Source organism: Nonomuraea sp. NPDC049141 (assembly GCF_040648415.1).
Taxonomy (GTDB): domain Bacteria; phylum Actinomycetota; class Actinomycetes; order Streptosporangiales; family Streptosporangiaceae; genus Nonomuraea.
In genome coordinates this window covers 123,377-181,047 of the sequence record NZ_JBEZDR010000022.1, presented here as the reverse complement: position 1 = coordinate 181,047, position 57,671 = coordinate 123,377, and the positions used below count along the sequence as shown (strand labels likewise).

The following is a 57,671-nucleotide window of genomic DNA, read 5'->3' as shown; positions in this document are numbered from 1 at the left end:
TGACGACGTCGTCCCAGTCCCCCGGCCGCAGGAACGCCGACGGCCGCGACGCCCCGATACCGGTCAGCAGCCGGGTGCCCGCCGGATCGGCGAACACCCGGGACCCCGGCACATCCACCGCGATCACCCGTGCCTTCGGCCGCCGCCCGCGCAGGTACCGGCCGAGCCCGGCGAGGGTACCGCCGGTGGACACGGCCACGAACACCGCGTCCATCGACCCGGGTGCCTGCTTGTGCAGCTCCGGGCCGGTGCCCTGGTAGTGGGCCAGCGGGTTGGCCGGGTTGTGGTATTGGTCGGTCCAGACCAGGGCTGGGTCGGCGGCCAGCAGCCCGGCGACCCGGTCCAGCCGGGCCGACAGGTAGCCGCCCTGGGCATCGCGCCGGCTGACCTCGGACAGCACGGCGCCCAGGCCGGTCATCCGTTCGGCCAGCACGGGCGACAGGCTGGGGTCCACCACGGCGGTGAACGAGATCCCGAGCGCGCGGGCCGCAGACGCCAGGGCGACGCCGAGGTTGCCGGATGTGGACTCGACCAGGGCGGCGCCTGGCACATCGAGCCGGTCGGCGACCGAACGCAGCAGGCTGAGAGCGGTACGGTCCTTGATGGAGCCCCAGGTGCCGGCCCCTTCGAGCTTCAGCCGTACGGTCACCCGGCGGCCCTTCACCTCGGCACGGACGCAGACGAGCGGGGTGGGCGGCGTATCGGCCCCGAGCCGCCGCAGCTCCTCCCGCACGCTCCCGCCCCGCGTCCCGAGAGCCGCCCTCCCGGAGGAGACGGCCGCGGGGGACGGCGCGCTCATCGGGCCTCCCCCGCCCGGTCGGCCCGGTGCGCCTGCTCCGTCTGACTCGCCCGGCCGGTCCAGTGCGCCTGCTCCGTCTGATCGGCCAAGTGCGCCTGCTTCGTCTGATCCGCTCTCTGCGCCTGCTCCGTCTGATCGGCCAGGTGTGCCTGCTTCGTCTGGTCGGCTCGGTGTGCCTGCTCCGTCTGATCCGCTCGGTCAAGCCAGCGCGCGATGTGGGCGGCCAGTTCGTCCACATGCGGCGGGGCCATCACGTCCAAGTGGCCGTGCCGGAACCGGCCGACCGGCACGTCCCCGCCGCGTAGCCGGCGCCATTCGCGCAGGTACGCCTCGTGCGTGAGGCCGCCCTTGGCGTCGTGCCCGTCACCCATCAGATCATCGGTGAGCATGATCTCGACGGGCACGGCGGCGGGGCGGGGCCGGTCGAGCTGGGCGGCCTCGGCCATGCCACGCCAGAGCCGCAGCCGAGGCGCCCAGTCCTCGTGCAGATCCTTCTCGGTGATCGGCCGCCCGTCGTTGTCGTCCACGACGGCCGTCAGCACCTCGGCCAGCTCGGCCCGCATCTTGCCGTCGCCGCCACCGCCGTCGCCGTCGCCACCGCCACCGCCGTCCCCACCGACGGCGCCGCCATCGCCATCGCCGCCGCCGACGGCGCTGCCGTCGCTGTCGGCGCTGCCGTCGCTGTCGGCGCTGCCGTCGCTGTCGGCGCTGTCGGCGCCACCGTCGCTACCGTCGGCCAGAGCGGCGAGGAGTGCTTCGCCGCGTCTGAGCAACCGCAGGTGCAGCGGCTCGTCGACGGCGGGCAGGCACGGGTCGAGCAGCAGCAGCTCGACCTCCTCGCCCAGGTCGCGCAGCCGGGCCGCCATCTCCCACACGGCCCCGGTCCCGCCGCACCACCCGAACAGCCGGTACGGCCCCGCAGGCTGCGCGGCCCGCACCTCGGTCAGGTACGCCTCCGCGAGCCGCCGGACGGGGGTGGCGGCGGCGTCCTCGTCCACGAGCGCGGGATGCTGGAGCGCCACGAACGGGCGGTCCCCTGGCAGCCGCCGGGACAGCTCGCGGTACCAGTGCACGCTGCCGCCGCCCGGATGCACGGCGAACAGCGGCGCCCGCTCCCCCGACGCCCGGAACCACACTGCCGCCCGGCCCGGCGCTTCCCGCACCACGCCCGCACCACCGACCGAGAGCGCCACGTCCATACCGCCGGTCAAGGGCACCGCGCCCGCGCCACCGACCGAGGGCATCACGCCCGCGCCACCAGTCGAGGGCGCCGCGTCCGCACCGGCGGTCGCCCCGGCCAGGTCCTGCGGAACGGTGTCCGTGCCAGGCGAGGCGGCCGTCGTTCTGGGAAGGGAGGCGAGAGCCGTCGCGAGGGCGGCGACCGTGCGGTGGAGCATGATGTCGCGGGCCGTCACTCGGACGCCCGCGCCCGCCTCAAGCCGCGCCGCCGCCCGCATGGCCGCCAGCGAGTGCCCGCCGAGCTGCAGGAAGTCGTCCTCCCTGCCGATCGCGTCCACGCCGCCGCGCTGTCCGCCGAACAGGTGGCCGCCGTCGTCGGTGGCGACCACCCCCAGAACGGCCGCGAACGCCTCGGCCACCGCACGTTCCAGCCCATCCCGGGGCGGCGCGGACGCGGTGCGCGAGTCGGGACGGCGCCCTCCGGGGGCGGGCAGGGCGGCGCGGTCCACCTTGCCGCTCGCCGTCATCGGGAACGCGTCGAGCGCCACCAGGTGGTCGGGCACGAGGTGCGCCGGCAGCAGCCCGCCGAGGTGGGCGCGCAGCTGTGACACGTCGATGGTGCCCGGCATGACGTACCCGACCAGTCGCCGGTCGCCCGGAGTGATCTCGCGGGCGGCCACGGCGGCCATGCGGACGCCCGGATACCGGTTCAGGGCCGCCTCGACCTCGCCCGGCTCGATGCGATGGCCACGGATCTTGAGCTGGTCGTCCATCCGCCCCAGGAAGTCGAACCCGCCGTCCGGCCGCAGCCGGGCCAGGTCGCCGGTGCGGTAGAGCCGCGCGCCGGGTTCGGGGCCGTAGGGGTCGGGGACGAACCGGTCGGCGGTGAGCGCCGGCCGGCCGAGGTAGCCGCGGGCCACTCCGGGGCCGCCGATGTGCAACTCGCCCGGCACGCCCAGGGGGACCGGCCGGCTGAGGTGGTCAAGGACGTACGCGGTGGTGTGGGCGATGGCCGGGCCGATGGGGACGGGCCCGGTGACCGGCCGGCCGGGATCGAGGGGACGGCAGGTGGCGAACGTGGTGGTTTCGGTAGGTCCGTACGCGTTCACCAGGCGGGTGGCTGGAAGGGCACGGCGGGCGCGTTCGAGGTGTTCGGCGGAGACGGCCTCGCCGCCGGTGATGAGGGTGCGCAGGCCGCGCAGGCCGGTCAGGTCGCCGTCCACCATCAGCTTGAACAGTCCGTGCGTGACGAACGTGCAGGTCACTCCATGCCGGCTGATCACCTCGCGCAGCTCGCGGGCGTCCAGCAGGCCGGGCGGCGCGACGACCAGCCGGCCGCCGTGCAGCAGCGCGCCCCAGATCTCGTACGTGGCGGCGTCGAACGTGATCGGCGAGTGCAGCAGCTGCGTCTCCCCGGGGCCGAACTCGGCGTAGGTCTGGCCGGTGACCAGCCGGATCACGCCCCGGTGCGGGACTGCCACGGCCTTGGGCCGGCCGGTCGAGCCCGAGGTGTAGATCAGGTACGCCAGGTCGTCAGGCGTGACCGGCGCGTGCGGCGGCCCAGCCGGGTCGCTGCCGCCGATGGCCTCGCCGAGGACGATCGTGTCCGGGTGCCCGATGGCGCTCGCGAGGCCCGCGGAGGTGATCACGAGACGGGGCGCCGCGTCGGCCAGCAGTTCGGCGAGCCGGGCGGGCGGGTCGGTGGCGTCCAGGGCGAGGTACGCGCCGCCCGCCTTGAGCGTGGCCAGGACGGCCACGATGAGGCGGGGCGAGCGGTCCAGGCAGATCCCGACGACGTCTCCGGGCCGCACGCCGCGACCGGCGAGCCGGTGCGCCAGACGGTTCGCGGCGGCGTCGAGCTCGGTGTAGGTCAACCGCTCCGGCCCGTCTCCGCAGTCGAGCTCCGCGTACGTCAGCCGCTCCAGCCCGCCTCCGCAGGAGACCGGAGCGAACTCGACCGCGATCGCGTCCGGCGTCCGGGCCGTCTGGGCGGCGAAGAGCTCGTGGATCGACAGCCCTGGCAGGAACGGCGCGGCGTCCCCACCGGCCAGGGCGAGGCGCTGTTCGGCCAGCGGGAGCAGGCCGGCCCGCGCGTTCCCGCCGGCCAGGGCGAGGCGGTGTTCGGCCGGCGGGAGCAGGTCGGCCTGCACGTCCCCGTCCGGGTCGGCCGCCATCGCCGCGAGCACCGACGCGTACAGCGCGGCCAGCCGCTCCCCCCACGCCGGCCGGACGGCGCGCGGCGAGGCGGACAGCACCACCGCACCGGGTTCCGTGGACACCACCAGCGCGAAGTCGGTGGCGCTGCGGTCGTCGGTCTCGGCCAGGTCGAGCGCTTCCCGGTCCAGCACGTGGAAGTCGAGATAGTTGAACAGCACGTCGATCAGCGGCTCGTCCGGGCTCCACCGCCGCTGCATCTCCGGCGCGGGGAAGCGGCGGTGCGGCCACAGCGCCGTCTCCTCCGCGAACACGTCCCGCACCAGCCCGCGCCAGGTGGCCGGGCCGATGCCGGTCGCGAACGGGACGACGTTCAGGAACATGCCGCGCGCCCGATCCCCACCGGCCACCTCGGGCCGCCCGTTCACTCCGAGCCCGGTGCGGAACGCCCGCTGTGTGGTCACCATGCTCATGACACGCACATGCGCGGCCAGGAACACGCTCTTGAGCGGCGCCCCGGCGGCCTTCGCCAGCGCACGCAGCCCCGGCATCAGCTCCCCGACCGGCACGCGCAGGTCGTAGGGGAACGGATCATCGGCGAAAGCCCCAGCCTCCGCGGTCCACGCCTCGGGAAGCCGGAGCCGCTCGAAGCCGCGCACCCGGCTCTCCCAGAAGTCGCGTTGCTCGGCCGAGGCGAGCGCGGCCCGTTCCAGCCCGACGGCGTCGGCGAACCGGACCGCGCACGACGCCGGCTCGGGCACCGGCCGGCCGTCGCGGACCGCCCGGTACACCTCCAGCAGTTCGGTCAGCAGCGAGTTGTGGCTCCAGCCGTCGAGGATCGGGTGGCATTCCACCCAGCCGAGTCGCCATCGCCGCTCGTCGAGCCGCTGCGCGTACAGCCGCCACAGGGGCGCGCGCCCCAGGTCGAACGGCTGCCGCCGCTCCCGGTCGAGCGCGGCGTCCGCGGCGGCCCGCTGTTCGGCGGGGGGCAGCGCGGTGAGGTCCTCGACGGTGATGTGCGCACGGGCGGCGGGGTGCACGAGCTGCATCGGCTCGGAGTACGCCACCAGGTCGAAGGAGGTGCGCAGCACGTCGTGCCGGGCGGCCAGCGTCTCGGCGGCCGTGGACAGGGCCCCGAGCGAGAACGGCCCGTCGTCGCGTACCAGGTAGGAGGTGACGTTGTGGTACGGGCTCAGCTCGCCGTCGGCGGCCAGCTCGACCAGCATGCCGGCCTGCACCTGGGTGAGCGGGTACGCGTCGGCCGCCGACGAGGGCAGCAGCGCCCGGTCAGCGGGACGGACGTGGGCGAAGGGCGCCGAGGGGACGTGTCCGGCGGACGTTCCGGGGGTCAGGACGGTGGCCAGGGCGGCGGGGGTCTGGTGCCGGAACATGTCCTGCACGCCCGCCTCCCAGCCGGCCTCGCGCAGCAGTGCGATGGCCCGCAGCGCCCGGATGGAGTCGCCGCCCAGCTCGAAGAAGTTCCCGTGGACGCCGACGGCGGGCAGGTCCAGCGCGGCGGCCCAGGCGCCGGCGGCGGCCCGCTCGGCCGGGTCACGGGGCGCCACGAACGCGTCCTCCGCCTCGGCGGCCCGGGGCGCCGGAAGGGCGTCGCGGTCGAGCTTGCCGTGCGCGGAGACGGGCAGCGCGTCCAGCGTCACCACGAACGCCGGCACAAGGTAGGCAGGCAACCTCCCGGCCAGCCACCCCCGCACCTCCCGACCGTCCAGCCCTCCCCCACCAGCCCCCGCCGCACGGGAACCGTCCGTACGAGAACCGTCCGCGCAGGCGGTGCCGACCACGTACGCCACGAGCCGGTCGTCGCGAACGATCACGGCCGCCGCCCCCACCCCCGGATGCTCCAGCAGCACCGACTCGACCTCCCCCGGCTCGATCCGGTGCCCCCGGATCTTCACCTGATGGTCCCGGCGCCCCAGGTAGTCGAGCGTCCCGTCGGCCCGCCGCCGCACAACGTCACCGGTCCGGTAAAGGCGCCCCGCCCCGTACGGGTTCGGCACGAACCGCTCGGCCGTCAGTCCCGGCCGCCCCAGGTACCCCCGCGCCAGCCCGACCCCGCCGATGTGCAGCTCCCCCGGCACGCCGACCGGCGCGGGCCGCATCGCCTCGTCCAGGACGTGCACGGCGATGTTGTCGATGGGCCCGCCGATGGGCACCCGCGCCTCGGCCCACCCGGGCCGGCACGCCCAGGCGGTGACGTCCACGGCCGCCTCGGTGGGCCCGTACAGGTTGTGCAGGCGGGCGCCGAGCAGGTCGTGGAAGCGGCCGGCCAGGTCGGCGGGCAGCGCCTCGCCGCTGCACATGACGTCCCGCAGCGAGGTGCACGCCCCGACGCCGGGCACGTCCAGGAACGACCGCAGCATGGACGGCACGAAGTGGCAGACCGTCACCTGTTCGCCGACGATCAGGTCGCGCAGGTACGCCCCGTCGCGGTGCCCGCCGGGCGCGGCGACGACCAGCCGGGCGCCTTCGGCCAGCGGCCAGAAGAACTCCCACACCGACACGTCGAACCCGAACGGCGTCTTCTGCAGCACCGCGTCGGCCGGGGTCAGCCGGTAGGCGTCCTGCATCCAGTCCAGCCGGTTGGCGATGGCCCGGTGGGAGACGACGACGCCCTTGGGCCGCCCGGTCGAGCCGGAGGTGTAGATGACGTACGCGGCGCCGTCGGGGTCGCGCGGCACCGGCGGCGGTGTCGCGGGGAACGCCGCCAGGTCGAGCCCGTCGAGGACGACGGCGTCCGGCGGGCACAGGTGGGCGTGCGCGGCGCTGGTCAGCACCACGTGGGCGGCCGAGTCGGCGACGAGGTAGGCGATCCGGTCGCGCGGGTACTCGGGGTCGATCGGCACGTACGCGGCCCCCGCCTTGACGGTGGCGAGGAGCGCGATCACCAGATCGGCCGAGCGGTCGAGGCAGACCGCGACCCGGCTCTCGGGTCCGGCGCCGCGCGAGCGCAGCAGCTGGGCGAGCCGGTTGGCGGCGGCGTCGAGCTCGCCATACGTCATGGTCCCGGCGGCGGCGTCGAGCTCCCCGTACGTCATGGTCCCGGCGGGGGTGACGAGGGCGACGGCGCCGGGGTCGCGAGCGGCGCGGGCGGCGAACCTGTCGGGCAGGCAGTGCGCGGGCCGGTTCACGGTGGTGGCGTTCCAGCCGGTCAGCAGGCGTTCGCGTTCGGCCGTGGAGGTGAGGGCGATCTCGCGAACGGGCACGCTGGGGGCACGGCCGGCCCGGCGCAGGAACGTGACCAGGTGCCCAGCCAGCCCTTCGGCGGTGGCCCGGGTGAACAGCGCCGTCGGATAGACGAGCGCGCCGCGCAGCGACCCGTCAGGCCGCAGGGTGAGGTCGAGGGCGATGTCCACGCGGGCGGGCGACCAGCCGACCGGCTCCTCGACGACGGCCAGTGACCCGGCGGCGCGAGCGGCCGCCGTGTCCTCGCGGTAGGTGAGCAGGGCCTGGAACAGCGGGTTGACGGCCAGATCGCGGCCGGGGCGCAGCTCCTCGACGATCCGCTCGAAGGGCACATCCTGGTGGTCGTACGCTTCGGTGACGGCGGTCAGCGCCTGGCCGACCAGGTCGCCGAACGACGGCTCGCCGGACAGGTCGCCACGCAGCACGAGCGTGTTGGCGAAGTAGCCGGGCAGCCGCTCGAACTCCATCCTGCTCCGGCCGGCGACGGGGGTGCCGACGGCGACGTCGTCCGTGCCCGCGTACCTGCCGAGGACCGCCCAGAAGGCGGCGAGCAGCGTCATGAACGGCGTGGCCGAGCGGCGCGCCCCCTCGGCCAGCGCGGCGGCGGCCTCGGCGGCGGGCACATCGAAGGTGACGACGTCGCCCGCGGCATCCCACTCGGCGGGGCGGGTGCGGTCGGCGGGCAGCTCCAGCGGGGCGACGCCGGCCAGCCGCCGCGTCCAGTAGCCGAGCTGGCGGGCAGCGGCCGGGCCGGTCAGGAACGCCCGCTGCCAGTCGGTGTAGTCGGCATACTGCAGGGCGGGCGCGGCCGGGACGCCGCCGGCGTACTCCGCGCACAGCTCGTCGACCAGCACGTCCATGGTGACGCCGTCCACGGCGATGTGGTGGCCGGTCAGCAGCAGCACGTGCTCGCCGCCCGGCAGTGCGAACAGCGCGGCGCGCAGCGGCCACTCGGCGGCCAGGTCGAAGGGCCGTTCGCCCTCCTGCGCGAGCAGCGCGTCCAGGGCGGGGCGCGGGCGGCGGGTGCCCGCGGCGACGATGCCGCGCACCCGCAGTTCCCGCTCCGCCGACAGGTTCACGCTGGTCAGCGGCACCGGGCCGGGCGGGTCGACGAGCTGGTACGGCTCACCGCCGGATTCCGCGTACCGGGTGCGCAAGATCTCGTGGCGGGCGGCCAGGCCGTCGAGCGCGGCGCGCAGCCGGGCGGCGTCCAGCGGGCCGCGCAGCCGCAGCGCCACCGGGACCAGGTACTCGGTGCCGCCGGGGCGGATCCGGTCGAGCAGCCAGAGGCGGCGCTGGCCGGCCGACAGTGGCGGCGGGCTGTCACGGTCGGTGCGGGCGACGATGGGCGCGGGCCTGGAGCGCCGGCTCCGGTCGAGGAAGCGGCGCACCAAGAGCCCGGCGTCCGGCGGCATCGTGGTTGTCATGCTTGGTCTCCTTCGGAGAGCAGGGACATCGTCTGCTCCCGCGTCCAGTGGGAGATCTCCTCCGTGATGGCGTTCTCCAAGAGCTCGCCGAGCGCGGCCACGGTGCGCGCCTCGAAGATCTGACGCAGGGACAGGGGCAGGTCGAACGCCTCGCGCAGGCGCAGCAGCACCCGCGAGGCGAGCAGCGAGTTGCCGCCCAGGACGAAGAAGTCGTCGTCGCGGCCGACCCGTTCCAGGCCGAGGACCGTGGCCCATAGGTCGGCGACGTACTCCTCCATCTCGGTCCGCGGCGAGGTGTAGCGGCTCGCGGGCTGGGGGCGGCTCCAGTCGGGGTCGGGCAGGGCCTTTCTGTCGGTCTTGCCGTTCGGGGTGTGCGGCAGGGCGGGCAGCTCCACCCAGGCGGCGGGCACCATGTAGTCGGGCAGCCGTTCGCGCAGGTGGGCCGCCAGGTCGGCGGGGGTGAGGCCGGGTTCGGCGACGACGTAGCCGACGAGCCGCAGGTCGCCGAGCGGGGAGCGTCTGGCCTCCACGACGCCGGTACGAAGCCCTGGGCAGGTGGCCAGGACGGCCTCGATCTCGCCGGGCTCGATCCGGAAGCCGCGGATCTTGATCTGCCGGTCGGCGCGGCCGACGAACTCGATGGTCCCGTCGGCGCGGCGGCGCACCAGGTCGCCGGAGGCGTACATGCGGGCGCCGGGCAGCGGCGCGTACGGGTCGGGCAGGAAGCGGGCGGCGGTCAGGGCGGGCGCGCGGTGGTAGCCGCGGGCGACCCGGCTGCCGCCGATGTACAACTCGCCGACGACGCCGTGCGGCACGGCCGACAGGTTCGTGTCCAGGACGTACGCGCCGGTGCCTGGAAGTGGCCGGCCGAGCGGGACGAGCGCGTCGGGGGGCTCCCCGAGGTCGGTGACGGTGTGGGCGGTGGTGGCGATGGTGGCCTCGGTGGGCCCGTAGCCGGTGTGGAAGCCGGCGGGCAGGCCGGTCGCGGCCCACATCGCCGCGTCGGCGTAGGTGACGGCGTCGCCGCCCACGCTCATCAGCCGCAGCCCGGCCAGCCGGCCGTCGCCGGGGCGCAGCGCGGCGACCAGTTCGCGGTAGTAGGCGGGGGTGACGTCGAGGACGGTGACGCGGCTGCGGGTGAGCTGGTCGGCCAGGTCGCCGGGCAGGGTGGCGCGGGGGTCGGCGACCACGACGGTCGCACCGGCCATCAGGGTCGCGGCGATCTGGTCCAGAGAGGCGTCGAACGTCACGGACGCCATGAGGGCGAAGGCGTCGCCGGGTTCGAGGCCGTAGGCGCGGGCCTGGACGACGCAGTGCTGGGCGTATGAGCCGTGCTCGACCTGCACGCCCTTGGGGCGGCCGGTGGAGCCGGAGGTGAAGATCATGTACGCCAGGTCGCCGGGGTCCGGCTCGGGCAGGGCCACGTCCGGCGGGACACCCTCCGCCACGACCGGCACGGCCACGACGGACCCGGACGGGCTGGACTCGGACGGACCAGACCCGAACGGGCCAGACCCGGACGGGCCGGTCATTCTCAGGTCCGTCACGGACGAGCCGCTCGGGGGCGCGGACCCGTCCGTCACGACGGCGGCCGGGGTGATGTCGGCCAGCAGCGCGGCGAGCCGTTCCGGCGGCGAGTCGGCGTCCACCGGCACGTACACGCCTCCGGCCCGCAAGATGCCGAGCAGCGACACCGCCACCAGCGACCCGCGCGGCAGGCACGACGCCACGCACTCCCCCGGCCGCACCCCCGCCGCCACCAGCCGCGCGGCCAGGTGCCCCGACAGCCGGTCCAGCTCGGCGTAGGTGTAGGTCCCGCCGTCGCCACCCGCCTCGGTGAGGGCGACCGCGCCGGGCGTGCGGCGGGCCCAGTCGGCGACCGCGGCGGCCACCAGCGGGGTGGCGAACGGCTCGTCCGGCAAGTCCACATCCACCAGCCGCACGTCCGACGGCCGGGCGGTGGGGTCGGCGGCGCACGCGCCGAGCAGCAGCAGGAAGTGCTCGGCCAGCCGGGCCACGGTGCCGGGCTCGAACAGCGTGGCCGCGTACTCGAACTCCGCCGTCCACTCCCCGTCGCGCCCCTCGCCGAGGGTCAGCGTCAGGTCGCACATCGCCGCCCGCCGCGTCACCGGGAACGGCCCGACGGCCAGCCCGTCCAGCCGGTACGGCGTCAGCGCCGTGTCCTCGACGGCCAGCATCGCGTCGAGCAGCGGCACCCGGGACAGGTCGCGTTCGACGCCGAGCGCGTCCACGAGGTCCTCCAGTGGTACGTCGCGGTGGTCGAGGGCGGCCAGCACACCTTCGCGAGCCCGGTCCACGAGGGTGCCGAAGTCCGGCTCGCCGGACAGGTCGGCGCGGGTGAGCATGGTGTTGACGAAGCAGCCCACGAGGTTCTCGACGGCGCGCAGGTCCCGCCCGGCGACGGGCGCGCCGACCAGGAACGACGTGCGGCCGGTGTAGCGGCCGAGCAGCGCTTGGAAGGCCGCCAGCCAGGTCATGAACGGGGTCGCGGCCCGTTCGCGGCCCAGGCCGAGGACAGAGCGGGCGACGCCGGCCGGGATCCGGAAGGCGTGCACGGCGCCGCGCGAGTCGCGCACCGGCGGCCGGGGCCGGTCCAGCGGCAGGTCGAGCGCGGGCACGTCGGCCAGCTCCGCCCGCCAGCGGGCCAGCCGTCGGCGGCGGGCCTGGCCGGCCTCGGGGCCGTTCTCCCAGATGGCGTAGTCGGTGTACTGGACGGGCAGCGGCTCGGGGGCCGGCCGCTCGCCGGCGCGCAGCGCGTTGTAGGCGTCGCCGAGCTCACGGGCGATGACGTCGAGGGAGCGGCCATCGCAGGCGATGTGGTGGGTGAGCAGCAGCAGCACGTGGTCGTCGGTGCCGATCCTGGCCAGCGCCACCCGCAGCGGGGCCTCCGCGGCCAGGTCGAACGGGCGGGCGGCCCACCGCTCGACCAGCTCCGCGGCCTGCCGCTCGGGGTCCGGGCGGCCGGACAGGTCCACGCGATACGGCTTGAGCGGGGCGGGCGGGTCGACGACCTGGCGGGGCTCGCCGTCCGCGGCCTCGTACCGGGTGCGCAGGACGGCGTGCCGGTCGCGTACGGACTCGACGGCGGCCAGCAGGGCGGCCTCGTCGAGCGTGCCGCGCAGGCGGAGCGCGATCGGGGCCAGGTACTCGGTGTCGGCGGGGTCCATCGCGTACATCAGCCACATGCGGCGCTGCGCGGCGGACAGGGGCACGTGCTCCCCGGCGACCCCGACGACTCCGGGAGCGAATCCGACGGTCGCGTCCGAGGCGGTCTCCACGGGACCGGTGGAAGCGGCGCCGGCGGGAGCGATGCCGGCGGGCGGTTGTGCAGGGACCGGGCCGGGCGGGCCGGGCGGCTCGGGCTGGGCGGCCGACAGCCGCCTGGCCAGCTCGGCCACCGTCCGCGCGTCCAGCAGCGCCCCCAACGTCACCGGCACCGGGAACGTCTCCCGCAACCGCGACACCGCCCGCATGGCGAGCATCGAGTTGCCCCCGGCGGCGAAGAAGCTGTCGTGCACACCGACCCGCTCCAGCCCGAGCACATCGGCGAACACCGAGGCGATCACCTCTTCGGCCGGGTCGCGCGGCGCCACGTACTCTCCGCCGCGCGGGACGAACAGCGCGGCGTCCGGCGCGGGCAACGCCGCCCGGTCCAGCTTGCCGCTCGGCGTGTACGGGAAACGGTCCAGGACGACGACCGCGTCGGGCACCATCGGCTCGGGCAGCCGTTCCGACAGGTGCAGCCGGAGCTTGTCCACGGACAGGTCGGCACGGCTGGCCGGCAGCACGTACGCGATGAGGCGGGTGTCGCCGTGCGGGTCGGCCCCGGCGGCGACAGCCGCGGCGGTCACGTCGGGGTGGGCGGCCAGGACGGCCTCGACCTCGCCCGGTTCGACGCGCACGCCGCGTACCTTGACCTGGTGGTCGAGGCGGCCGAGGAAGTCGATCGCGCCGTCGGCCCGCCAGCGGGCCAGGTCGCCGGTGCGGTAGACGCGGCCGCCCGGCGGGCCGTACGGGTCGGGCACGAACCGGGCGGCCGTCTGGGCGGGGTTGTGCAGGTAGCCGCGGGCCAGGCCGTCCCCGGCGACGCACAGTTCGCCTGGCACGCCGGTCGGCACCAGGCGGGACTCCGCGTCGAGGACGCGGATCACCGTATTGTCGATCGGGCCGCCGATGGGCACGGTCCCCTTGCCGGACAGGTGGCCGCCTGTGGTGACGCCCGGCCGGTACGGCCAGGCGGTCACGTCGATGGAGCACTCGGTCGGCCCGTATGTGTTGTACAGCTCGGCCGGCACCCGGGCGGCGAGCCGCGCGCACAGATCGGCGGTCAGCGGCTCGCCGGCGGAGAACACCAGGCGCAGAGCCGCGCAGCCGGACAACCCGGGCTCCTCGGCCAGCAGGCCGAGCATCGAGGGGACGGCCTGGAGCACCGTCACGCCGTGGGTCGCGGCGTCGGCGACCATCAGCGCGGGGTCGCGTTCCGCGCCCGGGGAGGCGAGCACGACGGTGCCGCCGACGGCCAGCGGGGCGAAGATCTCCCAACCGGCCGCGTCGAACGCGATCGTGGTCTTCTGCAGGACCCGGTCGGCCGCGGTCAGACCGTGCCGGCGGACGGTCCACAGGACACGGTTGACGATGCCGCGATGGGTGATGACCACCCCCTTGGGCGTGCCGGTGGACCCGGACGTGAAAATCGCGTACGCGGGCGCATCGAGATCGACCCGCGGCACACCAGACGCGCCCGCCGGTGCGGGCGAAGCGCCACGAGCGGGTGCGGGGTCAAGAGCGGGCGGGGCATCGGGCGCGAGGTGAGCGTGGAGGGTCGGCGGTGGGATGACCAGCGGTGGCCGGGTGGTGAGCCGCGCGGCGAGGTCGCCGTCCGTGACGATCGCCGCCGCCCGCGACTCGCGCAGCACCGCGGTCAGCCGTTCCGCCGGGTGCCCGGGGTCCAGCGGCACGTACGCCGCCCCCGCCTTCAGCACGCCCAGCAGCGTCACCACCAGCGCAGTCCCGCGCGGCAGCGCGACCGCGACGAGGCTTTCCGCCCCGATCCCGGCGGCCCGCAACCGCCGGGCCAGGGCGCCGGCCGCGGTGTCCAGCTCGGCGTAGGTGACCGTGCGCGTTCCGTCGGTCAAGGCGGTCGCGCCGGGTGTGGCCGCCGCCTGCCGCTCGAACAGGCCGTGCAGCGGCAGGCCGGGACGGTCGGCGGCGGTGGCGTTCCAGCCGGTGATCAGGTCGTGGCGTTCGGCCTGGGTGAGGAGGTCGACGGTGTCCAGCGGCCGGCCGGGGTCGTCGAGGACCTGGCCGAGCACGGACACGTACCGCTCGGCGAACGCCTCCATGGTCGCCCGGTCGAACAGCCCGGTCGCGTACTCCAGGCTCGCGTTCAGGGTCCCGTCGCGGCCCTCGGCGACCTCCAGGGTCAGGTCGAACTTCGCGGTCCGCGGCGCGATGGGCACCTCGGAGACCTCCAGGGCGCCGAGCCGCGGAGTGGTGGCGCGGACGTTCTGGTAGGAGAACATCACCTGGAAGAGCGGGTTGCGCGACGCGTCGCGCTCGGGGGCGAGCTCCTGCGCCAGCCGCTCGAACGGCAGTGCCTGGTAGGCGAACGCGCCGAGCACGTCGTCGCGGACCCGGTCGAGCAGCTCGCCGAACACCCTGGCCCCGGCCAGATCGCCACGCAGCACCACCGTGTCGACGAAGAACCCGATCATGGTCTCCTCGTGCGGCGTGTCACGCCGGGCGACGGGCGTGCCGACGACGGTGTCGTCCTGCCCGCAGTAGCGGCCCAGCAGCAGGTGGAACGCGGCCAGCAGCACCATGTACGGGGTGGCGCCGCGCTCGCGGGCCAGCGCCCTGACCCGGCCGGCCAGGTCGCCGGGGAGACGGAAGCCGAGGGTGCGGCCGCGCCGGTCGCGCACCGGCGGGCGCGGCCGGTCGGCGGGCATGGCGAGGTCGCGCAGCCCGGCCAGCCGGTCGCGCCAGTACCGCAGCGTCTCGGCGTCGTCGGGCTGCCCGCGCTGGCCGACGGCGTGGTCGGCGTACTGGGCGGGCAGCGGCGGCAGGTCCGGCGCGCTCCCGGCGGCGGCGGCCCGGTAGCGGGTGTCCAGCTCGTCGGCGAGCAGGGTGAGCGACCAGGCGTCGCAGGCGATGTGGTGGACGGTGAGCAGCAGCACGTGGTCATCGGGGCCGAGCCGCACCAGCGTGGCCCGCAACGGCCACTCCCCGGCCAGATCGAACCCACGCGCGGCCTCTTCGGCGAGCAACGCGTCCAGCCGCCGACCCCCGCCCGAGTCATGGGAGACGGTGTCGCTGGAGGCCGGGCTCTGGCGGGACAGGTCGTGGAGGGCGGCCGGGCCTGGGCGGGACAGGTCGTGGGGGGCGATGTTGCCGGAGGCCGGGCCTTGGCGGGACAGGTCGTGGCGGGCCAGGGGCAGCGCCGTCACCGGGTCGACGACCTGACGTGGCTCGCCGTCGCGCAGCTCGTACCGGGTGCGGAGCACGTCGTGCCGAGCGACCAGCCCGTCGAGGGCATGGCGTAGCGCGGCGGGATCGAGCCGGCCGCGCAGCCGCCACGCGATCGGGGCGACGTAGTCAGCGCCGCCCGGAAATATCCGGTCGAGCAGCCACAGCCGTTCCTGCGCGTACGACAGGGGGGCGTCCTGACGCCGGACTGCGGGAACCTCGGACGCGGGACCGGCGGCGGGCGATTCCGCATCCGAGGTCCCCCGCGCGGTCAGCGCCTCGAACATCCGGGCCCCGAGAAGCTCGGCGAACCCGGCCACGGTCGGCGCCGCGAACAGGTCCCGCACCCCCACGGTGACGGGCAACCGGGCACGGACCTTGGCGACAGCCTGGGCGGCGGTGAGCGAGTTACCGTCCAGGTCGAAGAAGGAGTCCTCGGCGCAGCACCCGGGCAACCCGAGCACCACCGCGAACACCTCCGCGACCAGTTCCTCGATCGGCGTGCGCGGCGGCGTGCCGGTCCGGGCGGGCACGAGGGCGCCGTCGCCGGACTCGGGCAGCGCGGCGCGGTCCACCTTGCCGTGCGGGGTGACGGGCAGCTCGGGCATCGACACGTACCCGGCCGGGATCATGTGCTCGGGCAGCCGTTCGGCGAGATAGGTACGCAGCCGGGCGGCGTCGGGCGCGGCCCGGCCGGGGACCGGCACCAGGTACCCGGCCAGCCGACCGGCCGCGTCGAGGCGGGCGGCGGCCTGGGCGACGTCCGGGTGACCGGACAGCACGGCCTCGATCTCGCCCAGCTCGACGCGGTGGCCACGGATCTTCACCTGGCCGTCGACACGGCCGAGGAACTGCAACTGCCCGCCGGAGTCGAGACGGGCGTGGTCGCCGGTGCGGTAGGCGCGGGCGCCGGGCGGCCCGGACGGGTCGGGTACGAACCTCGCGGCGGTCAGCGCGGGCCGCCCGTGGTAGCCCTGGGCGACGCCGGGGCCCCCGATGACGATCTCGCCGGCCGCGCCGAGAGGCACCGGGGAGCCGCCGTCGTCCCACAGGTGGATGCGGTAGCCGGCCGGGGGCGCGCCGATGGGCAGCGCGGCCCGGCCCGTCGGCACCGGACCGGCGGCGGTGTCGAAGTAGCTGCCCCAGGACGCCTCGGTGGGGCCGTACTCGTTGATCAGCGTCAGGCCGGGGGCGCGGCGGGCCAGCTCGTCGAGCAGCGCGACCGGGCAGGACTCTCCGCCGGTGACGACCGTGGAGATCGCGGCGAGGGCGGCGGAGTCGTGTTCGAGCAGCGCTCTGACCAGGTGCGGGCCGCAGACCACGTGGGTGGGGCGGTGCTCGCTGGCCAGGCGGGCCAGCTCGTCCAGGTCGGCGCGGGGGCCGGGCGGCGGCAGCAGCAGCTCGCCGCCGGAGCAGAGCGTCCAGGCCGCGAAGGACAGGAACACGTCGAACGTCGGCGACACCGGCAGCATCAGCCGGCACGGCGGCTCGGCGTAGGCGCGGCGACCGGTGACGGCGCTGAGCACGTTGGCGTGGGTGAGGACGACGCCCTTGGGCGTACCGGTGGAGCCGGAGGTGTAGACGAGGGCGAGCGGGTCGGCGGCCGTCACGGGCACGGCCGGACGGCCGGCGGGCCGGGCGGCGATGGCCCCGGCCTCGTCGTCCAACCGCACCACCCGCACGCCGTCCATCCGCAGGCCGTTCATCGGCCCGGCTGTGACGAGCAGGCGGGGGCGGGCGTCGGCGAGCATCGCGGCGACCCGCTCGCGCGGGTGGTCCGGGTCCACGGCCAGGTAGTGGCCGCCGGCCTTGGCCACGGCCAGCATCGACACCAGCAGCGGCACGCCGCGCGGCAGCCGCACCGCGACCAGGTCGCCGGGCGCCGCGCCGGCCGCGACGAGGTGGCGGGCCAGCCGGTCGCTCGCCGCGGCCAGCTCGCCGTACGTCATCCGCTCGGTGCCGCAGATGACGGCGAGGTCGCCGGGCGGGCGAGCGTCCACCAGGTCCGTCAGGGTGCCGGGCGCGGGCACGCCGGCCGGCCCCTCGACGGCGGCGGCGCCGTCGAACACCGGCAGCTCGGCCACGGACGCCGACGGGTCGGCGACGGCGGAGGCGAGCAGGGTGCGGTAGTGGGCGGCCAGCCGGGCGGCGGTCGCCTCGTCGAACAGCGCGGTGCTGTACTCCAGGTAGCCGGACCAGCCGCCGTCCGGGCCGTCGCTGATCGAGACCGTCAGGTCGAACGTGGTGGAGCCGCCCGCGGGCCGCGGCTCGCGGCTTACCCGCAGGCCGCCGCCCCAGTCGGGGTCGTCGCCGTCAGGGCTCTGGAAGGCGAACATCACCTGGAACAGCGGGTTGCGGGACGGGTCGCGGCGGGGTTCGAGCTCCTGGACGAGGCGCTCGAACGGCAGGTCCTGGTGCTCGTGCGCGCGCAGCAGGTCACGTCGGGTGCCGGCGAGCAGTTCGGCGAACGCCGGGCGGCCGGACAGGTCGGCCCGCATCACCACGGTGTTCACGAACAGGCCGACGACCTCGTCGAACTCCGGGCCGGACCGCCCGGCGAGCACCGTGCCCACGGCGACGTCGCCCGTGCCGGCGTACCGGCCGAGGAGCACCTGGAAGGCGGCCAGCAGCGCCATGAACGGGGTGGCGCCGTGCTGGGCGGCCAGCTCGGTGACGGCGGCGCGCAGCGGGGCGGGCACCTCGAACCGCAGCGCGGCGCCCGCCGCGGACCACACGGGCGGGCGGGGCCGATCGGCGGGCAGGTCGAGCGGCGCCAGCCCGGCCAGCCGGTCGCGCCAGTACGCCAGGTCGGCGTCGTCGCCGGTCCGGTCGCGCTGCCGGGCCACATGGTCGGCGTAGCGGGCGGCAGGGCCGGGACGGGACGAGAAGGCCGGCACCGCAGGGGAGGGAGCCGCCGCGGCGACGGGGGCGGGTTCGGCGCCGGTCGACAGGGTCCTGTAGAGGTCGGCCAGGTCCCGCTGGAGCACGTCCAGCGACCACCCGTCGATGGCGATGTGATGGGCGACCAGGGCGAGCAGGTGCTCGTCCGGGGCGAGTTGGAGCAGGCCGGCGCGGCAGGGGGCGGCGTGTTCGAGGTCGAAGCCGGCGCTCAACAGCCGCTGTAGCCACGCGCGGGTCTCGGTCTCGGCGTCGCGGCCGGCGGGCAGGCGGGCGACCGTCACGGTGACGGCCTCGGCCGGCATGACCTCCTGAACTGGCTCGCCGCCGTCCCAGGCGTAGCGGGAGCGCAGCGACTCGTGGCGTTCGGCGAGCCGGCGCACAGCGGCCAGCAGGGCGTCGTGGTCGAGGCGGCCGGTCAGGCGGAGCAACAGCGGCACGTGATAGGCGTCGCCGCCGTCGCCCATCTGGTCCAGCAGCCACAGCCGCAGCTGCGCGGACGACAGCGGCGCCCGCTCCCCGGCCGGCACGGGCGCCCACTGCCCCGCGACGCGCCGCTCAGCGACCCCGCCGCCGAACTCCGGGACCGCGGCGGCGACAGGAGCGAGCGCGGCGGCGGCCACCGCCTCGTCGAGCCAGGCGGCGAACGCGCGCACCGTGCCCGCCTCGAACAGGACGCGCAGCGGCACCCGAACCCCCGCGTGCCGCGAGGCGCGGAAGATCGCCTTGGCGGCGGCCAGCGAGTCCCCGCCACGCGCCAGGAACCCGTCGTCCCGCCCCACCCGCTCGACCCCGAGGACGTCCTGCCAGGTGGCGGCGACCAGCTTCTCGGTCGCGGTGACCGGCGGGGCGTACGGCGGCGCGCCCCGGTCGGCGCTGGGCGCGGGCAGGGCGGCCCGATCCACCTTCCCACTGGCCGACACGGGCAGCTCGGGCAGCGCGACGAACGCGGCCGGGATCAGGTACGCGGGCAGCGTCGTCGCCAGGTGCGCCCGCAGCTCGTCGGCCGGCGGAGCCTGCCCGGCCCGGCCCACCACGTACGCGGCCAGCCGGGCCGGCGTCCCGAACGGGTGCACGACGCACGCCCGGACCCTGGGGTGGGTCCGCAGGGCGGCCTCGATCTCGCCCGGCTCGACCCGGTGCCCGCGGATCTTCACCTGGTGGTCGGTCCGGCCGAGGATCTCCAGCCGCCCGTCGGCGGTGCGCCGCGCCACGTCGCCCGACCGGTACATCCGCGCACCGGACACGTACGGGTCGGGCACGAACCGGTCCGCGGTCAGCGCGGGCCGCCCGAGGTAGCCGCGGGCCAGCCCGGCGCCGCCGATGTACAGCTCGCCCTCGTCGGCCGGCTCCAGGTCGTCGTCCAGCACGTACAGGCTCGTCGCGGCGAAGGCGGAGAAGTCGTGCACGGACCCGCCGCCGGAGTCGTACGCGACCCTGGCGGCGGAGTCGTGCGCCGGGTCCGCGGGTCCGCCGGGTAGGCGGCCGCCCGCCGACCAGACGGTGGTCTCCGTGGGGCCGTACAGGTTCCAGACGACCGCGCACGACTCCCGCAGCCGGTCGGCCAGGTCGGCCTCCAGCTTCTCGCCGCCGGACCAGGCGGTGAACCCGGGCGGCGGCCGCCAGCCGGAGTCCAGCAGCATCCGCCAGCTCGTCGGCGTGGCCTGCAGGTGGGTGGCCCCGGCGGCGTCCAGCAGCTCGCCGAGCAGCCGCGGGTCGCGGGCCTGCTCGGCGCTGCCGATCACCACCCGTGCGCCCGCGACGAGCGGCAGGAACAGCTCGGCCACGGAGATGTCGAAGCCCGCGGTGGTGACGGCGGGCAGCACGTCGGAGGCGGTCAGTCCGGGCCACGCCAGCATCGAGGCCATGAGGTTGGCGACGGCGCCGTGCGTGACCAGGACGCCCTTGGGCTCGCCGGTGGAGCCGGAGGTGTAGAGCAGGTAGGCGATGTCCTGCGGGTCGAGCGCGATCGCCGCCGCCTCGTGGTCCCCTACGAGAGGGTTGGGGTCGTCGGTGTAGAGGGACGGCAACCCCAGGCTCTCGTGCGCGCGGGTGGTCACCAGCAGCCGCAGTCCCGCGTCGGCGGCGATCCGGCTGATCCGGGCCGGCGGGTGCGACGGGTCGAGCGGCACGTACGCCGCCCCCGCCCGGTGCACCGCCAGCAGCGCCACGAGCAGGCCGGCGTCCCGTTCCAGCAGGACCCCGACGAAGTCGCCGCGCCCGACCCCGGCGGCGCGCAACCGGGCGGTCATGCGGGAGACCCGCAGGTCCAGGGTGGCGTAGTCGAGCAGCGTGCCCTCGTGCTGCACGGCGATCGCGTCGGGCGTGCGCCGTGCCTGCGCCCGCACCAGGTCGGGCAGGGCGGCGAAACGTCGGGATTGCATATGTCTTACCTCTCGAGGTCACCGCTCGGCTGCAGCGAGCGGTCGGGAACGGGTTCCGGGCCGACATCCAGTTCGGGGGCCCGGCGGATGGCGGGGGTGAGGGTGACGACGGCCGCGACGACGGCCATGACACCCGCGAGGGTGAGCGCGGCGCCGGTGACGCCGATGCCGTCGAGCAGCCATCCGGCCAGCAGCGACCCCAGGGGCAGCACGCCGAAGGCGAGCGTCCCGATGGCGCTGCCGACCCGGCCGAGCAGGTGCTCCGGCGTGATCCGCAGCTGGTACGCGGCGACGGCGACGTTCCACACGGGCCCGACGAAACACAGCACGCCGAACACCAGCCCGAGCGCGAGCGGCCCGTCGACGACGGCGATGAGCGGCATGAGGGCGGCCCACAGCCAGTTCGCGCCGATGACGACGGCTTTCATGGACAACAGGCGGGTGATCTTGGAGGCGGCGAGCGACCCGGCGACGCCACCGGCGCCCGCGCCCAGGAACAGCAGCCCGATCGCGCCGGGTGAGGCCCCGTCGCCGGTGGCGGCCACGATGACGATCAGACTGAGACTCTGGAACAGCAGGTTGCTGGCGGCGATGGCGAGCACGGCCGAGCGCAGGAACGGCTGCCGCCACAGCCAGGCGATCCCGGCGCGCAGCTCCCCCAGCGGATTCGGCGCGGGCGCCGCCCCCGCGTCCGGGGCGGCGCGGAAGGTACCGCGCAACGCCAGCGACGTCACGATCGAGACCAGGTACGTGACCAGGTCGAACGCGAACGGCAGCCACCGTGCGAGCCCGAACAGCGCGCCCCCGACGGGCTGGCCGAGCAGCAGTGCGCCACGGATCCGGGCCTCGTTGGCCGACAGCGCCTCGGGCAGCTGTTCCTCGGCCACGACGTGCCGGATGGCGGCCTGCTCGGCGAGCTGGTGGCCGACGGTGAGCACGCCTTCGACGAACGCGACCGCGACGAGCTGGGCCAGCGGCGGCCGGCCGGCGGTGAGCGCGACCACCACGCTGCCCAGCGCCAGGAACCGGCCTATGTCGCAGAAGACCATCACGGCCCGCCGGTCGAGCCGGTCCACCAGGACGCCGGCGGGCAGTTGCGCCAGCAGGTACGGCAGTCCGGCGGCGAACCCGACGACGCCCGCCTCGGTGGCCGAGCCGCCTAGGGCCAGCACGAGCAGCGGCATGGCGATGGCCGAGGCGTGCGAGCCGAGCGCGGAGGCGGCGCCGCCGATCCAGAGCAGCCGGTAGGAGCGGTTGCGGCGCAGCGGGGCGGCGCTCACCGGTCCGGCCCCAGCAGGCACCATTCGAGCACCGCCAGCGCGCCGGCCAGCTTCCCCTCGGCCTGCTCGAACGCGATGCTGTCGGATCCGTCGAGCACCTCGGCGTCGACCTCCTCGCCGCGGTGGGCGGGCAGGTCGTGCATGAAGATCCCCTGCGGGTGGGCGGCCATCACCTCGGCCGTCACCCGGAACGGCGCGAACACGTCGCGCCAGTCAGGGTCGGGCTTGGTCGTGCCGGTCGTCTGCCAACGGGTGGTGTAGACGATGTCGCACGGCTTCATCGGCGTGGTCATGTCGTGCTCGACGGCGAGGAATCCGCCGCGGGCCTCGATGCCGCGCCGGGCCGCCGCCAGCACCGCGGGGTCCAGGCCGTAGCCGGGCGGGGTACGCAGGTGCAGCTCGACGCTGCCGTAGTGGGCGAGCGCTAGGGCGAGCGCGGCGGCGGTGTTGTTGCCCTCCCCGATGTACGTCAGCCGCAGCCCGTCCACGCTGCCGAAGCGGCGGTGGATGGTGGCCAGGTCGGCGAGCGCCTGGGTGGGGTGCTCGCCGGCGCTCATGGCGTTGATCACGGCCATCCGGTCCTGGGCGGCGAACGCGCGCATCTCCGCGTCGCTGCCGGCGGTCCGGGCCACCAGGGCGTCGAGCATGCCGGACAGCACGCGGGTGGTGTCGGCCACCGACTCGCCGGTGTTCTCCTGCAGGTCGGCGGGGCCGTAGGCGATGATGTCGGCGCCGAGCAGCTGCGCGGCGCGGGAGAAGGCGGTGCGGGTCCTGGTGGAGGTACGGCGGAAGTAGACGCCGACCGTGCGGCCGGACAGCGGCCGGTCGCAGCGGTGGTGCCCGGAGCCGTACCACGCGCCGCGCTCGACGATCCGGCGCACGTCGCCGGAGCCGAGGCCGGCCATGGAGATCAGGTGTCTGACGGACATGGCGGCGGCCTCCTCACGCGACCGTGTCGCCGACGGCGGCGGCTGCCGCCATGCGCTCGCGCAGGCTCTTGGGGCGCATGTCGGTCCACACCTGGCCGATGTGGGCCAGGCAGGCGTCGCGGGTGCCCTCGACACCCTCGGCGTACCAGCCGGCGGGCAGCTCCTTGCCGGCGGGCCAGATCGAGTACTGCTCCTCGTCGTTCAGCACGACCCGGTAGGTGCGGCCGTCGTCGATCTCGTCGTTGCTCATGATCGTTCTCCCATCGGTTCTGTCGGGTTGGGGGTGGGTCATCGGGGCAGGGCGATGCCGCGGCCTTCGCGCATCGCGATCCGGTACACCTCGGTGGCCAGCGCGATGTCCTCGATCGCCAGGCCGAAGGGGTTGACCAGGATGACGTCGTCGGGGTGGTAGCGGCCCGGGTGCCGGCCGGCGAACACCTCGCCCAGCTCGGCGTCCACGCGGCGGACGCCGTCGCCCGCGTGTTCGCCGGGGCCGACCACGCGGCCGGCCCGATGCATGCGGCCGAGCAGGCGGTGCTCGTCGTCGCGGACCAGGGCCCAGTCGTCGACCAGCAGGGTGCCCGCCTCGATCACCACGTCAGGCAGGACGTCGTCGAGGGAGACGTTCACCACGACGCAGCCCTTGCTGAGCCAGTCGTAGGCGATGTAGCCCTCGGTGGTCGTGGTGGCGGGGATGACCAGGTCGGCGCCGAGCACGGCCTCGCGGGCCGTGTCGGCCAGGGAGATGCGGATTCCGTACGCGCGCAGCAGGGCGTCCACCTCGTCCGCGAGGGCGGCGGCCCGGCGCGGGTCCCGGTCGTGCAGCACGATGGCGGCGGTCCCGGGCAGCGATCGGGCCAGCAGCTCGATGTGCGTACGGGCGATGGCGCCGGCGCCGATGACGCCGACGGTGATGACCTTCTGCGGCAGCAGCGCCTGGGCGCTGGCCACGGTCACGCTCGCGGTCCTGAGGGCGCTGATGTGGGCGGAGGCCATGACGCAGCGGATGCGCGCGGTCTGGCGGTCGAAGAGCATGGTCAGGCCGCTGGCTCGGGGCAGCCCGCGTTCTGGGTTGTCCAGGCAGCCGTTGATGATCTTCGTACCGGCCATCTCGAACGGACCGCCGACGTAGCCGGGCATGTTCAGGCTGCGGGCGGCCGCGCCGGAGGGGCTGGTCCAGCCGAGATAGGCCTCGGCCGGCAAGGTGGTCCTCCCCTCGGCCTGCAGGACGAGGGCCTCGCGCACGATCTTGACGGGGTCGAGGCGCTGGCAGGCCCACCTGGTCTCTTCCTCGGTGAGGTACCAGAGTGCGGTGGCGTCGTTGTTCACGTCGGTAAGTGTGCGAACGCCGCCTATCGGGCGGGCTTCGTGCCGCTAAGCGAGCGGACTTAGCGAGGGCTTAGTGCCACGAAAGCCCAGGGCGGTTGACTATGGCGCAGAGCAGATCTCCAAGACCACGAAAGCAGGCGTCATGCTCAAGCGGCTGATCACCCTCGCCATCATCGCTGCCTCCCTCGCGCTGCCGGCCGTCGCGCTCGCCTCCGGGACGCACACCGCGCCCGCCGTCCACGTGGTCGCCAACGGCCCCGGCGACGACGTCAACACCCACTGGGGCTGGGACCCGACCGGGTCCTGACGACGCCCCTGCTCATCCCCCCGTACCTCGTCACTCATCGGAGCCGACATGTCCGTGCGACTCGACGACGGGCCAGAGCTGACCTCCCCGATCGTCCGCCCGCGATCACTGCGGGTGATCGCCGTCTACCTGGCGCTGGTGGTGGTGCCCGTCGCCCTCATCTGGTTCACCCTCCGGCACGGCCTCTCCGCCCCGGGGCGGCCGTCCGGCGGGGTGGCCGCCCCCAGCGTCCCCGACGTCTTCCCCAGGCTGCTGGTCGCCGTGCCGGTGATCCTGGCCGCCTGCCACCTGTGCGGCCGCCTGTTCCGGCGGCTCGCGCAGCCCCCCGTCATCGGCGAGATCATCGCCGGTGTGCTGCTCGGCCCGTCCGTGCTGGGCGCCCTGTGGCCTGCCGGGTACGGCACCCTGTTCCCGCCCGGTCTGGTCGCGACGCTGTCCACGCTGTCGCAGATCGGCCTGATCTTCTTCATGTTCCTCGTCGGCTACGAGCTCGACCTGGGCCTGGTCCGGCAGCGCAGCTACACCGCCGCGGTGATCAGCCACGTCAGCATCGTGGTGCCGTTCCTGTGCGGGGTGCTGCTGGCGCTCGCGCTGTACCCGGCGCTCGGCTCCGGCGGGGCCGGGCAGTTGGCGTTCACGCTGTTCTTCGGCATCTCGATGAGCATCACCGCGTTCCCGGTGCTGGCCAGGATCCTGTCCGACCGGGGCATGACCCGTTCGCCGGTCGGTGTGATGTCGCTGACCTGCGCGGCCGTGGACGACGTCACGGCCTGGTGCGTGCTGGCCGCCGTGGTGGCGGTCACCCGCAGCGCCGCCGCGGACGTCGCGCTGGTCACGGCGGGGCTGTCGGCGGGCTTCTTCGCGGTGATGGCGTTCGGGGTCCGGCCGCTGCTGCGACGGCTGCTCGGCCCCGGCGGCCTGCTGCCCGAGGCGGCCGTACTGCCGGTGGCGCTGGCCGGCGTGATGCTGTCGGCGCTGGCCACCGACGCGATCGGGATTCACTCGATCTTCGGCGCCTTCCTGTTCGGCGCGATCATGCCGCGTGGGTCCCTGCCGGTGCAGCGGGCCGCCGGGCAGCTGCACGGTCTCACGGTGACGCTGCTGCTGCCGCTGTTCTTCGTCTACACCGGCCTGCACACCGAGTTCGGGCTGCTCGGCGCCGACGCGCGGCTGTGGGGGTGGTGCCTGCTCATCACCGCGGTCGCGGTGCTGGCCAAGGCCGGCGGCTCGACGACGGCCGCCCGCGTCTCGGGCATCGGCTGGCGTGACTCGCTGTCGCTGGGCGTGCTGATGAACTGCCGGGGGCTGACCGAGCTGGTGGTGCTGAACATCGGGATGTCCATGGGCGTGATCAGCCCGACCGTGTTCACCATGCTGGTGTTCATGACGCTGGTCTCCACCGTGATGACGGCGCCCTGCCTCGACCTGCTGCGCCGCCTCAGGCGCGACTGACAGCGGCTGGTCAACCCGTGGTGCGCGGCGGGGCCCCGGCGGGTGTGCCAGGGACCACGACCGGCTGGCGCAGCGCCAGCCGGTCGCGCAGGCCGTCGGCCTCGACCGAGTCCAGGCCGGCCAGCAGCGCCCAAGCGGCGCGAGCGGCTTCTTCCGCCGCGTGCGCCCCCTCCGCCGAGGCCAGCCCGTCGCTCGCCTCGGCCAGCCCGACCAGCGCCCGGGCCTCGAACGGCGGCAGGCGCAGACTGCGGAAGACCTCCACCGCCTGGCCCAGCCGCGCGACCGCCTCTTCGAACCTGCCGCGGGCCAGCGCCAGCTCGCCCAGCTCGTGCCGGACCCGGCCCTCGACCAACCGCTCCCCCACCCGCACGGCCAGGGCCAGCGACTGCTCCAGGATCATGTGCGCCTGGTCGTGGCGGCCCTCGCGGACGTAGACCTGGCCGAGCCCGTACAGCATGTACGCCTCGCCGATGTGGTCGGCACCGTCCCTGACGATGCGCAGCGCCAGCGTGAACGACCCGCCGGCCCGATCGATCTGGCCCTGCCGCAGGGCGCTCTCGCCGAGCCGGTAGAGCACCTGCGCCTCCGAGCGGCGGCTGCCCACGTCCCTGGAGATCTTCAGGGCCCGCTCCAGGTACGTCTCCGCCTCGGCGTACTCGCCGCCGTCGAGCAGGGATCGCGCCAGGTTGCTCAGCACGTGCGCCTCGCTGGTGCGGTCTCCGACGAGCTGGAAGACCTCCAGCGCCTCGCCGTACCGGCGGATGGCCTGCTTGGTGTCGCCGCGCAGCGAGTCGACGTAGGCGAGGTTACGCAGCACCAGCGCCCACCCGTGTGGCTCGTTCTGCTCCTTGAACAGCCGCAGCGCGGGTTCGAGCGCCTCCAGGGCGGCGTCCGGCTCAAGCTGGAAGATGCGCAGGCTGCCCAGGGAGTACAGCATGGCGGCCACGCCGCGCGGGTTGGCCTTCCTGCGCACCACGCCGAGCGCCAGCTCTGTGGTGGAGCGCCAGTCGTCGAAGTAGCTCCTGGCCTCGAACAGTGTCTCGGCGGCCAGTGCCAGGTCCCAGCAGAGCTCGTCGAACCCGAGCTGCGCGGACTGCCGGACGCCCGCGACCAGGGCGGCGCGCTCGCCGTCCAGCCAGTTCATCGGGTGTGGCGAGAGCCGTTCGAGCAGCGCGGGCGGCGGCGACCACCGGGTCTCGCCGCTGTGCAGGATGGTGTAGTCGCCGCCGTACTCGCGGCGGTGCGCCTCCTTGGCCAGCGCGAGCCAGGCCGACAGAGCGCGGCGCAGGCTCGCGCCGCGGTCGGCGGCGCTGTCCTCGGCCAGCGCCCGGTCGCGGGCGAACGTCCTGATGAGGTCGTGGAAGCGGTAGCGGGGCGCGCTCTTGGCCGGGCCGGCGCCGGCGTCCACGAGCTGGGCGTCGACCAGCGCCTCCAGGAGGTCCTCGGCCTCGGCCGGATCCTCGTCGAGCAGGCAGGCGCCCACCCAGCCGGGGAAGTCCGGGGTCTCCAGCAGCGACAGCAGGCGCAGCAGCCGCTTGGCCGGGCCGGGCAGGCCCTGATAGCTGACCTCGATGCTGGCCCGGATGCCGAGGTCTCCGTGCTCCAGCTCGTCGAGCCTGCGGTTCTCGTCACGCAGCCGGTCGGCGAGCCGGCTCAGCTGCCAGTGCGGACGGGAGGCGAGTTTGGCCCCGGCGATGCGGACGGCCAGCGGCAGGTGCCCGCACAGCTCGGCGAGGGCAGCGGCCTGCTCGGGCTCGTCCCGGACGCGCTGCTCGCCGAGGATGCGTTCCAGCAGGATGACCGCCCGGCCGCTCTCCAGGACGCCCAGCTCGATGCGGCGGGCGCCGGGCAGGCCGGTCAGCCGGGTGCGGCTGGTGACCACCACGGCGCAGCCGGAGCTGCCCGGCAGCAGCGGCGTCACCTGCGACTCGCTCATCACGTCGTCGAGCAGCACCAGCATGCGCCGCTCGCCGAGCCGGCTGCGGTATATCTCGGCCCGCTCGTCGAGGGTGTCGGGGATGGCGGAGCCGTCCACGCCCAGGCCGCGCAGGAAGCGTTCCAGAATCTCCAGCGCTGACGCGGGCCGGCCGCTGCCGCCGCGCAGATCGGCGAAGAGCTGCCCGTCGGGGAAGTGCTCGCGCACGTCGTGGGCCACCTGCACGGCCAGGGTGGTCTTGCCGACGCCGCCCCGGCCGCTGATGACGATGGTCGGCACGGTGCCCGACGCCTCGCCGCCGTCCGGACCGGTCAGGACGTCCACGATGTCGGCGAACGCACCGGTGCGCCCGGTGAAGTCGCCGATCGCGGCGGGCAGTTGGCGCGGGATGACCTGGACGGCCGCCATGGGCGTGTCGCGGGGCGCGGCGGGCGGCTGCTCGGCGACCGCCTCGTCGCCGACGTCGCCGTCGCCGCGCAGGATGGCCTGCTCCAGCCGGCGCAGTTCGTCGCCGGGTTCGATGCCCAGCTCCTCGACCAGCGTCGCGCGGGCCATACGGTACGTCTCCAGCGCCTCGGCCTGCCGTCCGGACCGGTAGAGGGCGATCATGAGGTGGGCGTAGAGGCGTTCCCTGAGCGGGTGGTCGCGGACCAGGACGGTGAGGTCGCCGATGAGGTTGGCGTGGTGGCCGAGCGACAGCTCCAGGCGCAGCCACTCCTCGACGGCGGCCAGGCGGCGCTCCTGGAGCTGCAGCGCGCCGCCGCGGATGATCCGGCCCTGGAGGCCGTCGAGCGCGGCGCCGTACCAGAGGCCGAGCGCGGACTGCAGCGCGGTCACCGCCTCCTGCGGTTTTCCGGCTTCGACCAGGGAATACGACTGCGCGATGAATTCTTCGAACTGATGGGCGTCAATATTCTCAACAGGGATATTCAACATATAACCCGGCGGCCTGGTGCTGATGACGTCGGTCAGCCCCAATGCGGAAAATGTCCGGCGGAGCCCCGAGACGCATATGTGGATCTGCACCCTGGCCGTGCTCGGCGGCTCATCGTCCCAGATGGCGTCCAGCAGGCGGTCCACGGAGATGACCCGGTTCGGCTCCAGGGCGAGCATCGCCAGAATGATCTGCGGACGTGCTCCAGTGATTGGTATTCGGCGTCCCTCTGCCAGTACCTCTAATGGCCCCAGGATCCGAATATGCATTGGCACCCCTACAACCCGCTATTGGACGCTCTCTCGTATATATCCCATTTTCATCATGATGTCTGCGGATATGGGACTGCCGAAACGGCGGCGGTCCGAGCGGGAGGCGGCGGGCCTCCCGCCCGGACCGGGCGGCGGTGGGATGATCAGTCGAGGTAGACGGCGTCGGTGGTCTCGTAGGTCTTCTCGCTCAGCAGGTCGGAGACGCCGGAGTAGGTGAGGTTCACGATCGAACGGGTGATGCCTTCCGTCTGGATGGGCATCGTACGGTGCAGGGTGGTGTCGGTCTTGAAGAAGTACGACTCACCGCTCTCGTGGTGGTAGGTACGGATCGGGCCCTGCGTCAGGCACCGGTTCACGGCCGGGTCCTGCTTGTTCCACGGCGTGTGCGGCACGCACTGGAGCAGGCCGCCGTGCTCGGGTGCGGGCGCCTCGGAGATGAAGATCCAGGCGAACTCATGGTCGCCCCAGTGCCAGCCGTGTGTGTCGCCCACCTGGGTCTGGTGGGTGCCGGTGATCTGCTCGTCCGGGTAGGTGCAGTCGAACACCGGGGCCCCGGCGATGTCGCTGAGCAGCCCGCGGAACGCCGGCACGTGATAGAGCGCGGTGAACAGCGTGCTGTGCGAGGCGAACAGCGAGTTCGGCAGGCTGCCCAGCCGCCGCGGCGTGTTACCGGTCACGGCCACGCGGATGTCGATGCGGCGGGTGTTGGCCGCCGTCAGCATGGTCGTCTCCTCCTGGAGGCGGCGTACCATCTCGTCGGGCAGCAGCCCGGTCATCCGCGCGTAGTGCTCGCGTGAGTACTGCACCGCGGCCCTCTCCACCGCGTCCGCGCGAGTGCTCAGGTGCTTGGACAGCAGCGTGTCCAGCTCCTCGACCACGTCGTTCCGTACGGTCGCCGGCGGCCGGTTGCCGGCCTCGAGAAGGTTGGTCGCGGCGCTCTCGGGTGTCAGGGTCTGCATGTTCTCTCCTTGTCGGTCGCGGCGAACGCTGATGCGCTTACGGCGGTGGCGTCAGGTTCGAAGCTCGGACCGAGCCTCGCCCGGCCGGCTATCGCTGCCCTTTCACCGCGGCATCGCGCCGATAAGGCAGGCGCGAACCGCGACCTTTTCGAAGCCGGCCCCTTCCCCCCGACACCGCCTGCTCTGCCGCACAAGGTCAAGGAAGTCCCGCAACGTGCCACGGCTTACTCTTTCGGCAGAGATCTGATCGACCTGGGTGAGGCTTGTCCTTGCTGCGGTGCGCCCAGATGATATGGCCGACATGCTCGTTCTTGGTGAACCCGACGACGCCCCGACAATCCCGCCGGAAACTGTGCCCTCGACGTTCGCGGTCGGCGATGCGGTGATGCTGGCCGATGGGCCCTTCGCTTCGCTCCCGGGCACGGTCAGGGGGATCGACGTCGACGGGCGCATGCTTACCGCGGCCCTTTCGATCTTCGGACGCGACCACGACATCGAGGTGCCCTTTCACCAGGTCGGGAAGCTGTAGGGAACATCCGCGAGTGGCCAGGCGCCGCACCGATGGCACGGCGCGGACTCCCCGGCTGGTTCCTTCCGGGTGCGGCCAGGGTGGCAATTGCCGGACAGACGTTGCCGGCGGGCGGATGATGGCCAGGTGGAGCAGCGGCGGCTGATCCCAAGGCCACTCCGAGAACCCCCGGCCCCCTTTCCTCTCCGAGGGACGCTGTTGGCGAATTGATCAAAGACTGGCTATGAGGGAATCCGCTCACCCTCTGGGCCGGCATCGGACCTCACCTCGGCTGCGACGCCACGGCTTCGCAGCCGGGTGTGCAGAAACTCCATCTCCGCCAGCGTCCCGACCAAGCCGGTGTCAGCACGTAAGTCCGACAGCCGCTTCTAGGAAGACGCGGTCAGTCCGGCGATCCACCCGCAGATGGCACACCCGAAGCAATCGATCGACGAGTACCGCCGAGCCGCCCAGCTCGGTCGGAGATGCCCAGCTCAACCCCGCGCGCGAGGCGAACGCTCGAAGATCTCGGGTTCGATGAAGAGCACATCGGGCCAACGGTCGGCATCCCCCGACCCGGGTGAAATTGAGATGATCCGCAAAACCGGGACACACATCGCCGACCGAGGCGATATGCGTACTTCTCACTTACGCGTCTGCTTTTGGTCGCACATGATGGACGTGGACTCATCGATGACTAGATCTCTTGTCACGATAAGGAAGGCATCATGCCCCCTGCCATCGTCGGACACGACGGCCCCCTCACCGACCGCCGCTTCCCGCTCGGTGACACGCCGACCACCTTCGGCCGCAGGCAAGACTGCAGCGTGGTGCTCTCCAGCGAACGAGCTTCGCGCCGCCACGCCGAGATACGCTACGAGGCAGGGCGTTACATCCTGCACGACCTGGGAAGCCGCAACGGAACGCTGGTCAACGGCAGGCGCGTCACCTCACAGGTGCTCCAACCGGGCGACCTGATCACGATCGGCGAAGAGCAGTTCCGCTTCCTGCCCTCCGACGACGTCGCGACGATCCACGGCGCGTCCCCGCTGCCGCAGGCGAGCGGACCCGCCCCGCCGGTCAATCCGGGGCCGGTACTCCAGGTGACCGTTTCCGGCGGTGGGCCCGTCGGGCTGAGCTTCGCGCTCCTCCTGGAGCACCTCATGGGCTCACGGGTCGTCGTCACCGTCTACGACGGCCGCTGGACCCAGAACGGTTCTCAGGTCACGTGGAAGGGGCAAGATCAGGGCAATGTACGGCGCCAGCAGGTCGTCACGGTTCAGAGCCGCCAGTACATGAACCTCCCCGGCCCGGTGCAGGCTCGGCTGTTCAAGCCCGGGGCGTACTCCGAGATGTGGCCGCCCGGCCCCGACTCCATCCGAGGACACGCCCCGCGCAACCTCCGCATCGCCTACATCGAGGACACGCTCCTGGAGATGGCCGGCGAGAAGTTCGACCGCATCCGGCTCGTCCCCACCCGCTTCAATCCCGACGAGCATGGCGACAGCGCAAAGCAGGATCATGTGCTCGCCATCTGCGAGGGTGGCCGTTCGCGCACGCGGGAGCATTTCACCGGCAAGTTCGGCACCGCCGACAGCTCGATCTACTCCCTGAACGGCAAGCACCTGCAGGATGTCGTGCTGGGCTTACGCGTCAAGTCCGACCTGCCTGACGCCATGTCGGTCCTGCTGACCGTAGCCCAGAACCGCTACCTGCTCAACGCCCTGGGCGGCGAGGGTTTCCTCAACATGCGACTCACCGACGAGGAGGCCGAGGAGGTCATCGGCATCGATCCCGTCCGTCGCGTGTTCGAGGAGTGTGTCGCCGCCAACCCGTGCATGATGGACCGTACCGACGACGGCGACTTCCACTGCTCCACTCACGGCACCTTGTTCCTGCCCGCCCTGATCAAAGGGTCTGCCCTGTGGCGGCGGGTGCAGGAAGGGCTGGCGATGTTCGGCGTGGCGGAGTACAACCTCAGCGCCGTCACCGCCTTCCGGCTCGACATGGTGCAGCGGCCGCGCTTCACCGCGCGCCTGCACGCCCCGACGTCCGCCACCCCGGGCACCTACGGCTTCCTGCTCGGCGACGCCGCCAACGCCATCCACTTCTGGCCGGGTCGCGGGCTCAACAGCGGGCTGGCCTCGGCCATCTCTCTGGCCCGGTCGCTCAGCCAGGCCTGGCGCGGGCGGGCCTTCCGCGACGCGGACTTCATCCGCCACGAGGCAGCCATGGCGATGCTCCAGTACCGGCACAAGAGCCGTGCCTGGCAGGCGATGGTCACGACCGACGAGGACGGCGTCACCCGTGCCATCAAGGACAACATCACCAAGGGCTGCGCCGACGCGCAGGCCGCTCCGAGTTCCGACGCGCAGGTCGCGGCGGACATCGACACACTGATGAACCGGCTCGGGATCATCCGGGGCCGTCTGTCACAGCGCGTCTCCGGCCTGCCCGACGACGCCGCCCTGCGTGCCCACTTCGGCCGACTGTCGGCTGAGACCTTGCGCATCCTGGTCATCAGCGACGCGTGGGACACAGTGGTCATGGGCGGTGAAGAGGTCGACATCGACATCTTCTACCGCGAGGAGCCCGCGTCCGCTCCGGGTGGAGAACCTGTGTGGGCTCCACGACTCGCCAGCGAGCGTGAACAGCACACCAGGCTGATCTCCAGACCGACAAGCCGATCGCCACAGCCAACGGCACAGGCCCCCCGATAGATCCCAGCGCAGAGCCCCTTGTCCGCTGGGCGGAAGGGCCCAGGGCACCGAGCAGCCCAGCCTGGGTCGGCTGGGATCATGTTTCGTAATCTTGTCCACCGTGTACGCCATCACCCGGCGCCTGCTTTCTTTGCCCGCACTGCTGCTACGCCGCGACGTCTCCAAGGAGGCGGAACTGCTGGTACTCCGACACCAGAACGCGGTCCTACGCCGCCAGGTCCCACGGGTGCGGTACGAACCAGCTGACCGCTTGTGGCTGGCGGCTCTCTCGCACCTGGTGCCCCGCCAAAGCTGGGGGAAGATCTTCCCGATAACCGCGACCGTTTCCTGGTCGCGAGCATGCGCGGGAGGTATTCCACCCATGAGCAAGCTCGCTGTGATGAGCTCTTGCGCGGCTGAGACCGCTTCCCGAACAGTGGCGGCCGCCCATTTTCAGAGGATTTGAAGGGAGAGCCCAGAAGATCGGCACGGCACTAGCATGAGCGCCATGCATCCACCCGCGCCACACACTCCATGGAGCCAGCCACCCCGGCCCGTTCCCTCCGGGGCGCGAGCGCATCTGGTCATCGACGTGAAACGGCACTGGCTCGGCGCCCTGCTGGCCTTGATCACGCCCAAAATCATCCTCAACGGTCATGTGATGCTGGGCCGATGGGGGCGCAACACGATCCCGCTTCCTCCCGGTCAGCACCACCTTCACGTCCACCTGCCCTACTTCCTCCCGGCACGGATAGGCCCCGCGGATCTGACGATCTGGCTCCAGCCCGGGATGGCGCTCGAACTTGAATACCGCGCTCCCCTGTGGGCCTACTCCCGAGGCGCCCTCGGCACCGCCCCCCAGCCGTGGAACGGGAAGGGCTGCATGATCACCCTGTTAGCGATCCCGGCCGCCGCGCTGGTGCTCCTGCTGATTCTGATCGTCGTCGCGATACTGTCCTACGGCTGAAGCGTTCGCCTGTGGCAAGAGCGTGAGCCGGCCTATGGCAGACCGTTTGCCCGAGCATCGGCCATGGCGGCAGGCCTGGACCGGAAGGCCTCTGCGCTGAAAGCGATTCGAGTTCTTGAGCCCCACAGGGTCGCCGGCCATAGCGCAGCGAATCCCTCTGATGTCAACTCCGTACAGGCCCTGGCACCGGACGACCAACACCGCGCCGCAGGTGAAAGCGCTGTGCGATGTGCTCAACGTGGCTTGATCGAAGCGATATGTCCGGCAAATGCCCGGCTGATGGCCTGGCCTGAACCGCTTGGGCTGTACAAGCTTTGAAGGCATGCGATCAGGGCTTGTCGATATCTTCCCTATGCTCCGTTGGCGGCCTACACTCGCCGGGCGGCTCGCCTCCTGCTCGCCGCGGTCTTGCTCATAGTCGTCGGCTTGCTCCAGTGACCATCGACAAGCTGCCTGCCAACCCGCGCGTCCAGGTCCGCGTGGACGACGCTATCGCCGCGTTGCTTGCAGACCGTCACAACCGGACGCACTCCGAGAGTACTCATGTGCAGGCCAAGCACGAGCTGGGCATGTGGCGCGACGCGCTCGCCACCATACTGCGCCGCATCCGCCTCACCCTCGACCAAGCGCGTACGACAGGAAGTGGGAGATCGACGAGCAGGCCCAGCTCGACTATCTGGACAGGCTGCCCCTGATCGCCGATCACGCCGTGCTGACCGCGATAGGCCGCTGGCGGGAGTCACAGAGCCGAGAACCGGGCGTGGACGCTACCGAGGCGTTCGCCCGGGTGGGGATCCGGATCACCGACCGTGAGGAGAGACCTCGTGATAGCTGAGCTGCCTTTTTTTATCTGGCTGATCTTCGCCCTAGCCCTGCTTGGTGTCGGCGGGTGGGTCAGAGACCTGGTCAGCCGCGTCCTTGAGCACCGGCGGGAGTTGGCGTTAGAGAAGACCAAGGCGGGCCAGCCGCCGGAGCCGGTGTGCGGGTGCGGCCACCACATCGCCTTTCATGAGCCCTCGACCGGGCAGTGCCATTCCCAGGTGCGGGTGGTGACGAAGTGGATGCGCAACCCCAGCTTCGGCGAGGACGACGGCAAGCCCGAAGAGATCGCGATGGAGTGGGAATCGCAGCAGTGCCCGTGCCGCCGCTACTCCGGTCCGGAGCCGCTGACCACCCTTTATGCGCCTGAGTTGTCACCTGACGCGGTGCGGGAGATCGACAGCGCCAAGCCGTCCGAGCCGGAGATTCAGCGGTGACCGTGCGGCTGTGGCCTCATCACGATGACGCCGTCCGCGCCGCCTGAAGTGATGGTGCGGACGGCGTTGCACTCTTGCCTTCCGTGGATTCGATGTAGGGCCGCCGGTTCTCCTCGCGTGCAGGAAGTGGTCCTCCAGGCTCCTGAGGTACTGGCCGATGGTTCGCCGCTCAGCGTCCACGAGGGTGGCCAGGTGCTTGTCGGCGACCTGGGCGAAGGTGCGGATGTCGGTCGGCTGGGCGGCCAGGCCGACCATCTCGGCGAACGCGGGGTTCTTGTACGGGTCACGACACCCATTGGCGACGAGGGCCCCGCGGAAGATCTTCGCGGGCGAGGTTCCGTGAACGTAGGTGCCGACCTGGGTTACGTCCTGCTCCAGCAGGCCCGTGCGTCCTTGGTGCATCCTCGAACAAAAAACCGCCCCTTGCCTGCGATGTTTCCGCAAGTAGGAAGCGGTTTTATGTGGTGGACCTGCTTACCGCTTACTTGAACACCCCACCGCAGGTGAAAGCGCTCATCGGGGCTCTCCTGACGAGGGTGTCGATCACTTCGTGCCGTCCATGAGACTAACCCGTCGCGCCGAAAGGTCGCGTGACGGCGACTACGTTCACGAGCTGCCCCAAGCCGTCGAAGTCCTTGGGGTTCGCGGTGAACAACGGCAGCTCGCTACTGGCGGCTGTCGCGGCGATCATCAAGTCGGCGGTCCGGCTTCGTTGCTGTCGGCCCTGCGTGTACACGACGGCACAGATCTGCCCGAACATGCGGGCTGCCTCGGCGTCGTACGGCAGGGGGTCACCGAATGCCGCTTCGGTATACTGGAGCGCTGCGACCCTCCCCGCACGCTTGACCGGATCATCGGTGGCGAACGGGCCGCGCGACAGTTCGCCGAGCGTGATGGCGGTGATCGCCGACTCTGCGGGCAGTTCGGCGGGATCAAAGAGCTTGAAGGCGGCCACGATATTCGTGTCGAGAACGCCTCGCTCATGCCGGATCACAGGCCGGTCCCGTCGAACGGATCGCGTAGCTCATCATCGATCATCGAATCCAGATCAGCCCGTACGTCGTCCCAGTCAATAGCCGGGGCGGTGGCGAAGACGGCCTGTGCCTCAGCCGTAGGAACGAACCGGCGGCGCTTGATCGGCTTTACCTCGGCGAGCGGCTCGCCGTTGATCGTCAAGATGTACCGCTTCCCCTCGCGCAGGCCGCGGGTGACACTACCGGAGTCGTTGACGAACTGGCGCACGCTCACCTCGGTCGGACGAGGCCTCGGAGCTTCCATGTCTCAATTGTACCCCGGCGTGCCACGGTGTACCACGGCTTCATGCTCTTTCGGCGGAGATCTAGCATGATCGATGTCCCGGGAATGTGCCTTCGGCGCGGCGAGATCGTGCTGACACGGAACCACCAGTTCCCTTCGTCGTGAGGAGGTTCCGTGAAGGTAGATGCTGACCTGGGCTAACGTCCTGCTCCGGCATGCCTGTGCACCCATGGTGCACCCACAAACAAAAAACCGTCTCTTGCCTGCGATGTTTCCGCAGGTAAGAGACGGTTTGATCTTGTGGAGGTGGCGGGAATCGAACCCGCGTCCTTCAACCCCAAGGCAGGGCTTCTCCGGGCGCAGCCTGCTGTGCTTTTCTCAGCCCCGGCGATCACGCAGGCGTGTCACCGACGGGCTCAGCCACTGTTTGATTTCCCGCTCTCCCCCGTGGCCGGTTCGAGCGGTTGAGCCTTCTAACGATGCCAGATCCCGGGCCGAAGGCAGTCCCGGGCTGACAGTGGTTTCGCTACTTAGGCAGCGAGGGCCAGGGAACCCTGGCCGACCACAGTGCGCTTAGAATTGGCACTTGTTGTTTGCGGTCACAGTGTTAACGAGGTTATGTCCGCAGTCCTCGGCCCGCTTCACCTGACTTGCAAAGTCGAAGTCGAAGCCAGTCACCCCCATGTGCAGTTGTCAACACGGTCCCGAAGGACCGAGCAAGACGACCTTACATCCTGCAACACCTGCGACGTCAACTTGATTCCCGCACCGCGAAGCCCCCGGAAACGCGTAGGCGTTCCCGGGGGCCGACCGGCAGGGTCTAGCCGGTCCGGACGGCAGGACTTCCCCCGAGATGAAGTCCTGATCTCATCGCGGCGACTGCACCCGCAACCCCCCGAGCAGGGCAGTCACTGAGTAAGACGCAGCCGGCCACCCGAACGGTTGCCTAAGGTGAGGAGAAAATCACGGGGAGTCGCGAAGGGCGCTGAAGAACTCGCCCGCGACCGCCGCGGGGTCGTAGTTCTTGGTGAGAACGGCTATCGCCACCTCGCCCTGCCAGCCCACGAACCAGCCCATGTGCTTCTCCGAGTCGCCCGCGGCCGTCACGCCGTGCACTCCGGTGTGGCCGGCCAGGGCGCGCGAGCTCTTGGCGCCGGCGAGCATCATGGCGGTCAGCGCGCTGCGGACCTTGGGGTCGACGGGGATCGGTTGCGGCGCGGCGAGCGACACCACCTCCGCCGAGGGGTCGGGCGACTTCGGCTCGGTCACCAGCACGGGTGCGTGCCAGCTGCCCGAGGCGATCGCCCCCGCGACGAGAGCCATGCTGAGCGGGCTGACCTCGACGTTCTGGCCCGCGATGGCCATGGCCTTGTCGGCGTCGCTGGCCGTCGGAAGTGGCCCGCTGAACGACTTGGGCAGTGAGCCGCTGAACGACTTGAGCGGCAGCCGCCAGTCCTTGCCGATGCCGAACGCCGCGGCGCTCTTGGCCAGGGCCGCGGCGTCGACGCGCCGGGCGAGCGAAGCCAGGGCGGTGACGCAGCCCTTGGCGAAGTTGTCCCGGAACGTCGGCGACGCGCCGGTGACCTGGCTCGCCGTCACGAACCGCGCGCCGCCCACCGTTCGCTCGGCCGGGCAGGCGAGCCGCTGCTTGGTATTCATCCTGGCCTTGATCAGCGCGTCGGCGGCCACGATCGAGAAGGCCGTGCCGGCCGGGAATCTGCCGGCGAGAGCGTCCTTCTCCTGGTTCAGGCCCTTGGTGCCGACCGCCAGGATCTCGCCCGTCGACCGGTCGACCGCCACCAGCGCGCTGGTCTCCGTGGCGGCCACGGCGGCGTCGGCGGCGCTCTGCTTGGCTTTGTCGATGGTGGTCCGTACAGGGACGTTTGTCCGGCCGGGCCATTCTTTCAGCTGCACGACCTCGTTGTCGGTCTTGAGGTCGAGGGTGATCACCCGGGTCTGCGTGGATCCGGTGAGGTTGTTCTGATAGGCCCGCTGAAGGCCGCTCTGCCCGAACGAGTCGCCCGCCCGCTGTGGGCCGCCGAGCTTCTGCTCGTCTTCCGGGGTGAGCGCGCTCACCTTGCCGACGATGTCCTTGGGGTCGTCAGGCGCGACGGGCTGCTCCTCTTTGTGGGTTTTGAGCTGCGGGATCTGCTCGATCTTGTCCTTCAGGGCGCGGTAACGCACGGCGCCGAAGTTGGCGAGCTGGACGAACTGCTTCGGCGGCGACGACCTGATGCGGCTCAGCAGCCGGTCCTGGGCGAACCCGGTGATCTCCGAGAGCTGCTCGACGACCTCCTCCGCCTGGCCCCCAAGGGTCGACGGGGTGACGCCGACCACGTAGAGGAACTGGGGACCCTGGAGCGGCTTGTTGTTGCGGTCGAGGACCGACTGGCGGGGGTTCGAATCGGTGGACACGGCGAACCGCTGGCCCTCCTTCAGCTGCGGGTGCAGCACCGAAGGCGACCAGTGCACCTTCCACCGGCCGTCGACCAGGCGCAGCGGCAGCATCCCGTCGTACGCCCAGAGCGGGTTGTTCTCTCCCAGGTCGACCTCGGCGTGGAAGTCGGCCTGCGACTGGTCGCCGTTCAGGCTGATGCTTTTGATCTTGAACCGGAACGAGGCCGCGTCGAGCTCCACCTTCGCGTCGGAGAGCGCCTTGCGCACGGTCGCGCGATCACCGTCGGTACGGCCGGCGGCCAGGTCGTAGTCCTCCGACTGCCAGCCCACCAGGAAGTCCCGCACGGCGTCGTGCGGGGACGACTCCTCGAAACAGGCGGTCAGCGACATGCTCGCGACGGCCAGAGTGACGGTCGCGGCGAGGCCGCGGCGTACGCGATTCATCGGTTGCGGTGCCGCACTGCCCGGGCCATCTCCCTCTTGGCCTGCTGCTCCGCCAGGGTCTGCCGTTTGTCCCAGTCCTTCTTGCCGCGGGCGATGCCGATCTCGACCTTCGCCTTGCCGTCCTTGAAGTAGAGGGACAGCGGCACGATCGTCAGCCCGCCCTCCTTGGTCTTGGCGGCGAGCTTGTCGATCTCCTTGCGGTGGAGCAGGAGCTTGCGCTTGCGGCGGGCGGCGTGGTTCGTCCACGTCCCCTGGGTGTATTCGGGGATGTGGACGTTGAACAACCACGCTTCGCCGTTGTCGATGGAGGCGAAACCGTCGGCGAGCGACGCGCGTCCCTCGCGCAACGACTTCACCTCGGTGCCCTGCAGCACGAGCCCCGCCTCGAAGGTGTCCTCGACGTGGTAATCGTGCCGGGCACGCTTGTTCTGGGCGACGACCTTCCGCCCGGTCTCACGTGGCATGCTCCGACCTTACCGGCGATCCGTCAGACCCTGAGGTAACGGCGGAGTGTGATGAACGATGCCAGCACACAGATCACCACGCCGATGCCCATGGTCAGTGTGATCACCGACGCCACGTCGTTCCAGCCGAGCTGGCTGCCGAAGGCGAAAGAACGCGCGATCTCCTCGAACAGGAAGACCTTGGCGACGATCAGCATCACCGCGGCGAACACCCCGCCGATCAGCCCGGCGATCACGCCCTCCATGACGAAGGGCAGCTGGATATAGAGGTTGGAGGCCCCCACCAGCCGCATGATGCCGGTTTCCCGGCGGCGGTTGAACGCCGACAGCCGCACGGTGTTGCCGATCAGCAACGCGGCCGCCAGGACAAGGACGATCGCCACCGCCATCGCGGCGGATCTCAGCTTGTCGAGCAGGCCGAAGAGCTTGTCGACCAGATCCTTCTGGTTCGTCACCTGCGCCACGCCGGCCTTGCCCTGGAGCGCCTGGATCACCGGTTGGTAGTTGTTGGGATCCGTCAGCTTGACGCGGAAGGACGCGGGCATGTCCTCGACCTTGGCCGCGTCGACGAGCGCCTTGTTGGCACCGTAGGACTTCTGGAAGTTGGCGTAGGCCTGGTCCGGGCTCTCATAGAGAACCTGCTCGACCCCGGGCAGGCCGTCGATCTCGCTCTTCAGATCCTTGGTCTGCTGAGGGCTGATCTGCTTGCCCTTGCAGTTGGGCATCGTGGGGTTCTTGCCGCAGAGGAAGACCGATACCTCGACCTTGTCGTACCAGAAGTCCTTCATCATCGTGACCTGGGCGTTGATCATCAGGCCGACGCCCAGCATCGCCATGCCGACGGCCACGGTGATGACCACCGCAAGCGTCATCGTGAGGTTGCGACGGAGGCCGATCCAGACCTCGGAGAAGATGAAATTCGCCCGCATGTTCTGTCTACCGCTCCCTGTCAGTACGCCTGGCCGTAAACGCCACGCGACTGGTCGCGGACGATCTTGCCGTCCTCCAGCTCCACGACGCGCTTGCGCATGGAGTCGACGATGGCCGCATCGTGCGTGGCCATGACGACCGTAGTGCCAGTCCTGTTGATCCGGTCGAGCACCTTCATGATGCCGATGCTCGTCGCGGGGTCGATGTTGCCCGTCGGCTCGTCGGCCAGCAGGATCATGGGCCGGTTGACGAAGGCGCGGGCCATGGCGACGCGCTGCTGCTCGCCGCCTGACAGCTCGTCGGGCATCCGGTGGGCCTTACCTTCCAGGCCGACCAGCTCGATGACCTCGGGCACCACCTTGCGGATGAACCGCCGTGGCTTACCGATGACCTCGAGCGCGAACGCCACGTTCTCGTAGACGTTCTTGTTCGGGAGCAGCCTGAAGTCCTGGAACACGCAGCCGATGCGGCGGCGCAGGTGCGGCACCTTGAAGTTGGACAGGCGGGCCAGATCCTTGCCGGCGACGTGGATCGCACCGGAGTTGGGCCGCTCCTCCTTCAAGACCAGGCGCAGGAACGTGGACTTGCCTGATCCCGAAGGACCGACGAGGAACACGAACTCGCCCTTGTCCACGTCAACGGAGACATGGTCGAGAGCAGGCCGGTTCTGGTTCGTGTAGACCTTGGTGACATTATCGAAATGGATCACGAGAGCATCACGGCATGCCAGTCTAGGGGTCAGGACGGAAGCGAGGGTGGCACATGCCCACTTCCCGCCACACGCCTATCGGGGACGTCTTTCTTTACTGATGATCGACGTTCCGATTGGCCAGAGGACAGTCTAGGGGGAAGACTGGCATGGAACGTCCATAACGGAAACAAAACGATTGTGCGGCTAGACTTGGGGCTGACATGAGTTGCCAACATCTCGTATGCGCGCAGTGCGCCCACCCTGTCATCGAGGGCCGCTGCCCCCTGTGCCGTGCCAACCGCGAGCGGATGCACAACCACGGCTTCGCCGGGCTGTCACCTGCCCTGATCGTCTTTCTGCTGGTCGTGCTGCTCTTCCTGGCCCTGGTGCTCAAGCACCTAGCTGGGGTCTGATTCCTGCCTGCGCATCCAGCGGATCTCGGACTCGATGAACTCATCGATGTCGCCGTCGAGAACGGCGGTCGGGTTGCCCGCCTCCGTGCCCGTGCGTAGATCCTTCACGATCTGGTAGGGGTGCAGCACGTAGTTGCGGATCTGGGTCCCCCACGACGTGGTCGAGGCGCCCCGCAGCTCGGACATGCGCTCCGCCTCCTCCTGCCGCTTGCGCTCCAGCAGCTTGGCCTGCAGCACGTTCATCGCCGAGGCGCGGTTCTGGAGCTGCGAGCGCTCGTTCTGGCAGGAGACCACGATGCCGCTCGGCAGGTGGGTGATGCGGACCGCGGAGTCGGTCGTGTTGACGCCCTGGCCGCCAGGTCCCGACGAGCGATAGACGTCGATGCGGAGCTCGTCCTCGTTGATGTCGATGTGGTCGGTCTGCTCGACGACCGGCACGATGTCGACCCCGGCGAACGAGGTCTGACGGCGGCCCTGGTTGTCGAACGGGCTGATGCGGACCAGACGGTGGGTGCCGTGCTCGCCACGGAGCGTGCCGTACGCGTAGGGGGCCTTGATCACGAACGTGGCCGACTTGATGCCGGCCTCCTCCGCGTAGGAGGTGTCGTAGACCTCGGTCGGATAGCCCTTGCGCTCGGCCCAGCGGAGGTACATGCGCAGCAGCATCTCCGCCCAGTCGGCGGCGTCGACGCCGCCGGCCTGCGAGTTGATGGTGAGCAGTGCCTCGCGCCCGTCGTAGGGGCCGGACAGGAGGGTGCGGACCTCCAGCGCGCCGATGTCGGACCGGAGCGCGCCCAGCTCCTTGTCGGCCTCGGTCCTGGTGTCCTCGTCGCTCTCCTCGGCGGCCAGCTCGTAGAGGACGCTCAGGTCGTCGAGGCGGCGGACCAGCCCTTCGACGCGGTTGAGCTCGCCCTGTAGGTGCGAGAGCTTGCTGGTGACCTTCTGCGCCTGCTCGGGGTCGTCCCACAGGTCGGGCGCGGCGACCTGGTCCTCCAGCTCCGCGATCTGCTTGCGCATGGCGCCGAGGTCGAGCACGTCCTGGATGCTCCGCAGGGTGCCCGCGAGCTCGTTGATCTCTTCTGCTGGATCGATACCTGCCACGCCTCCCAAGGGTACGCGACCCTCGCAGGCCCGAATAACATGGCCACGTGCGTAGTTTCGGTCGGCGGAGGGTGCTGGCGCTCGCCGCCGGCCTGCTGGCCGCGGCGGTCGGCTGCTCGGCCGCGTCCCCGCCCACGCCCAGTCAGGTGGCGGCGACCACGTCCGCACCCGTGACCCCGTCGCCCTCGGCGACCACTCCGCTGATCACGCCGGTCGAGGCGGCCAAGGTGTTCACCACCTTCACCGCCACCGACGACCTGCTGCGGGCCGGCGGCGACCTGCGGCTGGCGATGGAGCTGACCCGCGACGCGGAGGCGCAGCTCACCTCGGCCGATTTCCTGTCGACGAGCAACCGCCCGCCCCGCTACACGTGGGGCACGCCGACGCTGTTCGTGCCACGGTTCAAGCAGGACGAGGGGGCGCCCTGGTTCACGGTGCTGACCACGCGCAACGGCCATCCGACGCTGCTGACGTTCGCCAGGGCCGACGACTGGCGGCTCAGCTCGGCGACGCAGCTGCTGCCGGGGCAGGACCCACCGCACATCCAGCTCGACGCGGAAGGCTACGCGACGGCGCTCGCGCCCGACGACAAGAGCGTCACGATCAGCCCGCAGTTCATGGGCCCGCTGCACGCCACGGTGGCGGAGGCGGGCGAGACGGGCGTGGCGGCCGGCCTGCTCGAACGCGGCCCCTACACGACGGACGTGGCGGAGCAGATCACCACCGATCGGGAGCGGGCGAAGATCGGCGGCTTCAGCTACGACTCGATCTTCAGCGCGGGCGACTACCCGGTCTACGCGCTGCGCATGGTGGGCGGCGGGGCGGTGATCCAGTACGCCATGACGCGCACGACGACGACCACGGTGGAGACGGACAAGGCCGACTTCGTCCCGGTGCCTGAGGCGGCCCGCTGGCTGTACCACAACGACAAGGCGCGGCGCTTCCTGAAAACCACAGAGATCAACCAGTACGCCACCCTGGTTCCTCCCTCCGGCACCCCGACCCCTGCTGCGATCATCGCCCACATCGGCTCCCTCACCAAAGCTGTTGGCGGAGATCCGTAAACCCCCCTTTTTCCTTTACGGCCAGCCCGGTGGGCCCCACCCGCCATACGTGGCTGGGGCCTGTCCAGGGGCACGCTTCTCCGGTGGAGACGGCTGAGCGCCGTGACGTGCGTCTTCTTGACCCCGGCCGTCGTCTACCGAGCCCGCGGCCGCCTGGGTGTCCCGGCGCCGGTGCTGGGCGACCACCCTTCGCCCCCGCCGTGTGCCACCCAGCACATGACGCCCAGGTGTCCCCCAGGCGCCGGTAGGGATGGCTGGGCGGCTGCTCGTCGTCCCCGCAGCGGTCTATCGAGCCCGCCTAAGCGCCGGAGGCTCGCAGGCGCTGGAGGGCCTTGTGGGAAGGCGTGCCGGGGGCGGCTGTGTAGAGGACCAGGCGTTGGTCCGCGCCGGCTATGGGGAGGAAGTCGCAGTCCAGTTCCATCGGGCCGGCGACGGGGTGGGTCATGTGCTTCGTCAGTGTTCGCTGGATTTCGATGTCGCGGGCCGCCCACAAGCCGGCGAACAGGGGACTGCTCTCTCTCAGCTCGTCGACCAGGGCTCTGATGTTCGCGTCCGCCGGGTAGCGGCCGGTGGCTCGGAGGTCGGCCACGCACTGGCGGGCGAGCTGGAGCTTGTCGGGCGTCGGGGCCGGGTTGCCGAAGAGCCAGCGCAACGTGTTGCGTTGCCAGGGTGGCACCTCCGACAGGTCGCCGATCAGGGCGACCAGCATGCGGTTCCAGGCGAGGACGTCGTAACCGGCGTTGATCACCATGGCCGGGACGTCGGTGAGCCGGTCCAGCAGGCGCAGGACGTTGGGGGGCACCTCGCGTGCGGGCTCGGCGCGGGCCGGGGACTGGTCGGCCAGCCGGAGCAGGTAGTCGTGCTCGTCCCCCGTCAACCGCAGGGCCCGGCCGAGCGCGTTGAGGACCTGGTCCGACGGGTGCGGGCCGCGGCCCTGTTCCAGCCTGATGTAGTAGTCGACCGAGATGCCGGCCAGCAGCGCGACCTCCTCGCGGCGCAGCCCGGGGGTCTGCCGGCGCGGGCCGGGCGCCAGCCCCACCTCGGCGGGCTGGATCCGGCCCCGCCGGCTACGCAGAAAGCCGCCCAGTTCCTCCCTGTTCATCCCAACCATGATGACCCAGCCCGGTCAGGCCTGGTACCGCGAGTCCCAGCCCTGGCCGTGCCTACCCGCCCGGAACGCCCCCGGACCAGCATGTCCGCATGACGATTCTGGTAACCGGGGCCCGCGGACACGTGGCCCAGAGCCTCATACGGCAGCTCCTGGAGGCCGGCGAGCAGGTCCGCGCCGCCGGCAAAGATCCCGCCGCCACCCAGGTGCCCACAGGTGTGGACGTGGTCGCGGCGGACAATCCGGCACTCGCGCTGGACGGTGTCGACCGGGTGTTCCTCTACGCCGACCCTCAAGGGCTGGACGCCTTCCTGGCACAGGCCCGCGAGGCCGGAGTACGCCACGTCGTCCTCCTGTCAGCCGCTCTGGCGGACCCCACGGCCACGGACGCGATCGCCCGCATGCACGGCGTGGCCGAAGAGTCGGTGACCGCCTCGGGACTCCCCTGGACCGCCCTGCGCCCAGGCGCGTTCGCCACGAACGCCCTCCAATGGGCACCGGAGATCCGCGCCGAAGGCAGGGTCACCAACCCGTTCCCCGACACCCACTCAGCCCCCATCCACGAAGCCGACATAGCAGAAATCGCACTAAAGGCCCTGACAGAAGACGGCCATGAGAACGCCGTCTACGAATTGACCGGCCCCGACTCCATCACCCAGCGCGACCAACTGAACACAATCGCGCAGACAATCGCCCGGCCGATCGAATGGCGTCTACAGGACCTGGAAACCCACCGCCAAGTCTTGTCCCGCTGGGGCTCACCAGAAATTGTGGAATCGCTCCTTAAACACTCCGTAGCCGCCACAAACACTCCAGCAACGACAACAAACACCTTTGCCAAGCTAACCGGCAAACACCCCAGATCATTCGCCCAATGGGCAGAAGACCACAAGGAAGCCTTTACAGGCACGAACTAACCCAACCAGGAACCAGGGACCAACCACGGCCGGGACCTAGACCGCCTGTCACGCTCAGCGACCGCCACCGGCACCCGCACGCCACGGCCCGGGGCCAAGGATGCCCCCAGCCGCCTCCATCGACGCCTGCGGGACACCTGCGCGTCACGGGCTCGGCAGGACCACGGCCGGGGCCAAGAAGACGCACGTCACGGCGCCCAGCCGTCTCCACCGGAGGAGTGTGCCCCTGGACAGGCCCCAGCCACATATGGCGGGTGGGGCCCACCGGGCTGGCCGTACAAGATCGAAAAGTGACCTAGGACCAGCCCGGGCAGCCCGAAAGGAACGACGTCACGCCTCGCTGTGGGGAAGGCTGCTGGAAGCAACAAGGGTGCGGATCGCGCGGAGAGCGACGGACAGCGTGGCGAGGTCGAAGTTGTCGCTTTCCCAGATTTCCGAGAGTGTCTGGCGGGATCGGTGGACCGCCGCCGAGTTCGCCTCCGTCCAGCGGGCCAGCCGCTCCTCCGGAGACAGTCCCGGTGTGCTGTGGGCCAGCACATCGCGCGTCAGCGAGGCGTGGGCCGCGTACAGGTCGTCCCTGAGCGCCGCCCGTGCCATCGCGTTCCAGCGGTTGTCGCGCGGCAGCGCGATCACCCGCTCCCTGAGGCGGGCCAACTGGAGGCGGTCGGCGAGGTCGAAGTACACCTCCGCCACCTCGTTGACCGGGCGTCCCGTGAGCGAGGAGATCTCCACCAGGTCGAACGTCGAATAGGCGGGCACCATGGCCGCCACCCGCTCGGCCAGCTCCGTCGGCACTCCGCGGGCCTCGAACGAGTCGCGGCGCTCCTCGAAGGCCGCCAGATCGGGCCCGGCGAGCAGCTTCGGGATGTGGGCGAGCAGGCCGTTGACGCCCTTGACGAAGAAGCTCACCGACCCGGCCAGGTCGAGCGGCGGGCGGCGGTTGCCGAGCAGCCAGCGCGTGCCGCGTTCGGCCAGCTTTCTGGCCTCCAGCAGCATCGCGATCTGTATCGACGTGTCGGCCTTGTTGTCCAGCGCCTCCACCGCGCGGTAGAAGCTGGACAGGTCGAACACCTCGCGGGCGACGAGGTAGGCGCGGACGATGTCAGGCGTCGAGGCGCCGGTCTCCTCGCTGAAGCGGAACATGAACGTGGTGCCCATCGAGTTGACCAGCTCGTTCACCACGCAGGTGGTGATGATCTCGCGGCGCAGCGGGTGGGCGTCCATGTACGGCCGGAAGCGTTCCCGCAGCGCCGACGGGAAGTACGACACCAGCCACGAGGCCAGGTACGGGTCGTCGGGCAGGTCGGAGCCGAGCAGCTCGGCGTCGGCCACCAGCTTGGTGTAGGCCAGCAACACCGAGAACTCGGGCGCCGTCAGGCCCAGCTTGGCCTGGCGGCGTTCGGCCAGCGTCTTGTCCGAGGGCAGGAACTCCAGCTCCCGGTTGACCAGCCCGTCACGCTCCAGGCGCCGCAGGTAGCGGGAGTGGATGTGGAGCATCTCGACGGACTGGGCGCGGGTCGCGGCCAGCACCACGTTCTGGGCGTAGTTGTCGCGGAGCACCAGGTCGGCGACCTCGTCGGTCATCGAGGTGAAGACCTGGTTGCGCTGCTTGTCGGTCAGCTCGCCGTCGCGGACGACCTGGTCGAGCAGGATCTTGATGTTCACCTCGTGGTCGGAGGTGTCGACCCCGGCCGAGTTGTCGATGAAGTCGGTGTTGACCAGCCCGCCGCCGCGCGCGAACTCGATGCGGGCGAGCTGGGTGAAGCCCAGGTTGCCGCCCTCGCCGATGACCTTGCAGCGCAGCTCGGCGGCGTCGACCCGGAGCGAGTCGTTGGCCTTGTCGCCCACATCGGCGTTCGACTCGGTGCTCGCCTTGACGTAGGTGCCGATGCCACCGTTCCACAGCAGGTCCACGGGGGCCCGCAGGATCGCGCTGATCAGGTCGTTCGGCGTCATCGAGGTGACCGCGGCGGGGATGGAGAGCGCCTCGCGGATCTGCGGCGTGATCGGGATGGACTTGGCCGTGCGCGGATGGACGCCGCCGCCCGCCGAGATGAGCTTGGTGTCGTAGTCCGCCCAGGAGCTGCGCGGCAGCGCGAAGAGCCGCTGCCGCTCGGCGAAACTGCGGGCGGTGTCAGGGCTGGGGTCGATGAAGATGTGCCGGTGGTCGAAGGCGGCCACCAGCCGGATGTGCTGCGACAGCAGCATGCCGTTGCCGAACACGTCGCCCGACATGTCGCCGATGCCGGCCACGGTGAAGTCCGTGGTCTGCACGTCGGTCCCGATCGTGCGGAAGTGGTACTTGACCGACTCCCAGGCGCCGCGCGCGGTGATGCCCATCACCTTGTGGTCGTAGCCGATCGAGCCGCCGGAGGCGAAGGCGTCGCCGAGCCAGAAGCCGTACTCCTTGGCCACGCCGTTGGCGATGTCGGAGAAGGTCGCGGTGCCCTTGTCGGCGGCGACCACCAGGTAGGTGTCGTCGCCGTCGTGCCTGACCGTGTCCTGCGGGGGCACGACCTTGCCGTCGACCAGGTTGTCGGTGATGTCGAGCAGCCCGGAGATGAACATCCGGTAGCACGCCACGCCCTCGGCGAGCAGCTCTTCGCGCCCTCCGCCCACAGGCGGACGTTTCACGACAAATCCGCCCTTGGAGCCAGTCGGCACAATAACGGTATTTTTCACCATCTGGGCTTTGACCAGGCCGAGGATCTCGGTGCGGAAGTCCTCCATCCGGTCCGACCACCGCAGCCCGCCCCTGGCCACCTTGCCGAAGCGCAGGTGCACACCCTCGACCCGGGCCGAGTACACGAAGATCTCGTACTTCGGCCGCGGCAGCGGCAGCACGCTGATCGCCTGCGGGTCGAACTTCAGCGAGATGTACGGCTTCCGCCGCCCGTCCACGGTCTGGAAGTAGTTCGTCCGCAGCGTCGCCTGGATCATCTCCAGGTACGCCCGCAGGATCCGGTCCTCGTCCAGCGAGGCGACCTCGTCGAGCGCGCCCAGGATCTCCTCGTGGAGCGCGTCGGCCAGGTCGGCCCGCACGTCGTCGCCACGCCGGGGGTCGAGCCGCGCCTCGAAGAGACGCACCAGCAGCCGGGCCAGCCGCACGTTGCCCGTCAGCACGCGCTCCATGTAGCGCTGGGAGAAGGCGGAGCCCGCCTGACGCAGGTACTTGGCGTAGACGCGCAGGATCTCGACCTGCTCCCAGGTCAGCCCGGCGCGCAGGATGAGGGAGTTGAAGTTGTCGGCCTGCACCTCGCCCTTCCACAGCGCGATGAGGCCGTCCTGGAAGAGCCGCTTGAAGTCCTTCCTGTCGACCTCGTCGTTCGGCGTGTAGCGCAGCCCGAAGTCGTAGATCCAGGCGTTCTTGGTGGCGGGGTCGTTGTCCCTGTCGATCTCGTACGGCCGCTCGTCCACGACCTCGACGCCGAGCCGCTGGATCAGCGGGAGCGCCCGCGACAGCGAGATGGGCGTGCCCAGCTTGTAGATCTTCAGCCGTCGCTCGCCCTCGCCGGCGTCGTAGGGCTCGTAGAGGTTGAGGCCGATCTCGTTCTCGTCGGAGCCGGCCAGCTGCTCCAGACGGCGCAGGTCCACCACGGCCATCTGCGGCGGGAAGTCGGCCTTGTAGCCCTCGGGGAAGGCACCCTGGTAGCGCCTGGTCAGCCTGGGAGCCTCCTCCTCCGAGGTCAGCTCCGACAGCGCCGCGGCCAGGTCGTCCTCCCACGAGCGGGTGATCGCGGCCAGCCGCGCCTCCAGCTCCTCCACGTCGACGGCCGGCGGCGGTAGCTGCTTGCCGCGCTCGCCGCGGATGACCACGTGCAGCCGCGCCAGGGCGGACTCACCGATCATCGCGCTGTAGTCGAGCGTCTTGCCGCCCAGCGCCTTGAGCAGGAGTTCCTGCATCCGGTAGCGCACCTGAGTGGTGTAGCGGTCGCGCGGCAGGTAGATCAGGCAGGAGATGTAGCGGCCGTAGTCGTCGCGGCGCAGGAACAGCTTGACCTGCTTGCGCTCGCGCAGCCGCAGCACGCCGAGCGCGATCGGCAGGAGCTGGTCGAGCGAGGTCTGGAAGAGCTCGTCGCGCGGGAACGTCTCGAGGATCTCGATCAGGTCCTTGCCGTCGTGGCTGTCGGGGGCCAGCCCGGCCTGATCCAGCACGTCGGCGAGCTTGCGCCTGAGCACCGGGATCCTGGAGATCGACTCGTTGTAGGCCACGTGCGTGAACAGGCCGAGGAAGCGGCGCTCGCCGATCACCTCGCCCTCCGGCGAGAACAGCTTCACCCCGATGTAGTCGAGGTAGGCCGCGCGGTGCACGGTCGCCCGGGAGTTGGCCTTGGTGATGATCAGCAGCTGCTTCTCGCGGGCCTTGGCCCGTACCTCGGCGGGGAGCACGGAGAAGCTCTCCGAGCCGACCTTGTCGTCACGCAGGATGCCCAGCGCCGCGCCGGGCAGCGCGCGCAGCGCGTCGCCCTCGTCGGTGTGCTCCAGGCGGTACTCGCGGTAGCCGAGGAAGGTGAAGTGCCCGTCCGCGAGCCAGCGCAGCAGGTCGAGGCTGTCCTCGACCTCGGCGGGCTCCAGCGGCGGCGGGTTGAGCGTCAGGTCCTCCGCCATCTGTACGGCGACCCCCCGCATCTTCCTGAAGTCCTCGACCGCCTGCCGAACGTCGGACAGGACCCGCTGAAGATCGGCCTCCAGCTGCCTGAGCACCTCGGGGTCGGACTGCCGGTCGATCTCGAAGTGCATCCAGGACTCGACCAGCATCTGGCCGGTGACGTCCTCCTGGCCACGGCCGAGCATCTTGCCGGTCATGTCACGGCGTACTCGCATCTGCGGGTGGACGACCAGATAGGTGTTGATGTCATGCCTGGCGAGCTCCATCTCCACCGAGTCGACCAGGAACGACATGTCGTCGGTGACCACCTCGACCACGGAGTGCCCCGGGTCCCACCCGTTCTCCTCCAGGGTCGGGGTGTAGACGCGGACCACGGCCCGGCCCTGGGGGCGTACCTCGGCCAGCTGCTTCTGCGACATCGCCGGGCCGTACACGTCCACGGGGCTACGGTCGAGCAGGTCCTCCGGCGCGATGTGCCGGTAGTAGATCCGCAAGAAGGACAGCGCATCCTCGGGGCTCACATGGTCGCTGCTCACCGCGCATCGTTGCGCGGCTCGCTGGAGCAGCTCATCCTTGGCCTCGTCGAGCGGCATTTCGCTCTCACTCCTTTGTGAGGGTTCGCCATGGCTTGTCACAGCCAGGCCCTTAGTTCCCACAGCAGCGGGAAGTAGTGCAGGCGGGTCCTACCGCGCAGGTAGGGGGCACCCGTCGAGCCGCCGGTGCCGGACTTGGTGCCGATCTGCCGTTCGACCATCTGGACGTGACGGGTCCGCCACTGGGCGGCGGTCTCGTCGTGGGTCATCAGGTCTTCGGCCAGTTGCCACAGGTCGTCGTGCGACCCGCGGTCCCTCGCCACGGCCAGCAGCGTGCCCATGATCTCGTCGTCGGAGACCGGCAGGCCACGCAGGGAAAGGGCGGTGAGATAAGCATCCCACAGCGACGGCTCGTCCAGCCGACGGCGCAACCTGGAGAGTTCGGCGTCGCTGGCGTCTCTCAGCCGGCCGAGGTAGCGGGCGTCCTTCAGCCCCGACAAGAACTCCAGCTCGCGGAACTGCACGGACTGGAAGCCGCTCGCCGGGGCCAGCTTGGCCCGGAACTCCAGGAAGTCCTGGGGCGTCATCGTCTCCAGGACCTCTACCTGTTCGATCAGCACCCGCTCCACCGCGTGGACCCGCTTGAACACGTGCCTGGCCTGCCAGAGCTCGCCATGGAACATGGCGTCCCTGCCGACCTCCAGCTCGTGCAGCAGCAGTTTGAACCACAGCTCGTAGACCTGATGGATGGTGATGAACAGCAGCTCGTCAGGAGCCTCGGACTGAGGCTGCTGCTGAGCGAGCAGCTCGGGCAGGCGGAGATAGGCGCCATAGGAGAGCCGGCCGCCCTCCTCGCCGAATCTCCGGTCAGGAGGGACGGCCGCATCGCCATGGATGCCCACCGAACACCTCCCCCAAGCCGCCCGATCTGATCGATCGGGCGTACGCGCCTCGCCGTATCGATATCACCCGAAAAGGGGAAGAACGTCAACGTGACATCGACATAGGCGGGTCGTCCTCGGAGGCGGCGGGCAGGTCCCTCAGCTCGTCGAGCCGGCCCGGAATCTCGGCCATGTCCTGGAGCTCCGCCTGGCACCGTGCGCATGTGTCGAGGTGGCGCTCGAACTCCTCTATCTCCTCATCGTCGAGGACACCGAGGACGTAGGCGGCCACCCCTTCATGCATTACCCGGCTACCCCCTTGTCCTGCAGAAGCACACGGAGAGCCCGGATCCCGTAGTAGAGCCTGGACTTCACCGTGCCCGGCGGGATCCCCAGAATCTCCGCCGCTTCACTTATCGTACGGTCCCGAAGGTAGGTCTGCTCAATCACTTCCCGGTGTTCGTCGGACAGGCTCTGCAGCGCGTCCTTGACCACCATGGCCGAGAGCGCCCGCTCCGAGCCGTCTGGCACCGCCAGCATGTCGACTTCCGGTGGCTCGACCTCATGTGGCCGAACACTCTTGCGCCGGCGTCCGTCGATCACGATACGGCGCGCTACTGTCAGTAGCCATGCCCAGATGAGGCTGGGCTCCCATTGCAGTCTTGCCGAGTGTCGCCAGGCTCTTACGATCGTCTCTTGAACGACGTCTTCGGCCCATTGAAGATCGTTCCCGGTCGACTTGCGTACGTGGCGCAGCAGAGGGCCGCCGAACTCCTGGTAGAGCGCCGCAATGCGCTCTTCCGCTTCGGCATCCGTACTCTCTAACCTGCCGGCGAGATGACCTAGCACGGGGCACATCTTTACACCTTCGTTATCAGTGCGGTAGCCACTCCGATAACTCCAGTCATTTCTAACTATTCCGTACTCATCGGTGAACCGGTCCCCGAAGGCCCGCGTACCTCCGATCATGCACAGGCTTTTGCGCGGCGAACTGCTCATGTTCGGCGGCTTCGCAGTGGCTGCCACGGTCACGATCCTGCTGGTCCTGCCTTCAGGAACCTCGGCGGGAGCCACCCAGTACACGCAGTCGGCCGCCGGTCCTATCGGGCCGGCGGATCGCGACTTCCTGGTAAAGGTACGTCAGGCAGGCCTCTGGGAGATTCCCGTTGGCCAATGGGCCCAGACCCGCGCCGAGTCCGAGAGCGTGAAGGAGACCGGGAGGCACCTGGTCGAAGATCACACCAAGCTGGACGCGGCGACTCGCGCGCTCGCCGCGAAACTCGGCGTGCCCATCCCTGACACGGCCAACGCCGATCAGCAGAGCTGGATGGCCCAGCTGTCCACGGAGAAGGGTCCCGCCTTCGACAAGGACTTCGCCAACCTGTTGCGAGCCGCGCACGGCAAGGTCTTCGCCGTCGTGGCAGCGGTGCGGGCGGGGACCCGCAACGAGGAGATCCGGAAGTTCGCCAACACGGCGAACACCGTGGTGCTGAAGCACATGACCCTGCTCGAAGGCACCGGCTTGGTGGACTTCGGCGAGCTCCCCGAGCCCCCGACGCCCTCACCTGTTCCATCCGTCGCAACGGCGGTCGAAACGAGGAGACAATAATGAGGAGATCCAGACGCGCGGCCGCAGCCGTGTCCGCTCTGGCCGTAATGGCCGGCGGCCTGGTGTCCGCGGCCGTGATCGGCGTCGGTCCCGCTATTGCGGACCATTGCGATCCGGCCAACGAGCAGGCCCAGCAGTCTCAATCGCCGACTCAGCAACAACAGCGGCAGCAGCAGGCCCCGGACAACCAGGACCAGCAGCAGAACAACGACAACCAGGACCAGCAGCAGCAGGACCAGGGTCAGCAACAGGACCAAGGCCAGCAGCAACAGCAGGATCAGGGTCAGCAACAGCAGCAGGACCAGCAGCAGGACCAGGGCCAGCAGCAGCAGGGCGGCGGTGCCCTCTTGGCCGCGCCGACCCCGGCGCCCGACGGGCAGCAGGACAACGGGCAGCAGGACAACAACGGGCAGGACAACGCGCAGGACACCACCGCCCCCGACGCGCAGGACACCGCTACCGCCACGGACCAGCCGCAGCAGTTCCGGCGCAGGGGCAACGGAAACAACAACAACCAGCCCACCAAGTCCGCGTCGCCCACCCCCTCGGCCACCGGGACGGGTCAGGAAGAGGAATGCGCCGACCTCGGCCCGTTCCCCGAGGACTTCGTCGACATCCGCCAGGTCGGCCGCGGCCAGCTCGACAACTTCCAGATCGGCAGGAACGGCTCCAGGGGCACGTTCGTCTCAGCCTGTGGGACGAACGGCAATAAGCACAACAACCCGGACAACTTCATCGTCGCACCGGGCGTGAGCAACGGCGCGCACCACCTGCACGACTACGTGGGCAACCTGACGACGAACGGGTTCTCGACGGACCAGAGCCTCGCCGCGGGCGGCACCACCTGCCGGTTCGGCGACAAGTCGGCCTACTTCTGGCCGGTGCTCCGCGACCGGAAGTCGGACGCCAACAGCCAGGACGCGGACGGCAACGTCGGCCAGGTCCTGCGGGCCAACCAGGTCACCCTCCAGTTCCGCGGCAACGCGACGTCCAAGGTGACCGCGATGCCGAGGTTCCTCCGGCTCATCATGGGTGACGCCAAGGCGGCCACGAACGGCGGCGCCAACGCACGCGCGGCGTGGACGTGTACCGGCTTCCAGAACCGCATCACAAATAACAAATATCCGCTCTGCCCACGCGGCAGCCAAGTCGTCCGTATCCTAGACTTCCCAAGCTGCTGGGACGGCCAGAACACCGACAGCGCCAACCACCGTACCCACGTGGTGTTCCCGGGACAGGGTGGCGCCTGTGCACAGGGAACCAAGGCCATCCCACAGCTGCGCATGACCCTGACGTACTCGGTTCCACAGGGGCCGTCCTTCGCCGTGGACTCGTTCCCTGAGCAGAAGCACAACCCGGTGACCGATCACGCCGACTTCGCCAACGTGATGTCGAATCAGCTCATGGCGTTCGTGGTCAACTGCATCAACCGCGGGCGTCGTTGCTGACGTAGGTCGGCCCTCCCGAGTCGCACCCTCAATCGACGACCATGGAGGGAATCGATGCTCCACAAAAGACTGCCCCGGCACGCTCCGAGCAAGCTGGACTCCAGGTACGTCCGGCTCGGAGTGAGCGCTGGGATCGCCGCGTTGGTCCTGGCAGGGTTCGCCCTGACCATGACCGACAGCGGGGTCTCATGGCTCGGGCAAGGGGTGGCTTTCCTCGAGTTCTACGCGGGCGTGTTCGCCCTGGTGCTGCTGAGCGCGACGGTCGGGCTCGGTCTGCTCACCACCGAACGCGTCTTCCTGTCCCCGTCGAACAGGGTCAGGGCGCAACTGGCACATCGGGCCACAGCGGCGATCGGGATGGCCTACCTGGTCACGCACATCACCCTTATGGTCAGTCTGGGCCATGCCCCGCTGGCCGCAACAGTGGTCCCAATTGCCGGTATCTATGTGGGATTCGGCGCAGTAGCCTTCGACATGATGGTGATCATCGTTGTGTCGGGGATGATGCGAGGACGGTTCGCGGTGACGTCCAGGCCATGGATATGGCGGACGCTGCACGCCACCGCGTACCTGTCCTGGCCCGTGGCCATCATGCATGGTCTGACCGCGGGCCGTACGCCGGCGCCTTGGGTGGCGTGGTCGTACATCGCCTGCCTGGCAGCCGTCGGCGGGGCACTGCTCGTCCGGGTGGTGGCCACGATTCTCAGACCGGCCCTCCAGCCGGAATGGGTGAAGACGCCGGAGGTCGACAGGTCGCCGGTCGCACGGCCGGTGGATGTCAACGCGCCAGTGAGCCTCGACGCAGCGCGTAGGAAGTACCGGGAGGCGGGATGAGACCGCACAGGAATGCCCAGGAGGCGCCAGAGTGATCCCGCAAAGAGTCCCACGCGTGTTACGCGTGGGCCCGGCCCGCCTGACCGCCGGGCTGGAGCACACGAGGCGAATCGATCTCCCCGCGCACCGGACGCTTCATGGCGAGCCGGTGTTGCGTGACATCGAGACCCTGATCGCCCAGGTGAACGAGGTCGACATGCGCGGCAGGGGCGGAGCGGCCTTTCCGGTCGGCCGCAAGATGCGCGCGGTCGCCGACGCCGCCGGGGCACGCGAGAGTGTCGTGCTGGTGAACGGCTCGGAGGGCGAGCCGGCCAGCTTCAAGGACACCATGATGCTCATCCGCAACCCCCACCTCGTGCTCGACGGCGCGGTCCTCGCCGCTGAGGCCCTGCACGCGCGTGAGGTCGTCGTGGCGATCGGGTCCGGCGGCGAGGTGGCCGAGGCGTCGGTCTCCGCCGCCGTGGCCGAGCGGCGCGCCGCCAACGTGGCGGGCGGCTCGGAGAGCCACGTGCGGATCCGGGTGGTCGCCCTTGAGGAGCGCTTCATCTCGGGCGAGGGCGGCGCCCTGGTGCGCGGTGTGAACGGCGGGGAGGCCATCCCCAACGGCCGTAAGAAGCGCGCCGCCGAGAGCGGCGTGGACGGCCTGCCGACGCTCCTGTCGAACACGGAGACGTTCGCCCAGCTCGCTCTGCTCGCCGAGTACGGCCCCGAGGGCTACGCCGAGTACGGCACGGCCAAGGAGCCCGGCACCGTGCTGCTCAGCGTGAGCGGCGGCGCCTCCAACCCCGCCGTCGTGGAGGCGCCCACGGGCACCCCGCTGATCGACGTCCTCGACATGTGCGAGGCGGAGATCGGCGACGGCGTGCTCATGGGCGGCTACCACGGCGCCTGGATGAGCTACGAGAACGCCCTCACAGCGGTCATCTCGCGCGAGGGCATGAAGGCGAAGGGCGGCGAGCTGGGCGCCGGGATCGTGGTGCCGCTCGGCGACTCGACCTGCCCGCTCGGCGAGACGACCCGGGTGGCGGCCTACCTCGCCGCCCAGTCGTCGGGCCAGTGCGGCCCGTGCCGCCTCGGGCTGCCCGACGTGGCTCGGGCGCTGCTCGCGCTGGCCGAGGGCACCGGGTCCACGGACGCGGTGCGACGCACCGTACGGGCCGTCGAGCGCAGAGGCGCCTGCTTCCACCCCGACGGCACGGCCAGGTTCGTCCTGTCCTCCCTGGACGCCTTCGAGAGCGACATCGCGCTCCACCTCGAGTACGGCTCGTGCGGCCGGCCGTGCCGCGGCGTACTGCCCCTCCCCGAGAACGAGGACCAGCCCGAGTACCGCGTGGAGGTGGACTGGACGCGTTGCCAGGGCCACGGCCTGTGCGCGCATCTCCTGCCGGAATTCGTGGAGCTGGACGAATACGGCTTCCCCTCCTTCAAGACCGTGCCGGGCTGGATGGCGAAAGACGCTCGCCGAGCCGTGGACATGTGTCCCGCGCTGGCCCTGCGCCTCAACGAGTCCGTAGCCGTACGGACGGGTTGATCCCCCGGTCCGCCCGCCTGAGCGCGCTCAGGCGGGCGGGCCGCCCCCCCCCGCTGGTTCAGTTTTTTAAAACAAACCCGCAGC

34 protein-coding genes and 1 other RNA gene (1 of these 35 cut by a window edge) are annotated in these 57,671 nt (G+C 71.1%); 13 read left to right on the top strand and 22 right to left on the bottom strand.

Going from position 1 to position 57,671, the window contains the following annotated elements; translation table 11 throughout:
* The 7 genes in view from AB0B91_RS48010 to AB0B91_RS47980 are tightly spaced (at most 38 nt apart) and all read right to left on the bottom strand, a layout consistent with a single transcriptional unit that may run on beyond the window.
* A protein-coding gene (locus tag AB0B91_RS48010) for a pyridoxal-phosphate dependent enzyme (protein WP_358335960.1) crosses the window boundary here: on the bottom strand, nt 1–799 show its 5' portion. It extends 266 nt beyond the left edge of the window; only the first 799 of its 1,065 coding nucleotides appear in the window; its start codon is at nt 797–799; the stop codon falls past the left edge of the window.
* Nucleotides 796–8,760: an amino acid adenylation domain-containing protein gene (locus AB0B91_RS48005; protein WP_358335957.1), complete on the bottom strand. Its 7,965-nt coding sequence runs from the start codon at nt 8,758–8,760 to the stop codon at nt 796–798. Before AB0B91_RS48005 ends, AB0B91_RS48010 begins: the two co-directional genes overlap by 4 nt.
* Nucleotides 8,757–20,528 carry an amino acid adenylation domain-containing protein gene (locus AB0B91_RS48000; protein WP_358335954.1) on the bottom strand — a complete coding sequence of 3,924 codons (11,772 nt, stop codon included), beginning with the start codon at nt 20,526–20,528 and terminating at the stop codon, nt 8,757–8,759. Before AB0B91_RS48000 ends, AB0B91_RS48005 begins: the two co-directional genes overlap by 4 nt.
* Nucleotides 20,529–20,533: 5 nt before the next feature.
* Nucleotides 20,534–21,808, bottom strand: a complete 1,275-nt coding sequence (locus tag AB0B91_RS47995; RefSeq protein ID WP_358335951.1) for an MFS transporter — start codon at nt 21,806–21,808, stop codon at nt 20,534–20,536.
* Nucleotides 21,805–22,737, bottom strand: a complete 933-nt coding sequence (locus AB0B91_RS47990; RefSeq protein WP_358335948.1) for an ornithine carbamoyltransferase — start codon at nt 22,735–22,737, stop codon at nt 21,805–21,807. Before AB0B91_RS47990 ends, AB0B91_RS47995 begins: the two co-directional genes overlap by 4 nt.
* Before the next feature lie 13 nt (nt 22,738–22,750).
* Nucleotides 22,751–22,987 carry an MbtH family NRPS accessory protein gene (locus AB0B91_RS47985; RefSeq protein ID WP_358335945.1) on the bottom strand — a complete coding sequence of 79 codons (237 nt, stop codon included), beginning with the start codon at nt 22,985–22,987 and terminating at the stop codon, nt 22,751–22,753.
* Nucleotides 22,988–23,025: 38 nt separating this feature from the next.
* Nucleotides 23,026–24,066 carry an ornithine cyclodeaminase family protein gene (locus AB0B91_RS47980; protein WP_358335942.1) on the bottom strand — a complete coding sequence of 347 codons (1,041 nt, stop codon included), beginning with the start codon at nt 24,064–24,066 and terminating at the stop codon, nt 23,026–23,028.
* A 142-nt stretch (nt 24,067–24,208) separates the two neighbouring features.
* Here AB0B91_RS47980 and AB0B91_RS47975 point away from each other — a divergent pair, with 142 nt between their 5' ends.
* Both AB0B91_RS47975 and AB0B91_RS47970 read left to right on the top strand, forming a co-directional pair.
* Nucleotides 24,209–24,373 (top strand): hypothetical protein, encoded by a 165-nt coding sequence (locus AB0B91_RS47975; RefSeq protein WP_358335939.1) that lies wholly within the window; start codon nt 24,209–24,211, stop codon nt 24,371–24,373.
* 48 nt (nt 24,374–24,421) lie between these two features.
* Nucleotides 24,422–25,825 carry a cation:proton antiporter gene (locus AB0B91_RS47970; protein WP_358335936.1) on the top strand — a complete coding sequence of 468 codons (1,404 nt, stop codon included), beginning with the start codon at nt 24,422–24,424 and terminating at the stop codon, nt 25,823–25,825.
* 10 nt (nt 25,826–25,835) lie between these two features.
* On the opposite strand, the gene AB0B91_RS47965 is transcribed toward AB0B91_RS47970, so the two are convergent.
* Together AB0B91_RS47965 and AB0B91_RS47960 are read right to left on the bottom strand one after the other, a co-directional pair.
* Nucleotides 25,836–28,874: a tetratricopeptide repeat protein gene (locus AB0B91_RS47965; protein ID WP_358335933.1), complete on the bottom strand. Its 3,039-nt coding sequence runs from the start codon at nt 28,872–28,874 to the stop codon at nt 25,836–25,838.
* A 236-nt stretch (nt 28,875–29,110) separates the two neighbouring features.
* Nucleotides 29,111–29,926 carry a hypothetical protein gene (locus AB0B91_RS47960; protein WP_358335930.1) on the bottom strand — a complete coding sequence of 272 codons (816 nt, stop codon included), beginning with the start codon at nt 29,924–29,926 and terminating at the stop codon, nt 29,111–29,113.
* A gap of 292 nt (nt 29,927–30,218) precedes the next feature.
* On the opposite strand from AB0B91_RS47960, the gene AB0B91_RS47955 reads away from it, so the two are divergent.
* The 4 genes from AB0B91_RS47955 (at nt 30,219) to AB0B91_RS47940 (ending at nt 35,356) form a co-directional block, all read left to right on the top strand.
* Complete coding sequence (locus tag AB0B91_RS47955) at nt 30,219–30,455, top strand: hypothetical protein (RefSeq protein WP_358335927.1); 237 nt, start codon at nt 30,219–30,221, stop codon at nt 30,453–30,455.
* Between the two features lie 707 nt (nt 30,456–31,162).
* Nucleotides 31,163–33,154: an FHA domain-containing protein gene (locus AB0B91_RS47950; protein ID WP_358335924.1), complete on the top strand. Its 1,992-nt coding sequence runs from the start codon at nt 31,163–31,165 to the stop codon at nt 33,152–33,154.
* Between the two features lie 571 nt (nt 33,155–33,725).
* Nucleotides 33,726–34,100: a hypothetical protein gene (locus tag AB0B91_RS47945; RefSeq protein WP_358335921.1), complete on the top strand. Its 375-nt coding sequence runs from the start codon at nt 33,726–33,728 to the stop codon at nt 34,098–34,100.
* An 824-nt stretch (nt 34,101–34,924) separates the two neighbouring features.
* Nucleotides 34,925–35,356: a hypothetical protein gene (locus AB0B91_RS47940; protein ID WP_358335918.1), complete on the top strand. Its 432-nt coding sequence runs from the start codon at nt 34,925–34,927 to the stop codon at nt 35,354–35,356.
* 565 nt (nt 35,357–35,921) lie between these two features.
* On the opposite strand, the gene AB0B91_RS47935 is transcribed toward AB0B91_RS47940, so the two are convergent.
* The 7 genes from AB0B91_RS47935 to ftsE all read right to left on the bottom strand — a co-directional run bounded on the left by AB0B91_RS47935 (nt 35,922) and on the right by ftsE (nt 41,557).
* Complete coding sequence (locus AB0B91_RS47935) at nt 35,922–36,350, bottom strand: type II toxin-antitoxin system VapC family toxin (RefSeq protein WP_358335915.1); 429 nt, start codon at nt 36,348–36,350, stop codon at nt 35,922–35,924.
* Nucleotides 36,347–36,634: a hypothetical protein gene (locus AB0B91_RS47930; protein WP_358335912.1), complete on the bottom strand. Its 288-nt coding sequence runs from the start codon at nt 36,632–36,634 to the stop codon at nt 36,347–36,349. The genes AB0B91_RS47935 and AB0B91_RS47930 overlap by 4 nt, the downstream gene beginning before the upstream one ends.
* A gap of 277 nt (nt 36,635–36,911) precedes the next feature.
* Nucleotides 36,912–37,295, bottom strand: a transfer-messenger RNA (tmRNA) gene (gene ssrA / locus AB0B91_RS47925).
* A gap of 281 nt (nt 37,296–37,576) precedes the next feature.
* Nucleotides 37,577–39,454 carry a penicillin-binding transpeptidase domain-containing protein gene (locus tag AB0B91_RS47920; protein ID WP_358335909.1) on the bottom strand — a complete coding sequence of 626 codons (1,878 nt, stop codon included), beginning with the start codon at nt 39,452–39,454 and terminating at the stop codon, nt 37,577–37,579.
* Nucleotides 39,451–39,918 carry an SsrA-binding protein SmpB gene (gene smpB, locus AB0B91_RS47915; RefSeq protein ID WP_358335906.1) on the bottom strand — a complete coding sequence of 156 codons (468 nt, stop codon included), beginning with the start codon at nt 39,916–39,918 and terminating at the stop codon, nt 39,451–39,453. The genes AB0B91_RS47920 and smpB overlap by 4 nt, the downstream gene beginning before the upstream one ends.
* Nucleotides 39,919–39,941: 23 nt before the next feature.
* Nucleotides 39,942–40,847: a permease-like cell division protein FtsX gene (gene ftsX, locus AB0B91_RS47910; protein WP_358335903.1), complete on the bottom strand. Its 906-nt coding sequence runs from the start codon at nt 40,845–40,847 to the stop codon at nt 39,942–39,944.
* A gap of 20 nt (nt 40,848–40,867) precedes the next feature.
* A complete protein-coding gene (ftsE, locus tag AB0B91_RS47905) occupies nt 40,868–41,557 on the bottom strand; it encodes a cell division ATP-binding protein FtsE (RefSeq protein WP_049564761.1) in 690 nt (229 codons plus the stop codon).
* A 203-nt stretch (nt 41,558–41,760) separates the two neighbouring features.
* Here ftsE and AB0B91_RS47900 point away from each other — a divergent pair, with 203 nt between their 5' ends.
* On the top strand, nt 41,761–41,952 hold the full coding sequence (locus tag AB0B91_RS47900; protein WP_358335899.1) for a hypothetical protein: 192 nt from the start codon (nt 41,761–41,763) through the stop codon (nt 41,950–41,952).
* Here AB0B91_RS47900 and prfB read toward each other — a convergent pair.
* On the bottom strand, nt 41,938–43,053 hold the full coding sequence (gene prfB / locus AB0B91_RS47895; protein WP_358335896.1) for a peptide chain release factor 2: 1,116 nt from the start codon (nt 43,051–43,053) through the stop codon (nt 41,938–41,940). The two genes, AB0B91_RS47900 and prfB, sit on opposite strands and share 15 nt — an antisense overlap.
* A 47-nt stretch (nt 43,054–43,100) precedes the next feature.
* Here prfB and AB0B91_RS47890 point away from each other — a divergent pair, with 47 nt between their 5' ends.
* Nucleotides 43,101–44,117, top strand: coding sequence for a hypothetical protein (locus tag AB0B91_RS47890; RefSeq protein ID WP_358335893.1), 1,017 nt, complete (start codon nt 43,101–43,103; stop codon nt 44,115–44,117).
* A 298-nt stretch (nt 44,118–44,415) separates the two neighbouring features.
* Here the strand turns inward: AB0B91_RS47890 and AB0B91_RS47885 are convergent, their stop codons facing one another.
* Nucleotides 44,416–45,219 (bottom strand): helix-turn-helix transcriptional regulator, encoded by an 804-nt coding sequence (locus AB0B91_RS47885; RefSeq protein WP_358335890.1) that lies wholly within the window; start codon nt 45,217–45,219, stop codon nt 44,416–44,418.
* Between the two features lie 98 nt (nt 45,220–45,317).
* Here AB0B91_RS47885 and AB0B91_RS47880 point away from each other — a divergent pair, with 98 nt between their 5' ends.
* Nucleotides 45,318–46,142 (top strand): NAD(P)H-binding protein, encoded by an 825-nt coding sequence (locus AB0B91_RS47880; RefSeq protein WP_358335887.1) that lies wholly within the window; start codon nt 45,318–45,320, stop codon nt 46,140–46,142.
* A gap of 330 nt (nt 46,143–46,472) precedes the next feature.
* On the opposite strand, the gene AB0B91_RS47875 is transcribed toward AB0B91_RS47880, so the two are convergent.
* From AB0B91_RS47875 to AB0B91_RS47860, 4 genes are all read right to left on the bottom strand, one after another.
* Complete coding sequence (locus AB0B91_RS47875) at nt 46,473–51,344, bottom strand: NAD-glutamate dehydrogenase (protein WP_358335884.1); 4,872 nt, start codon at nt 51,342–51,344, stop codon at nt 46,473–46,475.
* A 38-nt stretch (nt 51,345–51,382) separates the two neighbouring features.
* Nucleotides 51,383–52,186, bottom strand: coding sequence for a tryptophan 2,3-dioxygenase family protein (locus AB0B91_RS47870; protein WP_358335881.1), 804 nt, complete (start codon nt 52,184–52,186; stop codon nt 51,383–51,385).
* Nucleotides 52,187–52,271: 85 nt separating this feature from the next.
* A complete protein-coding gene (locus AB0B91_RS47865) occupies nt 52,272–52,469 on the bottom strand; it encodes a zf-HC2 domain-containing protein (RefSeq protein ID WP_358335878.1) in 198 nt (65 codons plus the stop codon).
* The gene (locus AB0B91_RS47860; RefSeq protein WP_358335875.1) at nt 52,469–53,023 is read right to left on the bottom strand and encodes a sigma-70 family RNA polymerase sigma factor; all 555 of its coding nucleotides are present in this window, start codon (nt 53,021–53,023) and stop codon (nt 52,469–52,471) included. The genes AB0B91_RS47865 and AB0B91_RS47860 overlap by 1 nt, the downstream gene beginning before the upstream one ends.
* 109 nt (nt 53,024–53,132) lie before the next feature.
* Here AB0B91_RS47860 and AB0B91_RS47855 point away from each other — a divergent pair, with 109 nt between their 5' ends.
* Genes AB0B91_RS47855 through AB0B91_RS47840 form a run of 4 tightly spaced genes read left to right on the top strand, consistent with a single transcriptional unit; the run spans nt 53,133 to nt 57,587 of the window.
* Entirely contained in the window at nt 53,133–53,774 is a 642-nt protein-coding gene (locus AB0B91_RS47855) for a DUF4142 domain-containing protein (protein ID WP_358335872.1), read from the top strand.
* On the top strand, nt 53,774–55,222 hold the full coding sequence (locus AB0B91_RS47850; RefSeq protein ID WP_358335869.1) for a DUF1996 domain-containing protein: 1,449 nt from the start codon (nt 53,774–53,776) through the stop codon (nt 55,220–55,222). Before AB0B91_RS47855 ends, AB0B91_RS47850 begins: the two co-directional genes overlap by 1 nt.
* A 54-nt stretch (nt 55,223–55,276) precedes the next feature.
* Nucleotides 55,277–56,056 carry a hypothetical protein gene (locus AB0B91_RS47845; RefSeq protein ID WP_358335867.1) on the top strand — a complete coding sequence of 260 codons (780 nt, stop codon included), beginning with the start codon at nt 55,277–55,279 and terminating at the stop codon, nt 56,054–56,056.
* 55 nt (nt 56,057–56,111) lie between these two features.
* Nucleotides 56,112–57,587: a ferredoxin gene (locus tag AB0B91_RS47840; RefSeq protein ID WP_358335864.1), complete on the top strand. Its 1,476-nt coding sequence runs from the start codon at nt 56,112–56,114 to the stop codon at nt 57,585–57,587.
* Nucleotides 57,588–57,671 lie beyond the last annotated feature (84 nt).

What these genes read in the sequence shown, in the direction of transcription:
- AB0B91_RS48005 (WP_358335957.1), bottom strand. Translation starts at nt 8,760, where the DNA reads ATGACAACCACGATGCCGCCGGACGCCGGGCTCTTGGTGCGCCGCTTC.
- AB0B91_RS48000 (WP_358335954.1), bottom strand. Translation starts at nt 20,528, where the DNA reads ATGCAATCCCGACGTTTCGCCGCCCTGCCCGACCTGGTGCGGGCGCAG.
- AB0B91_RS47990 (WP_358335948.1), bottom strand. Translation starts at nt 22,737, where the DNA reads ATGTCCGTCAGACACCTGATCTCCATGGCCGGCCTCGGCTCCGGCGAC.
- AB0B91_RS47985 (WP_358335945.1), bottom strand. Translation starts at nt 22,987, where the DNA reads ATGAGCAACGACGAGATCGACGACGGCCGCACCTACCGGGTCGTGCTG.
- AB0B91_RS47975 (WP_358335939.1), top strand. Translation starts at nt 24,209, where the DNA reads ATGCTCAAGCGGCTGATCACCCTCGCCATCATCGCTGCCTCCCTCGCG.
- AB0B91_RS47970 (WP_358335936.1), top strand. Translation starts at nt 24,422, where the DNA reads ATGTCCGTGCGACTCGACGACGGGCCAGAGCTGACCTCCCCGATCGTC.
- AB0B91_RS47965 (WP_358335933.1), bottom strand. Translation starts at nt 28,874, where the DNA reads ATGCTCGCCCTGGAGCCGAACCGGGTCATCTCCGTGGACCGCCTGCTG.
- AB0B91_RS47960 (WP_358335930.1), bottom strand. Translation starts at nt 29,926, where the DNA reads ATGCAGACCCTGACACCCGAGAGCGCCGCGACCAACCTTCTCGAGGCC.
- AB0B91_RS47955 (WP_358335927.1), top strand. Translation starts at nt 30,219, where the DNA reads ATGGCCGACATGCTCGTTCTTGGTGAACCCGACGACGCCCCGACAATC.
- AB0B91_RS47950 (WP_358335924.1), top strand. Translation starts at nt 31,163, where the DNA reads ATGCCCCCTGCCATCGTCGGACACGACGGCCCCCTCACCGACCGCCGC.
- AB0B91_RS47930 (WP_358335912.1), bottom strand. Translation starts at nt 36,634, where the DNA reads ATGGAAGCTCCGAGGCCTCGTCCGACCGAGGTGAGCGTGCGCCAGTTC.
- AB0B91_RS47920 (WP_358335909.1), bottom strand. Translation starts at nt 39,454, where the DNA reads ATGAATCGCGTACGCCGCGGCCTCGCCGCGACCGTCACTCTGGCCGTC.
- smpB (WP_358335906.1), bottom strand. Translation starts at nt 39,918, where the DNA reads ATGCCACGTGAGACCGGGCGGAAGGTCGTCGCCCAGAACAAGCGTGCC.
- ftsX (WP_358335903.1), bottom strand. Translation starts at nt 40,847, where the DNA reads ATGCGGGCGAATTTCATCTTCTCCGAGGTCTGGATCGGCCTCCGTCGC.
- AB0B91_RS47900 (WP_358335899.1), top strand. Translation starts at nt 41,761, where the DNA reads ATGAGTTGCCAACATCTCGTATGCGCGCAGTGCGCCCACCCTGTCATC.
- AB0B91_RS47885 (WP_358335890.1), bottom strand. Translation starts at nt 45,219, where the DNA reads ATGAACAGGGAGGAACTGGGCGGCTTTCTGCGTAGCCGGCGGGGCCGG.
- AB0B91_RS47880 (WP_358335887.1), top strand. Translation starts at nt 45,318, where the DNA reads ATGACGATTCTGGTAACCGGGGCCCGCGGACACGTGGCCCAGAGCCTC.
- AB0B91_RS47875 (WP_358335884.1), bottom strand. Translation starts at nt 51,344, where the DNA reads ATGCCGCTCGACGAGGCCAAGGATGAGCTGCTCCAGCGAGCCGCGCAA.
- AB0B91_RS47865 (WP_358335878.1), bottom strand. Translation starts at nt 52,469, where the DNA reads ATGCATGAAGGGGTGGCCGCCTACGTCCTCGGTGTCCTCGACGATGAG.
- AB0B91_RS47860 (WP_358335875.1), bottom strand. Translation starts at nt 53,023, where the DNA reads ATGTGCCCCGTGCTAGGTCATCTCGCCGGCAGGTTAGAGAGTACGGAT.
- AB0B91_RS47855 (WP_358335872.1), top strand. Translation starts at nt 53,133, where the DNA reads ATGCACAGGCTTTTGCGCGGCGAACTGCTCATGTTCGGCGGCTTCGCA.
- AB0B91_RS47850 (WP_358335869.1), top strand. Translation starts at nt 53,774, where the DNA reads ATGAGGAGATCCAGACGCGCGGCCGCAGCCGTGTCCGCTCTGGCCGTA.
- AB0B91_RS47845 (WP_358335867.1), top strand. Translation starts at nt 55,277, where the DNA reads ATGCTCCACAAAAGACTGCCCCGGCACGCTCCGAGCAAGCTGGACTCC.